The sequence below is a fragment of the Kocuria sp. CPCC 205261 genome (assembly GCF_040981025.1).
Lineage (GTDB): Bacteria > Actinomycetota > Actinomycetes > Actinomycetales > Micrococcaceae > Kocuria > Kocuria marina.
On record NZ_JAVKPU010000007.1, the window covers coordinates 115,225 to 169,617 of the forward strand.

Annotated in this window: 46 protein-coding genes, 1 tRNA gene and 1 pseudogene (1 of these 48 only partly in view); 24 read left to right on the forward strand and 24 right to left on the reverse strand. The window is 69.8% G+C overall.

Features of this window, described 5'->3' with window-relative positions; genetic code table 11:
- Together RF646_RS08605 and RF646_RS08610 are read left to right on the forward strand one after the other, a co-directional pair.
- A tRNA-Leu gene (locus RF646_RS08605) sits at nucleotides 1-34 on the forward strand (it extends 40 nt beyond the left edge of the window).
- A 112-nt stretch (nucleotides 35-146) separates the two neighbouring features.
- Nucleotides 147-950 (forward strand): Bax inhibitor-1/YccA family protein, encoded by an 804-nt coding sequence (locus RF646_RS08610; protein ID WP_098055407.1) that lies wholly within the window; start codon nucleotides 147-149, stop codon nucleotides 948-950.
- Nucleotides 951-1,055: 105 nt separating this feature from the next.
- Here the strand turns inward: RF646_RS08610 and RF646_RS08615 are convergent, their stop codons facing one another.
- Nucleotides 1,056-1,658 carry a hypothetical protein gene (locus tag RF646_RS08615; RefSeq protein WP_368835730.1) on the reverse strand — a complete coding sequence of 201 codons (603 nt, stop codon included), beginning with the start codon at nucleotides 1,656-1,658 and terminating at the stop codon, nucleotides 1,056-1,058.
- 72 nt (nucleotides 1,659-1,730) lie between these two features.
- Here RF646_RS08615 and RF646_RS08620 point away from each other — a divergent pair, with 72 nt between their 5' ends.
- Nucleotides 1,731-3,155, forward strand: a complete 1,425-nt coding sequence (locus RF646_RS08620; RefSeq protein ID WP_368835731.1) for an AI-2E family transporter — start codon at nucleotides 1,731-1,733, stop codon at nucleotides 3,153-3,155.
- A gap of 150 nt (nucleotides 3,156-3,305) precedes the next feature.
- Nucleotides 3,306-4,553: a threonine ammonia-lyase gene (ilvA, locus tag RF646_RS08625; protein WP_167318749.1), complete on the forward strand. Its 1,248-nt coding sequence runs from the start codon at nucleotides 3,306-3,308 to the stop codon at nucleotides 4,551-4,553.
- 30 nt (nucleotides 4,554-4,583) lie between these two features.
- On the opposite strand, the gene RF646_RS08630 is transcribed toward ilvA, so the two are convergent.
- The 3 genes from RF646_RS08630 to RF646_RS08640 all read right to left on the reverse strand — a co-directional run bounded on the left by RF646_RS08630 (nucleotide 4,584) and on the right by RF646_RS08640 (nucleotide 6,228).
- Nucleotides 4,584-4,799, reverse strand: coding sequence for a hypothetical protein (locus RF646_RS08630; RefSeq protein WP_064846168.1), 216 nt, complete (start codon nucleotides 4,797-4,799; stop codon nucleotides 4,584-4,586).
- A gap of 170 nt (nucleotides 4,800-4,969) precedes the next feature.
- A complete protein-coding gene (greA, locus tag RF646_RS08635; protein WP_085106982.1) occupies nucleotides 4,970-5,467 on the reverse strand; it encodes a transcription elongation factor GreA in 498 nt (165 codons plus the stop codon).
- A gap of 260 nt (nucleotides 5,468-5,727) precedes the next feature.
- The gene (locus RF646_RS08640) at nucleotides 5,728-6,228 is read right to left on the reverse strand and encodes a DUF4307 domain-containing protein (protein ID WP_239321427.1); all 501 of its coding nucleotides are present in this window, start codon (nucleotides 6,226-6,228) and stop codon (nucleotides 5,728-5,730) included.
- Between the two features lie 160 nt (nucleotides 6,229-6,388).
- Here RF646_RS08640 and mca point away from each other — a divergent pair, with 160 nt between their 5' ends.
- From mca to RF646_RS08655, 3 genes are all read left to right on the forward strand, one after another.
- Nucleotides 6,389-7,306, forward strand: coding sequence for a mycothiol conjugate amidase Mca (gene mca, locus RF646_RS08645; protein WP_094067098.1), 918 nt, complete (start codon nucleotides 6,389-6,391; stop codon nucleotides 7,304-7,306).
- Nucleotides 7,303-7,671, forward strand: a complete 369-nt coding sequence (locus tag RF646_RS08650; protein ID WP_064846171.1) for a hypothetical protein — start codon at nucleotides 7,303-7,305, stop codon at nucleotides 7,669-7,671. The genes mca and RF646_RS08650 overlap by 4 nt, the downstream gene beginning before the upstream one ends.
- A gap of 192 nt (nucleotides 7,672-7,863) precedes the next feature.
- On the forward strand, nucleotides 7,864-10,008 hold the full coding sequence (locus tag RF646_RS08655; protein WP_368835732.1) for a thioredoxin domain-containing protein: 2,145 nt from the start codon (nucleotides 7,864-7,866) through the stop codon (nucleotides 10,006-10,008).
- Nucleotides 10,009-10,125: 117 nt separating this feature from the next.
- On the opposite strand, the gene RF646_RS08660 is transcribed toward RF646_RS08655, so the two are convergent.
- Nucleotides 10,126-10,839 carry a hemolysin III family protein gene (locus tag RF646_RS08660; RefSeq protein WP_085107006.1) on the reverse strand — a complete coding sequence of 238 codons (714 nt, stop codon included), beginning with the start codon at nucleotides 10,837-10,839 and terminating at the stop codon, nucleotides 10,126-10,128.
- Between the two features lie 135 nt (nucleotides 10,840-10,974).
- Here RF646_RS08660 and RF646_RS08665 point away from each other — a divergent pair, with 135 nt between their 5' ends.
- Nucleotides 10,975-11,736 (forward strand): isoprenyl transferase, encoded by a 762-nt coding sequence (locus RF646_RS08665; protein ID WP_085106979.1) that lies wholly within the window; start codon nucleotides 10,975-10,977, stop codon nucleotides 11,734-11,736.
- 142 nt (nucleotides 11,737-11,878) lie between these two features.
- The gene (locus RF646_RS08670; protein WP_368835733.1) at nucleotides 11,879-13,234 is read left to right on the forward strand and encodes a PhoH family protein; all 1,356 of its coding nucleotides are present in this window, start codon (nucleotides 11,879-11,881) and stop codon (nucleotides 13,232-13,234) included.
- Nucleotides 13,235-13,393: 159 nt separating this feature from the next.
- Here RF646_RS08670 and RF646_RS08675 read toward each other — a convergent pair whose 3' ends face one another.
- Nucleotides 13,394-14,164: a hypothetical protein gene (locus RF646_RS08675; RefSeq protein WP_368835734.1), complete on the reverse strand. Its 771-nt coding sequence runs from the start codon at nucleotides 14,162-14,164 to the stop codon at nucleotides 13,394-13,396.
- Nucleotides 14,165-14,243: 79 nt separating this feature from the next.
- On the opposite strand from RF646_RS08675, the gene RF646_RS08680 reads away from it, so the two are divergent.
- The 3 genes from RF646_RS08680 (at nucleotide 14,244) to RF646_RS08690 (ending at nucleotide 16,940) form a co-directional block, all read left to right on the forward strand.
- Nucleotides 14,244-14,783 carry an A24 family peptidase gene (locus RF646_RS08680; RefSeq protein ID WP_206399531.1) on the forward strand — a complete coding sequence of 180 codons (540 nt, stop codon included), beginning with the start codon at nucleotides 14,244-14,246 and terminating at the stop codon, nucleotides 14,781-14,783.
- A 41-nt stretch (nucleotides 14,784-14,824) separates the two neighbouring features.
- A complete protein-coding gene (locus RF646_RS08685) occupies nucleotides 14,825-15,292 on the forward strand; it encodes an NUDIX domain-containing protein (protein ID WP_368835735.1) in 468 nt (155 codons plus the stop codon).
- Nucleotides 15,293-15,407: 115 nt separating this feature from the next.
- On the forward strand, nucleotides 15,408-16,940 hold the full coding sequence (locus RF646_RS08690) for a mannitol dehydrogenase family protein (RefSeq protein WP_368835736.1): 1,533 nt from the start codon (nucleotides 15,408-15,410) through the stop codon (nucleotides 16,938-16,940).
- Nucleotides 16,941-17,039: 99 nt separating this feature from the next.
- On the opposite strand, the gene xylB is transcribed toward RF646_RS08690, so the two are convergent.
- Both xylB and RF646_RS08700 read right to left on the reverse strand, forming a co-directional pair.
- On the reverse strand, nucleotides 17,040-18,485 hold the full coding sequence (gene xylB, locus RF646_RS08695) for a xylulokinase (protein ID WP_368835737.1): 1,446 nt from the start codon (nucleotides 18,483-18,485) through the stop codon (nucleotides 17,040-17,042).
- 46 nt (nucleotides 18,486-18,531) lie between these two features.
- A complete protein-coding gene (locus RF646_RS08700) occupies nucleotides 18,532-19,491 on the reverse strand; it encodes a sugar-binding transcriptional regulator (protein ID WP_144998738.1) in 960 nt (319 codons plus the stop codon).
- 167 nt (nucleotides 19,492-19,658) lie between these two features.
- Here RF646_RS08700 and RF646_RS08705 point away from each other — a divergent pair, with 167 nt between their 5' ends.
- Genes RF646_RS08705 through RF646_RS08715 form a run of 3 tightly spaced genes read left to right on the forward strand, consistent with a single transcriptional unit; the run spans nucleotide 19,659 to nucleotide 22,950 of the window.
- Nucleotides 19,659-21,077: a sugar ABC transporter substrate-binding protein gene (locus RF646_RS08705; RefSeq protein WP_368835738.1), complete on the forward strand. Its 1,419-nt coding sequence runs from the start codon at nucleotides 19,659-19,661 to the stop codon at nucleotides 21,075-21,077.
- A gap of 2 nt (nucleotides 21,078-21,079) precedes the next feature.
- On the forward strand, nucleotides 21,080-22,045 hold the full coding sequence (locus tag RF646_RS08710) for a carbohydrate ABC transporter permease (RefSeq protein ID WP_167319188.1): 966 nt from the start codon (nucleotides 21,080-21,082) through the stop codon (nucleotides 22,043-22,045).
- Nucleotides 22,045-22,950 carry a carbohydrate ABC transporter permease gene (locus RF646_RS08715; protein ID WP_167318740.1) on the forward strand — a complete coding sequence of 302 codons (906 nt, stop codon included), beginning with the start codon at nucleotides 22,045-22,047 and terminating at the stop codon, nucleotides 22,948-22,950. The genes RF646_RS08710 and RF646_RS08715 overlap by 1 nt, the downstream gene beginning before the upstream one ends.
- Nucleotides 22,951-22,966: 16 nt before the next feature.
- Here the strand turns inward: RF646_RS08715 and RF646_RS08720 are convergent, their stop codons facing one another.
- From RF646_RS08720 to RF646_RS08745, 6 genes are all read right to left on the reverse strand, one after another.
- Nucleotides 22,967-24,013, reverse strand: a complete 1,047-nt coding sequence (locus tag RF646_RS08720; protein WP_368835739.1) for an NAD(P)-dependent alcohol dehydrogenase — start codon at nucleotides 24,011-24,013, stop codon at nucleotides 22,967-22,969.
- A gap of 70 nt (nucleotides 24,014-24,083) precedes the next feature.
- On the reverse strand, nucleotides 24,084-25,250 hold the full coding sequence (locus RF646_RS08725) for an ABC transporter ATP-binding protein (protein ID WP_167318739.1): 1,167 nt from the start codon (nucleotides 25,248-25,250) through the stop codon (nucleotides 24,084-24,086).
- Between the two features lie 276 nt (nucleotides 25,251-25,526).
- A complete protein-coding gene (locus RF646_RS08730) occupies nucleotides 25,527-27,269 on the reverse strand; it encodes a pyruvate dehydrogenase (RefSeq protein WP_270239015.1) in 1,743 nt (580 codons plus the stop codon).
- Between the two features lie 640 nt (nucleotides 27,270-27,909).
- Nucleotides 27,910-29,316: a class II fumarate hydratase gene (locus RF646_RS08735; protein WP_064846178.1), complete on the reverse strand. Its 1,407-nt coding sequence runs from the start codon at nucleotides 29,314-29,316 to the stop codon at nucleotides 27,910-27,912.
- Between the two features lie 148 nt (nucleotides 29,317-29,464).
- Nucleotides 29,465-30,115: a carbonic anhydrase gene (locus RF646_RS08740; protein WP_084118074.1), complete on the reverse strand. Its 651-nt coding sequence runs from the start codon at nucleotides 30,113-30,115 to the stop codon at nucleotides 29,465-29,467.
- Between the two features lie 123 nt (nucleotides 30,116-30,238).
- Complete coding sequence (locus RF646_RS08745; protein WP_368835740.1) at nucleotides 30,239-31,030, reverse strand: DUF4245 domain-containing protein; 792 nt, start codon at nucleotides 31,028-31,030, stop codon at nucleotides 30,239-30,241.
- A gap of 140 nt (nucleotides 31,031-31,170) precedes the next feature.
- Here RF646_RS08745 and glpX point away from each other — a divergent pair, with 140 nt between their 5' ends.
- Both glpX and RF646_RS08755 read left to right on the forward strand, forming a co-directional pair.
- Nucleotides 31,171-32,181 (forward strand): class II fructose-bisphosphatase, encoded by a 1,011-nt coding sequence (gene glpX / locus RF646_RS08750; RefSeq protein ID WP_064846181.1) that lies wholly within the window; start codon nucleotides 31,171-31,173, stop codon nucleotides 32,179-32,181.
- A gap of 114 nt (nucleotides 32,182-32,295) precedes the next feature.
- Complete coding sequence (locus tag RF646_RS08755; RefSeq protein WP_368835741.1) at nucleotides 32,296-33,810, forward strand: hypothetical protein; 1,515 nt, start codon at nucleotides 32,296-32,298, stop codon at nucleotides 33,808-33,810.
- Between the two features lie 173 nt (nucleotides 33,811-33,983).
- Here RF646_RS08755 and RF646_RS08760 read toward each other — a convergent pair whose 3' ends face one another.
- From RF646_RS08760 to RF646_RS08780, 5 genes and pseudogenes are all read right to left on the reverse strand, one after another.
- Nucleotides 33,984-34,739 carry an SDR family NAD(P)-dependent oxidoreductase gene (locus RF646_RS08760; protein ID WP_367403522.1) on the reverse strand — a complete coding sequence of 252 codons (756 nt, stop codon included), beginning with the start codon at nucleotides 34,737-34,739 and terminating at the stop codon, nucleotides 33,984-33,986.
- A complete protein-coding gene (locus RF646_RS08765) occupies nucleotides 34,736-35,728 on the reverse strand; it encodes a lipid II:glycine glycyltransferase FemX (protein ID WP_368835742.1) in 993 nt (330 codons plus the stop codon). The genes RF646_RS08760 and RF646_RS08765 overlap by 4 nt, the downstream gene beginning before the upstream one ends.
- Nucleotides 35,729-35,768: 40 nt before the next feature.
- Entirely contained in the window at nucleotides 35,769-37,481 is a 1,713-nt protein-coding gene (locus tag RF646_RS08770) for an LCP family protein (RefSeq protein ID WP_144998750.1), read from the reverse strand.
- Between the two features lie 157 nt (nucleotides 37,482-37,638).
- Nucleotides 37,639-38,235 (reverse strand): 5-(carboxyamino)imidazole ribonucleotide mutase, encoded by a 597-nt coding sequence (gene purE, locus RF646_RS08775; RefSeq protein WP_368835754.1) that lies wholly within the window; start codon nucleotides 38,233-38,235, stop codon nucleotides 37,639-37,641.
- Nucleotides 38,236-38,247: 12 nt separating this feature from the next.
- A pseudogene (locus RF646_RS08780) lies at nucleotides 38,248-39,417 on the reverse strand (5-(carboxyamino)imidazole ribonucleotide synthase); the annotation flags it as partial.
- Nucleotides 39,418-39,607: 190 nt separating this feature from the next.
- On the opposite strand from RF646_RS08780, the gene RF646_RS08785 reads away from it, so the two are divergent.
- Entirely contained in the window at nucleotides 39,608-40,240 is a 633-nt protein-coding gene (locus RF646_RS08785; RefSeq protein WP_368835743.1) for a GtrA family protein, read from the forward strand.
- A gap of 98 nt (nucleotides 40,241-40,338) precedes the next feature.
- Here the strand turns inward: RF646_RS08785 and RF646_RS08790 are convergent, their stop codons facing one another.
- Nucleotides 40,339-41,043, reverse strand: coding sequence for a TIGR03089 family protein (locus tag RF646_RS08790; protein WP_368835744.1), 705 nt, complete (start codon nucleotides 41,041-41,043; stop codon nucleotides 40,339-40,341).
- A 233-nt stretch (nucleotides 41,044-41,276) separates the two neighbouring features.
- Here RF646_RS08790 and RF646_RS08795 point away from each other — a divergent pair, with 233 nt between their 5' ends.
- The 4 genes from RF646_RS08795 (at nucleotide 41,277) to RF646_RS08810 (ending at nucleotide 44,603) form a co-directional block, all read left to right on the forward strand.
- Entirely contained in the window at nucleotides 41,277-41,846 is a 570-nt protein-coding gene (locus RF646_RS08795) for a WhiB family transcriptional regulator (protein ID WP_368835745.1), read from the forward strand.
- 5 nt (nucleotides 41,847-41,851) lie between these two features.
- Nucleotides 41,852-42,508, forward strand: coding sequence for a DUF3499 domain-containing protein (locus RF646_RS08800; RefSeq protein WP_260850662.1), 657 nt, complete (start codon nucleotides 41,852-41,854; stop codon nucleotides 42,506-42,508).
- A gap of 76 nt (nucleotides 42,509-42,584) precedes the next feature.
- Nucleotides 42,585-43,874, forward strand: coding sequence for an Ig-like domain-containing protein (locus RF646_RS08805; protein WP_368835746.1), 1,290 nt, complete (start codon nucleotides 42,585-42,587; stop codon nucleotides 43,872-43,874).
- A 9-nt stretch (nucleotides 43,875-43,883) separates the two neighbouring features.
- Nucleotides 43,884-44,603 (forward strand): TIGR01906 family membrane protein, encoded by a 720-nt coding sequence (locus RF646_RS08810; RefSeq protein WP_368835747.1) that lies wholly within the window; start codon nucleotides 43,884-43,886, stop codon nucleotides 44,601-44,603.
- Here RF646_RS08810 and RF646_RS08815 read toward each other — a convergent pair.
- The gene (locus RF646_RS08815; RefSeq protein ID WP_368835748.1) at nucleotides 44,587-46,212 is read right to left on the reverse strand and encodes a dolichyl-phosphate-mannose--protein mannosyltransferase; all 1,626 of its coding nucleotides are present in this window, start codon (nucleotides 46,210-46,212) and stop codon (nucleotides 44,587-44,589) included. The genes RF646_RS08810 and RF646_RS08815 overlap by 17 nt on opposite strands.
- Nucleotides 46,213-46,293: 81 nt before the next feature.
- Between RF646_RS08815 and rsmI the strand changes: the two genes are divergently transcribed.
- Nucleotides 46,294-47,184 carry a 16S rRNA (cytidine(1402)-2'-O)-methyltransferase gene (gene rsmI, locus RF646_RS08820; RefSeq protein WP_368835749.1) on the forward strand — a complete coding sequence of 297 codons (891 nt, stop codon included), beginning with the start codon at nucleotides 46,294-46,296 and terminating at the stop codon, nucleotides 47,182-47,184.
- Nucleotides 47,185-47,335: 151 nt separating this feature from the next.
- On the opposite strand, the gene RF646_RS08825 is transcribed toward rsmI, so the two are convergent.
- Genes RF646_RS08825 through RF646_RS08835 form a run of 3 tightly spaced genes read right to left on the reverse strand, consistent with a single transcriptional unit; the run spans nucleotide 47,336 to nucleotide 52,358 of the window.
- Nucleotides 47,336-49,828 carry a transglutaminaseTgpA domain-containing protein gene (locus RF646_RS08825; RefSeq protein WP_368835750.1) on the reverse strand — a complete coding sequence of 831 codons (2,493 nt, stop codon included), beginning with the start codon at nucleotides 49,826-49,828 and terminating at the stop codon, nucleotides 47,336-47,338.
- The gene (locus tag RF646_RS08830) at nucleotides 49,825-51,411 is read right to left on the reverse strand and encodes a DUF58 domain-containing protein (protein ID WP_368835751.1); all 1,587 of its coding nucleotides are present in this window, start codon (nucleotides 51,409-51,411) and stop codon (nucleotides 49,825-49,827) included. The genes RF646_RS08825 and RF646_RS08830 overlap by 4 nt, the downstream gene beginning before the upstream one ends.
- Nucleotides 51,408-52,358 (reverse strand): AAA family ATPase, encoded by a 951-nt coding sequence (locus tag RF646_RS08835; RefSeq protein WP_368835752.1) that lies wholly within the window; start codon nucleotides 52,356-52,358, stop codon nucleotides 51,408-51,410. Before RF646_RS08835 ends, RF646_RS08830 begins: the two co-directional genes overlap by 4 nt.
- A gap of 170 nt (nucleotides 52,359-52,528) precedes the next feature.
- Here RF646_RS08835 and RF646_RS08840 point away from each other — a divergent pair, with 170 nt between their 5' ends.
- The gene (locus tag RF646_RS08840; protein WP_368835753.1) at nucleotides 52,529-53,689 is read left to right on the forward strand and encodes a TatD family hydrolase; all 1,161 of its coding nucleotides are present in this window, start codon (nucleotides 52,529-52,531) and stop codon (nucleotides 53,687-53,689) included.
- Nucleotides 53,690-54,393 lie beyond the last annotated feature (704 nt).

The window sequence follows — 54,393 nt, forward strand, 5'->3', positions numbered from 1 at the left end:
CCGCTCAGTCTGGGTTCGAGTCCCAGTGGGGGCACCGATTCCGCACCCGCGGGGGCCCTGTTCGCTCAGCACAAACTCCCAGGTCCCTGTGACGCGTCAATGTTAGGCTGAACGAACATCTCGCCCACGCCTCGAAAGGACGTCCCATGGCCGGCGGAAACCCACTGCTACGCGACTTCAACAAGAAGAACGGCACCGCGACCACCCCGGATATCTCCCACGACCCCCGTTACTCGCCCGAGAACCTGGAGAACCTCTACAACGCGCCCGCCGCGGGTCCGGACCGCACCGGACGCATGAGCTACGACGACGTCGTCATGCGCACCTCGCTCGTGCTCGGTTGCGTAATCGTCACGGCCGTGGTGGGTTGGGTCGCCCCGGTGCTCGCGCTGCCGGGCGCCATCGTGGGTCTCGTGCTGGGTCTGGTCAACGCGTTCAAGCGTGAGCCCAGCCCGCTGTTGATCACGCTCTACGCGCTCGCCGAGGGCCTGTTCCTGGGTGGCATCTCCCGCATGTTCGAGGGCGCCTACCCGGGCATCGTGGTCCAGGCGGTGATCGGCACCCTGGCGGTGTTCGTCTCCGTGCTGGTGCTCTACAAGGTGGGCGTGCTGCGCTCCTCCCCGCGCGTGACCAAGTTCTTCATGGTCGCACTGCTGGCCTACGCCCTGTTCGCCCTGGTGAACCTGGGCACGAGCCTGCTGGGCGGCTACAACATGCGCTACGACGCCACGATCTTCGGCATCCCGCTGGGGCTGTTCGTGGGCGCGATCGCCATCCTGCTGGCCGTCTACAGCTTCGTGCTCGACTTCGAGAACATCAGCGACGGCGTCAAGCGCGGTATCCCCAAGAAGGCGGCATGGTCCGCGGCGTTCGGGCTGACCGTGACCCTGATCTGGGCCTACGTGGAGATCCTGCGCGTGCTCTCGATCATCCGCTCCATGAGCGACTGACTCCCATCCCCGCGCGTCGCTCGGGGCCCTCAGGGCCCGGTGACGTACGCCGGAATGAGAAGCGGCGGCCCAGTGGGTCGCCGCTTCTCGCGTTGTGGGGATCGTTCACATGTAGCGGATCTCGAGTTCGCGCGGGGGCAGGTTGATCGCGCGGGCGGGGATGTTATTGCTCGCGGCTCGTCCCACGAATAGCCAGCCCAGGATCTCCTCGTGCTCGTCCAGACCGTAGAACTCGCGCACCACGTCCCGGTCGTAGGGCTCGCGATGGGACCAGGCGGTGGCCCATCCCTGCGCGTAGAACGCTGCTTCGAGGATCCCGCGGGCGGCGTACACGTCCCCGCGCTGGTCCTTCTTGGACTGCGGCAGTTCCGGGTGGTGACGGAAGATGATGGCCAGGGCCACCCCGCCCCGGGACGCCCACTGCAGGCTCCCGCGATACGCGGCCAGGACCCGGATCTTGCGACCCTTCAACCGGGGGACGGGGCCCGAGAGGGTGGGGACGGACGTGAGGCCCGCCATGGCCGCGGCCAGCAGGGACGCGGCCTGCCCGCTCGTCGCAACCACGCGCCAACCCGTGGGGCGCTCGTCGTACTTGGCGCCGGCGGCGGCCCGCAGGATGGCCTCGAGCTCCTCGCGCCGCGGGGCCTCCTGTGTCAGGACGCTCGCGGGGCGGCGTTGGGACAGGACGCGCAGCAGTGTGGTGGACATGACGCCCATTTTGTCACCCTCGGCCCCGCACGCCGGTATCAGCACGTTGCGCGATGGTGTCATGATAAGGGCATGTCATCCAGTGTTACGACGTCCCACGCGGGCTCATCCCCGAACCCCGTGGTCAAACGTCCCCAGTCCGACACGTCCTCCGAACTCGTCACCCAGCACGACGGCGCGTCGCCCCCCTCCACGGGGCCCAACGCCCCTGACGCGCGGACCATGGTCACGACCCCGGTCCGGATCGCGGCCGCGTGGTCGTGGCGGATCTTGCTCATCATCGCCGGTGTGGGTGTGGTGGGGTGGCTGCTGAGCCACGTGACCACCGTGTTCATCCCGGTGCTGTTGGCCGCGCTGCTCGCGGGGTTGCTCTCGCCGGCCGTCCGCTGGCTGCGCTCCAAGCACTTCCCGTCCGCGCTGGCCGCGATCACCGTGGAGCTCGGACTGATCCTGGGGGTCCTGGGCCTGTTGGTGCTCGCGGGTCAGCAGATGATCGCCGGTTTCGCACAGCTCTCCGACAGCGCGGTGGCCGGTTTCCAGCAGTTGATCGGAATGCTGGAGGACAGCCCCCTCAACATCTCCACGGACAACATCAACCAGTGGCTCTCGGACATCGGGGCCACGCTGCAGCGCAACTCGGACGCCATCCTCTCCGGCGCGATGACCTTCGGCTCCACGGCGACCAGCATCGTCACGGGCATGATCATCATGCTGTTCGTCCTGCTGTTCTTCCTCATGGACGGCGAGAACATCTGGCTGTTCCTGGTCAAACTGTTCCCCCGCCGCGCCCGCCCCGCCGTGAATGGTGCCGGGCGCAAGGGCTGGATCTCGCTCGCACAGTACGTGCGCATCCAGGTGTTCGTGGCGTTCGTGGACGCCGTGGGTATCGGGCTTGGTGCGTTCCTGCTGGGTGTGCCGCTGGCGCTGCCGATCGGTGTGTTGGTGTTCCTGGCGTCCTTCATCCCCATCGTGGGTGCCGTGCTGACCGGTGCGGTGGCCGTCCTGGTGGCCCTCGTGGCGATCGGGCCCGGTATCGCGCTCGCCATGCTCGGTGTGGTGCTGCTCGTCCAGCAGGTCGAGTCCAACGTCCTGCAGCCGCTCGTGATGGGCAAGGCCGTGGCCCTGCACCCCGTGGCCGTGTTCCTGGCGGTGGCCGCCGGTAGCGTGCTCTTCGGGATCGCCGGTGCGCTGTTCGCCGTGCCCCTGATGGCCATGCTCAACACGATCATCCGTTACCTCGGCAGCCGCGCCTGGGAGCGGGACGAGGAGATCGCATGGCAGCCCTTCATGTACCCGTGGGAGATCAAGAAGGCAGCCAAGAAGCAGGACCTCACGCGCGAACAGGTCATGGCCCAGCTGCAGCGTTTCCGCGGCAAGCGCCATCGTGAGCGCCAGAACGCGGAGAAGAAGCGCGAGGAGAAGCACAAGAAGGAAACCAAGCACAACGCGTCCATCGAGGCGGACGAGGTGGGTTCGGGGGACTCCCGGAACGTCTAGTCCCGCACGGCGTAATACCATGGAACGCGGCGTCCTCACCCCGGACGCCGCGTTCTGTGTGTCCGCGCCGAGCCTCGAGGTCGTGATCCACCCCGGGTTCGCGCGTTTCGAACGAGCCGCAACGGCCGACTACCACGAAAGAAGTTCTCTGTGGGCCTCACTGATTTGCCCGTCTCGGTGGCCGACGTCCGCCACGCCGCGCATTTGCTCGACGGGGTGATCGAGACGACGCCGCTCGCGCACTCGCGCGCGCTGTCTCGCATGCTCGGTTCCGAGGTGTACCTCAAGTGCGAGAACCTCCAGCGTGCGGGATCGTTCAAGGTCCGCGGTGCGTACGTGCGCATGGCCCAGCTCTCGGACGAGGAGAAGCGACGGGGCGTCGTGGCGGCGTCGGCGGGCAACCACGCCCAGGGTGTGGCGCTCGCGGCGGCCAAACTGGGGATCACGGCGCGGATCTACATGCCCCGCGGAGCGGCGCTGCCAAAGATCGCGGCCACCCAGGACCACGGTGCGGAGGTCGTGCTGCACGGGTCGAACGTGGACCAGGCGCTCGCAGAGGCCCAGCGCTACGCGGACGAGACCGGCGCGGTGTTCGTCCACCCGTTCGATCACCCGGACATCATCGCCGGCCAGGGCACCCTGGGTCTGGAGATCCTCGACCAGCTGCCCACCGTGGACACCGTCATCGCCGGTGTGGGCGGGGGAGGCCTGCTCGCGGGAGTGTCCGTGGCGCTGAAGGCTAAGGCACAGGAGCAGGGCAAGGACATCCGGGTCATCGGGGTGCAGGCGGAGAACGCCGCGGCCTACCCGCCCTCACTCGCCGGGGACGCGATCGTCACGCTGTCCAAGGTCTCCACCATTGCGGACGGCATCGCCGTGGGCCGGCCCGGACAGTTGCCGTTCAACGTGATCCGCCACCTCGCGGACGACGTCGTCACGGTCTCCGAGGACTCGCTCGCCCAGGCGCTGATCTTCATGCTCGAGCGCAACAAGATGGTCGTGGAACCCGCGGGGGCCGTGGGTGTGGCGGCGATCCTCGAGGGGGCGCTCAAGCGCGAGTACCCGGATCTGGGGACCACTGTCGTGCTGCTCTCGGGCGGCAATATCGATCCCATGCTGATGCTCAAGGTGATCCAGCGGGGTCTCTCCGCGGCGGGGCGCTACATGACCATCAAGATGATGCTCACGGACCGCCCCGGTGAGCTCGCCCAGATCTCGCAGATCATCGCGGACATGGACGCCAATGTGACCGGGGTGAATCACACCCGGATCGGGGGCTCGTTGTCCATGGGGGACGTGTCCATCACGATTGACATGGAGACCAAGGGCCACGGGCACTGTGATCACGTGATCGACGCCCTGGAGTCCCACGGCTACCGACCCGTGGTGGTGCACTGAGCGGGAGGTGACCCGCGCGGCGCGCGTGCGTCAGCGGCGTCGTCCGCGCCGGGCCGTGAAGTACGTGACGAACGCGGCCACGAAGGTGGCGAACCACAGGATGTTGCGCAGGCCGCCGGTCGCGTTCAGTGCGGGGTCGTCCTGACCCAGGAAGTGCACGACGATCGCGGCGATCCCCAGCAGCGCGGTGAGGATGATCAGCGGGACCGTCCACGAGTTGGGGGTCCGGTTCCAGTGTGTGACCACGGGGGAAACTCCTAGCGGGGCTCGACGGGGCGTGCTTCGATCCTACGGGCCACACCCGGGCGACTCATGGACCGTGTCGAGCCGCGTACGACTCCTGGGCCGCATCGGGTCGCGCACGACGAAGACCACCTCGCACGGGCGAGGTGGCCTTCGTGATGAACCGGGGTCGATCAGCGGCTGAAGGGCTTGGCCTTCAGGATCTTCACCGTGATGTCCTTGCCGTTCGGGGCCTTGTAGCTCACGGTGTCACCGACCTTGTGGCCGTTGATCGCGGCACCCATGGGAGAGCGCTCGGAGAAGACCTCGAGGTCCGAACCGCCGGTGAGGTCTTCGGCGACCTCGCGGGAACCCATGAGGAAGGTCATCTCGTCGCCCGCGATCTCCGCGGTCACGACCATGCCGGCCTCGATCACGCCGTCGTCCGCGGGGGCCTCGCCCACCTGGGCGTTCTCGAGCAGCTGGGTCAACTGGGCGATCCGGCCCTCGTTCTTGCCCTGCTCCTCGCGTGCAGCGTGGTAGCCGCCGTTCTCCTTGAGGTCACCCTCGGAACGCGCCTGTTCGATCCGGTCCACGATCTCCTGGCGGTATGGCCCGGAGATGTGGTCAAGCTCCTTCTTGAGCCGGTCGTAGGCTTCCTGGGTGAGCCAGGCTCCCTCATTAGTAGCCACGGTGCCTCCGTTCTCTGGTGTCCGTCGCCCTGACGGACACGTGTAGAAAAACCCCGCCCCGGGGCGAGCCGAGTGGCCCAGCGCGTCCGGGTCGGGGATGTGATCTCCGTCCAGTCTAGTGGAGTCCGTGCCCACGGCCCAAAGCGCGTGCGGGGGTGCGGTGGGTCATGCAATCCGACGTCATGGTTCCCGTCACGGATGTGGCCGGTCCGAAGCTGCGCGGATGGTCAGTCAGGAATTACCCGACCACCGCGGGAGGCTCAGCCAGCACTCTCCCAGCACGAGTCGACCCCCGCCGTCGTGGCCAGGTTCGTGGTGCGCAGGGGCACCCGGTGGGTGCTCGTGCGGCCGTTGAGTTGGTCGTCCGGCAATTGGCCGATCGTGACCTCGGTCCAACCCACCACGGCGTACTGCTCGTTGAGGGCCTCCACCGCGCACGTGACGGTCTGGTCGGGGTCCTTGGTGAGGTCGAAGTCCGCGTACACGTGCCCCGAGTCCGTGATCTGGAAGCTCACGTCCTTGAACACGGGCCGCTGGGAGTTGCCCCACACGATCCACACCACGAACAGCGCCGCCACCAGCGTGGCCGCGGCCGCGATCAGCATCCAGCCACGGGTGCTGGGCCCGCGGCGGGGGGAGCGGGCGACGGCGCGGTGTCCGGTCCCGTAGCGCTGTGCGAGCGCCCGCTGGGTCGCGGAGGTGCCGGGGGCAGTGGCGCCCGTCTGCGGCCGGGAGGTAGGCCGGGGCGTCGCAGAACTCATGGCGACCACTGTACCCAGCGCGCGTGTGCGGTTTCTGGGAGGCCGGTCGCCGTGCGGTGCGCGGCAGCCGTGATGGGTGCGACAGCTCCGGCAGCACGAGCGGCGTAAGATACCGGGGATTGCATTTTTCCCGCGATGACGTCTTGGAGGCATCCGTTCGGTGACGGATTATTCACAGCTTCGATTGTTGGCCATCCACGCCCACCCGGACGACGAGTCCAGCAAGGGTGCCGCGACCATGGCACATTACGCCCAGCTGGGCGCGCGCGTCATGGTGGCCACGTGCACCGGTGGCGAGCGCGGCTCGATCCTCAACGCCGAGATGGAGGGGGACGTCTGGGCCGAGCGTGACCTGCCCGGGCTGCGTCGTCACGAGATGGCCGCGGCCGCGAAGGCCCTGGGCGTAGAGCACCGGTGGATCGGGTTCACGGACTCTGGTCTGCCCGAGGGGGACCCGTTGCCCCCGCTGCCGTGGGGCTGCTTCGCCCTGCAACCGCTCGAACGCGCCGCGGCCCCCGTGGTGCAGCTGGTGCGTGAGTTCCGCCCGCACGTGATCCTGAGCTACGACGAGAACGGCGGTTACCCGCACCCGGACCACATCCAGACCCACAACGTGGCCATGGAGGCATACCAGCGCGCGGGGGACCCGCAGGCGTACCCCGAAACGGGTGAGCCGTGGACCCCGTCCAAGCTGTACTACGACCGCGCGTTCAACGTGGAGCGGTTCATCGCACTGCACGAGGCCCTCGAGGCCCGCGGACTGCAGTCCCCGTACGCCCAGCGCATCGCCGCGATCCAGGAGTCGGACCCGGAGGGTCACCGCCCGCCCATGCCGCGCCACGAGACCACCACCAAGATCGAGTGCGCGCACCAGTTCACCGTCCGGGATGCGGCCCTGAGCAGCCACCGGACCCAGGTGGACCCCAAGGGCCTGTTCTTCGCGGTCTCCGCCGAGACCCAGGCCGAAGTGTGGCCGTGGGAGGACTACACGCTCGCGGAGTCCCGCGTGGAGACCTCCCTGCCCGAGACGGATCTGTTCGCGGGCGTCACCGACGCCGCCTCGACCCCCCGGAAATGAGCCTTCCCGTGCCCACGCTGCTGACCGTCCTGACCGCCGCGACGCCGGCCCCGAGTCCGGAGAACACCCTGCGCCCGGGGTTGGACCCCAGCCAGGTCTCGCCGGGCCTCGTGGGCTTCCTCATGACGTTCCTGCTGGCCGCCGCCGTGGTCCTGCTCGTGATGGACTTCAACCGCCGTAACCGGCGACTGCGCTACCGCGCCCAGTACGCCGAGCAGCGCGCCGCGGAGGATCACGTGGGTGGCTACGCGGACGATGCCGCGGCGTCGCCGTCGCGCACGTCCCGCGCCGGTGGGTCGAGCGAGGGCGACGTCGCCCGCCCGCCTCGCGCGGGTGACCGCCGGGACGGTCCGCCCCGCGACTGACTGCCACAGGCGCCCCGTCCTGCGCCTGAACCCGACGGGCGCCCCGCCCCGCCCCAGACTCCGACGGGCGCCCCGCTCCTGGGAGCGACGCACCACCCGGTGGCGGGCAACCGCGACCAGAGCCGCGCCTCATGACCCTCGAGCCGTGAGGCCCCGGGCTGTCATCCCCGCTCCCGTGTGAGACCGTGGGGTATGTCCAATCGTCTGGCCCACTCCACGAGTCCCTACCTGCTGCAGCATGCGGAGAACCCCGTGGACTGGTGGGAGTTCTGCCCCGAGGCCTTCGAGGAGGCCCACGCGCGGGAGGTGCCCGTCCTGCTGTCCGTGGGCTATGCCGCGTGCCACTGGTGTCATGTGATGGCCCACGAGTCCTTCGAGGACCCGGAGGTGGGGCGCTACCTCAACGAACATTTCGTGGCGATCAAGGTGGACCGCGAACAACGCCCGGACGTGGACTCGATCTACATGGCGGCCACCCAGCTGCTCACAGGTCAGGGCGGCTGGCCCATGACCGCGTTCCTGACCCCGCAGGGCAGGGTGTTCCATGCCGGGACCTACTACCCGCCGCGTCCCGTGCAGGGGCGGCCGTCCTTCATGCAGGTCCTGCGGGCCGTCACCGATGCCTGGACCGAGCGCCGTGACGAGGTGTTGCGCGGGGCCGAACAGGTTTACGATGCGCTGTCCCGCCACCCCGAACTCGTGGACCGGATGCTCGCCGACGCGGGTCCGTCGGTCGTGCGCGTGGAGGGTGGCGAGGCCGCCGAGGACGCCGCGGAACAACTCACGGGAGCCTGGCTCGACGGCCTTGAGGTCGCCCGGGACGCCGCCCACGAGGGCTTCGGAACCGGCGCCAAGTTCCCGCCCTCGCCCACCCTGGACGCCCTCACGCGCATTGCGAGCACTGCGCACCGCGATGCCCTGGCTGGAGATCCCGCGTCGGCGAGCGCGCACGCTGCTTCCGGCCACGACGACGCCGCGGCGCAGCACGCGCGCACCGCACGTGATCTGTTGTGCGCCACGCTCGACGCGATGGTCACGGGGGCGCTGCAGGACCATGTGGGCGGCGGGTTCTTCCGGTACTCGGTGACCCCGGACTGGTCCCTGCCCCACTACGAGAAGATGCTCTACGACAACGCCCAGCTGCTCGGCGTGCTGGCGCGCACCGTGGCGCTGCTGGAACGTACCGGCACGGATGCCACTCGCGCGGCCCGTTACCGCCGGGCCGCAGAGCTGCTGGTCGAGTGGCTCGAACGGGAGATGATCACCCCCGAGGGCGCGTTCGCCGCATCCCTCGACGCGGACAGCGATCCCGCGTTCGACGAGCCGCATGCCGAACGTGAGGGCGCCTACTACACGTTCTCGGGTCACGCCGGAAGCCCCGCAGGGGGTCGCCCCGCGCCGGCCACGGCGGCCTGGGGTGAGGCGGGTGCGGTCACGGGGATCCTGGACGAGTCCGTACGGCAGGAGCTGTGGCAGCGGCGGATCACGCGCACGGCACCCCACCTGGACGACAAGATCGTCACGGCCTGGAACGGCATGGCGCTCACGGGACTCGCGGACGCGGGTGTGCTGCTGGGGCACCCCGAGTGGATCGAGCTGGCCGCCACGGCCGCCGGTTTCCTGTGGGAACGGCACCGGGACTCCGCCACGGGACGCATCACGCGCACGTCACGCGGCGGCGTCGTGGACCCCCACGAGGGCCAGCTCGAGGACTACGCGCGCTTCGGCGCCGGGCTGCTCGCGCTGTACCGGGCCACGGGCGAGACCGCGTGGTACGAGCGCAGCCGCGCCCTCGCCGAGGTCGCCGTGAAGCGTTTTGTGCGCGGGAGTACCGTGCTCGAGTCCGCCGAAGTGGATCCCACCCTCGCGGCGGCCGGGGCCACGGGCCGTGCGGAGCCGTTCGACGACGTCGCCGCGTCCAGTTCCGCGGTGCTCTCCCGGTGGCTCACGGAGCTGTCCCAACCGACGATCGGTGAGCGCCAGGCCCGAGAGGTGGTCGACGCCGTGACCGCGCCCGCGACCGGGGTGGTCCTCAAGGCCCCCACGACGGCCGGGGGCATGGTGTCGGCCGTGCTGGCCGACGAGCACCCCCCGGCCCTGTTGCAGGTCGTGGACGCGAGCGCCGAGCAGTGGCGCGAGACGCTCGACGCGGTCGGTGCGGCACGCATGCTGGATGTCCTGGTCCTGGACGGGAGTGCGGCGCCGTACGGGGTTCCTGCGGCATCGGAACCCGGCTACACGGTGTGGTTGTGCCGGGACGGACGCTGCGAACTTCCCGTCCGTTCCGTGCCGGACGTGAGCGCACTCGTCACCCGGATCCGCTCGGAGCGGGGCTGAGCGCACCGGGGCGCTGCGTCGTCGTCGGCATCGCGTGGACGACGCAGACGTCACCGCGCCGAGCGGTCCCCGCACGCCGAGCGCCGTCGGACCTCTGACCGGAGCGTCACACATCGCTCACGCGGCGAACATCGCGAACATGATCGCGATGTAGTGGCAGACGAAGCCGCCGATCGTGCACGCGTGGAAGACCTCGTGGAAGCTGAACGTCGCCGGGAGCAACCGGGGGCGCCTGGTCGCATAACACACCGCACCGGCGATGTAGAACACGCCGCCGCAGATCAGCAGGACGGTCGCGGGGACGTTCACCGCGAAGAACGCCGGGAGGTAGAGCAGGGCCAGGCACCCCATGATCACGTAGAGCGGGGTGTAGAGCCATCGCGGCGCGCTCATCCAGAAGACACGGAAGATCACGAGCAGGGCACCGATCGTCCAGATCACGCCGAGCAGGATCGTGGCGCCCCGCACCGGGAGGAAACTCACGGCCAGGGGCGTGTACGTCCCGGCGATGATCAGGGCGATGTTCGAATGGTCCATCCGCCGCAGCACCGCGTTCATGCGTGCGCCCCAGTAGAAGCGGTGGTATACGGCCGAGGTACCGAACAGCATGATCGCCGTGATGGTGTAGACCAGACATGCGAGACGCAGCTCCACCGTGGGTGCCACGACGATGGCCACCACACCCAGCACCGCGGCCACGGGGCTGAAGCCCGCGTGGATCCACCCGCGCCAGGACGGTTTCTTCTCCACCGTGAGGGGACCGTTACGCGTGTGACGCACGATCGTCACCGGGCCGGGAGCGGTGCGCTTCTCGGTGCGTTCGTCTGACATGGTGGACACCACTGCCTCTCATGGGTGCCCCGCGGACACGGAGCTCGGGGGTGCTACTGGATTGGGTCTGCCCTACAGGTAGTTTAGGGGTGTGAATCCGTGTGGACCGGGCCGACTCAGGGGAGGAATGACGCTGTGAAACTTCCCCGTGTCATGTATTCCTTCTACGAACACCGCTTGGCGCGCACCCTCACCGCGGACGAGTTGCCGCATCACGTGGGTGTGCTCGTGGACGGCAACCGCCGGTGGGCGCGCCAGTTCGGGGCCACCACGGAGGAGGGCCACCGGGCGGGCGCGCGCAAGATCGTGGAGTTCCTGCGCTGGTGCCACGAGCTGAACATCCAGGTGGTCACCCTTTACATCCTCTCCACCGAGAACCTCAACCGTCCGCGCGAGGAACTCACGGCCCTGCTGGAGATCATCACCAACCTCATGTGCGAGCTGCAGGAGGAAGGGATCTGCCGGATCCAGCCCGTGGGTGCCCTGGGGACCCTCCCGGAGAAGCTCCAGGAGCAACTGCTGAACAGCGCACAGCGCACGGTGGACAATCCCGGCCCCCACCTGAACATCGCCGTGGGGTACGGGGGGCGGCAGGAGATCGTGGACGCGGTACGCGAGGTGCTCACCGACGCCGACGCCCGCGGTGCGTCGCTCGCGCAAATGGCGCAGGAGCTCAGCGTGGAGGACATCTCCGCGCACCTCTACACGCGCGGGCAACCCGATCCCGACCTGCTGATCCGCACCTCCGGCGAACAACGCCTCTCGGGCTTCTTGATGTGGCAGTCCGCATACAGCGAGTTCTACTTCTGCGAAGCGCTGTGGCCGGACTTCCGCCGGGTCGACTTCCTGCGGGCCCTGCGCGATTACGCGCGCCGTCAGCGCCGATTCGGGGGCTGAGCGGGCCCTACCGGCCCCGTTCACGGGCCCGTGGCGGATGTTAACGCGCCGTTTACCGCTGGGGCGCGCCACCCTTGATCGGCCTCCCTAGCGTGAGAGGTGCCGGACACACCGGCCAAGGACTTCGCAGGGAAAGGGCCCCATGAGCATCGACACCCCCGTAACCCCCGTCCGATCCGGCGCGCTCGAGGAGGACGGCTCCGCGGCCGGTGTGCGCACGTACGTGATCGACACGTCCGTGCTGCTCTCGGACCCGCGCGCTGTGTTCCGCTTCGCCGAGCACCGCGTGGTGCTGCCCGTGGTGGTGATCACCGAGCTCGAGGCCAAGCGTCACGACCCGGAACTGGGGTACTTCGCGCGCAAGGCGCTGCGGTTGCTGGACGACCTCCGCGTGACCCACGGCGGCCTGGACCGGCCCGTGGACCTCGCGGACGGCGGGTGCCTGCAGGTGGAGCTCAACCACGTCGCGGACACGGTGCTGCCCCAGAGTTTCCGGCTGCGGGACAACGATTCACGCATCCTCAGCGTGGCCGCGAACCTCTCCGGCGAGGGTCACGACGTGTGTGTGGTGTCCAAGGACCTGCCCATGCGGCTCAAGGCCTCCGCCCTGGGACTCGCCGCGGAGGAGTACCGCGGTGAGTGGATCGGTGGTGACGACGCGTACACGGGCGTGGCCCATCTGGACGTCGCGGACGACGTCGTCTCCGGCCTCTACGCCGAGGGCCGCACGGAAGTGCCGGGCGCCCGGGAGCTTCCCGTGAACACGGGTCTGGTCCTGCGCTCGTCCGCGGGCAGCGCTCTCGCCCGGACCGAACCGGACGGGCAGGCACGCCTGGTCGCCGCGGACCGGGACGTGTTCGGGGTGCAGGGACGCTCGGCCGAACAGCGGTTGGCGATCGACCTGCTGACCGACCCGGCCGTGGGCATCGTCTCGCTGGGCGGTCGCGCGGGAACGGGCAAGTCCGCGCTCGCGCTGTGCGCCGGGCTCGACGCCGTTCTGGAACGCCGGGAGCACCGCCGGATCATGGTGTTCCGCCCGCTCTACGCGGTGGGTGGCCAGGACCTGGGCTACCTCCCCGGCACCGAGGAGGAGAAGATGAACCCGTGGGGTCAGGCGGTCTTCGACACGCTGTCCTCCGTGGTCTCACCCGCGGTCGTGGACGACATCGTGGCGCGCGGGATGCTCGAGGTGCTGCCCCTGACCCACATCCGCGGGCGGTCCCTGCACGACGCGTGGGTCATCGTGGACGAGGCGCAGTCGCTCGAACGCAACGTATTGCTCACCGCCCTGTCCCGGATCGGGCAGAACTCCAAGGTGGTGCTCACCCACGACGTCGCCCAGCGGGACAACCTGCGGGTGGGACGTCACGACGGCATCATGGCCGTGGTCGAGGCGCTCAAGGGTCAGCGGTTGTTCGGGCACGTGAGCCTCACGCGCTCCGAGCGGTCACCCATCGCGGCCCTCGTGACCGACCTGCTCGAGCGCCAGGACGTGTGACCCGACGACGCCGGGCCGGGAGGGCGGCGTCGTCCCCCGCCCGGCCTGGTCGTCCCGAGCCCGCGGCGTCGGCGTCAGGTCCGAACGGGCTGCGCGCCCTGGACACCCGAGAAACGCGGCTTCTGGGGAATCCGCCCGGTGCGGATCACGGGCGGCGGCTCAGGCCGGGAGCACGGGCCACGGCACGTGACGGGAGACGTCCGTGAGGTTGAAGTCCTGCTGCGTGAACAGGTCGTCCAGCTGGTACTCGTCCACCGCCTCGATCACGAGCCGGTGGCCCTGACCCGCGTACGGTCCGCGCAGCACGTGGGAGTAGACGCAGACGCCGGTCGCGGTGTCCACCGCGATCCGCGTGGGACCCGGGGCGAGCGGGTGGTTCGCGGTCACGGGCCGGTAGCGCACGGTGGGCTCCACGGTCGCGCACCACACCCGGCGTTTGGCGAAGGCCCCGGCCACCACGGAGGACAACTGCGAGGGGCGCTGCTCCGGGAGGTAGGGCGGGGTGGGCGCGGGGCCCACGCATTCCACGGGGTCCAGGATCGCCTGCCAGCGCCCGCCCCCGAAGATCGGGTCCCCGTAGGCGGCCTCGGGGCGGCGGACCACGAGGCCGTCGTCGTCGTAGACCGGTGAGACGAGCGCGGGAGGCAGCAACCAGGAGCGGGACGTGTCCGTGACGTAGAAGTCGTCCCGGGAGCGTTCCAGGGACGTACTCGCGTACAGCACGTCGCCCTGCAGTGTCTCCACGCGCACATCGGAGGGCCGGCGCAACCACACGCGCACGGGGTGGGCGGCGGTGTCCGGATCCTCGCTCACCCAGTACAGCGTGAACCGCACCGTGTCCCAGCGCCACGGGGAGGACCGGCACAGCGCGGCGAAGGACTCCTCGGACACGGTCGATCGGGCGGACCTGTTCTGCCAGGGAGCGATCATGGGCCCAGTCTACGAACCCGTTCTCCACACGGCTCGCAATCCATGACCCGCACCACAGCGGGGTGCCTAGGATGAGTTCATGCTTCAGCCCGACACAGCGGGCATCGGCGGGTTCGTGGGGGCGCACCTGCAGGAAGCCACGGTCGGCGCACAGCTGGCCGCGGTGGCCTGCGCCCTGGCCGTCATGGTGCTCGCATGCACAGGAGTGTGGCTCGCCGCCACCGACATCCGATACCACCGCCTGCCGGGGCGGGTGGTGCGCCCGCTGTATCCCGTGACCGCCCTCCTGTTGGGCGCCTCCGCCGTCCTCGCCCACGACACCGTGCGCCTGTGGTGGATGCTGTGGGGTCTGCTCATCATGAAGGGACTCTTCCTGGCCCTGCGGTTGATCAACCCCGCCGGCATGGGAATGGGGGACGTGCGGCTCGCGGGGGTCCTGGGGCTGCTCACGGGATTCTCGTCCGTGACCCATACGGTGCTCGCGCTCGCGGCCACGTTCGTGCTGGCCGGGCTGTTCTGCGCCGTACTGCTGATCCTGCGCCGGGCCCGGGCGAGCAGTCGCATCCCCCTGGGGCCATTCATGATCGTGGGAAGCTTGGGTGTCGTGGCGTTCCTGTGAACGCCGCCCGCGCAGTCGTACCCACCCAGGAGGAGACACCCGTGCCCGTTCCCGAGTTCATCGCCCACCTGCGCCGCAAGATCGATCACGACCTGTTGTGGTTGCCCGGGTGCACCGCCGTGGTCCTGCACGAGGGCCGGGTGCTGCTCGGGCAGCGCTCCGACAACGGGAACTGGGGTCTGATCACCGGGATCGTGGAACCGGGGGAGGACCCCGGGGTCGCCGCGCGCCGCGAGTGCCTCGAGGAGACCGGTGTGGAGGTCACGGTGGACGAGCTCGTGCGGGTCAAGGCCGGGGACGTCGTCGAATTCCCCAACGGGGACCGCTGCCAGTTCCTGGACCACACGTTCCTATGCAGTTACGTCTCCGGCGAGGCGCGGGTGGCGGACGACGAGTCCCTCCAGGTGGGGTGGTACTCACTCGACGACCTGCCCCCGATGCCCGAGCACCAGGCGGAGCGCCTGCGGGCCGCGCTGGCGTTCACGGGCCGCACGGAATTCGAGTGCTGAGGCTGCACACTCCGCTCGGAGGTGCTCTGATGAGCACGAGATGTTTCTCATCTGATATTTTGGGCACGTGGGGTGGGTCACATCAGCCACTCCCGGGTCTCTGATGGGAGCAGCCATGCAGCAGGACACATCCGCCCAGGACGCCGTGACACTTTCCCAGACCGTGCTGGGTGAGCTGGACATCCCGGTTCCCGGCTACGACCGTTCCCAGGTCTCGGTCGGGATCGTGCATTTCGGCGTGGGGGGCTTCCATCGCGCGCACCAGGCCATGTACGCGGACCGCCTCATGAACGAGGGCAAGGACCTGGACTGGGGCATCTGCGGCATGGGTGTGCTCCCCGGGGACGCCGCGATGAAGCAGGTCATGGCGGAGCAGGATCACCTCTACACGCTCGTGCTCAAGCACCCGGACGGGACCCTGGAACCGCGGGTCATCGGATCCATCGTGGACTACGTGTTCGCGCCGGCCGAGGCCGAGCAGGCCATGGCGCGGCTCACCGATCCCGCCACGCGCATCGTCTCGCTGACCATCACCGAGGGCGGGTACAACTTCAGCCAGGCCACGGGTGAGTTCGACGCCCAGAACCCGGCGGTGGCCCACGACCTCGAGCAGGCACGGGTCGCCACGCAGGGTGGAGAGGCCGAACCCCCGGCCACGGTCTTCGGACTCGTGGTCGAAGCACTGGCCCGACGGCGCGCCGCGGGTACCCGCCCGTTCACCGTCATGTCCTGCGACAACATCCAGGGCAACGGGGACATGGCCCGCCGCCAGTTCACGGCCTACGCCCGATTGCGTGATCCCGAACTCGCGGAGTGGATCGAGCAGGAGGTGCCGTTCCCCAATTCCATGGTGGACCGGATCACGCCCGTGACCACGGACGAGGACCGCCTCATGGTCGCCGAACGGTTCGGGGTCCGGGACGCGTGGCCCGTGGTCGCGGAACCGTTCGCCCAGTGGGCGCTCGAGGACGCGTTCACCGACGGGCGCCCCGCGTTCGAGGAGGTCGGCGTGCAGGTGGTCCCGGACGTGGAGCCGTACGAACTCATGAAGCTGCGCCTGCTCAATGTGAGTCACCAGGCCCTGTGTTACCCCGGATTCCTGGCCGGGTACGAGTACGCGCACGAGGTGTGCCAGGACCCCACGTTCGTCTCCTACCTGCTCGCGTACATGAACCGTGAGGCCACTCCCACGCTGCGACCGGTGGACGGTGTGGACCTGGACGCCTACAAGCACCAGCTGATCGAGCGCTTCGCCAATCCGCACGTGCGGGACACCCTCGCGAGGTTGTGCGCGGAATCCTCCGACCGGATCCCCAAGTGGCTGGTCCCGGTGATCAAGGACAACCTGGCCCACGGTCGCCCGGTCGAGCTCGGTGCCACGATCGTGGCCTCCTGGGCGCGCTACGCGGAGGGCACGGACGAGCACGGAGCACCCATCACCGTGGTGGACGGTCGGAAGGAACGTGTCATGGCGGCCGCGGCCCGGCAGTCCGAGGACGAGCTCGCGTTCGTGCGGGACACGGACCTGTTCGGGGATCTCGCGGACCACGAGGAATTCACCCGGCCCTACCTCGAGGCGCTGCGCAGCTTCCACGAGCGCGGGGCGCGCGCGACGATCGAGGACGCCGTCGCCCGGTTCGCGCGGTAGCCGGAGGACGTGCGAGACCGGTACGGCCTCACGGGTCGGCCCCGGTACCGGCATCGCGCCAGGGCACATGGGGGTGCGCCGGGGTGCCGGCCCGCCGTCTCAGTCCGTCGGTTCCGGCCGCTGCTCCGTGGGGTCCGCCGCGAGCTCGGTCTCGAGGTTCGCGCGAGCGTCCCCGTACCGCTGCCGGAACCGCTGCGCACCGGTGTCGGAGGAGGGGTGCAACCGCCGCCCCACCGAACGCTCCCACTCCGGGAAGGACCCGGTAGCGACCCACGCTGCTTGCCGCGCGGCACCCAGCGCCACGTACTCGCCCGTGTCCGGCACGTCCACCGGCATCCCGAGGGTGTCCGGCAGGACGCCGCACAGCGCCTCGGACTTGGCGCCCCCACCGATCAGCAGGACCCGCTCGACCGCGACGTCCAGCCCGCGCAGCACGCTCAGGCAGTCCGCGAGTGAATTGGCCACGGACAGCACGGCGGCGCGCGCGAGGTTCTCCCGCGTGAGGGACGCGCGCGTCATCCCGTCCAGCCGACCGGTGGCCTTGGGCAGGTTGGGCGTGCGCTCGCCGTCGAAATACGGCAGCAATGTGAGGCCGCCGGCGTCCGACGCGCCGGACGTGGCCAGGCGCGTGAACTCGTCGAGCCCCACGCCCAGCAGCTCCGCCGTGGAGGTCATGACGCGCGCGGCGTTGATCGTGCACAGCAGCGGGAGGAACCGGCCCGTGGCATCCGCGAAGCCCGCCGTCACCCCGCTCGGGTCCCGTGGAGGTTCGGCACTGCACGCGAACACCGTGCCCGAGGTCCCCACGGAGATCGTGACCTCGCCCTCGCCCAGGCCCAGTCCCAGCGCGGCCGCGGCGTTGTCCCCGGCGCCGGGGCCCACGACGACGCCGCTGCCGCAGCCCCACTCCTCACCCAGCGTTCCCGCGGCCTCGCCCGCCGCCAGGACGCGGGGCAGCTGGGGAACGGCCCCGAAGTACTCCTGGAGCAGTTCGGGGCGGTACTGGTCGTGCGCGGCGTCGAAGTACCCCGTGCCGGAGGCGTCCGAGCGATCGGTGACGAACTCACCGCACAGCTGCAGGGTCAACCAGTCGTGGGGGAGCATGACGCGCTCCACCCGTGAGGCGGCCCCGGGGTCGTTCTCCCGCAACCACGCGAGCTTGGACAGCGTCATGGAGGGGACGGGCGCCATGTCCACGCGCTCCATCCACCACTCGGTCCCGTGCTCGGCGAACATGCGCGCGGCCTGGGCTGCGCTACGGACGTCGTTCCACAGCAGCGCATCGTGGACGGGCTCACCGTGGCGGTCCACGGCGACCATGCCGTGCTGTTGACCGGCCACCGCCACGCCCACCACGTCACCGCGATCCGGGACCCCGGCGTCCCGCCAGGCGGTGCGCAGCGCGGCCAACCATGCCGCGGGGTCCACGCTGGTCCCGTCCGGGTGCGGGGCACTCGCCTGGGCGAGTGTCCGCCCGGTGCGCTCGTCCACCACCACGACCTTGCAGGACTGCGTGGAGGAATCGATGCCAACGACCGTGGTCATGGGGTCCTTTCCGTGGGAACGGGCTGGGTATGGGTGCGGCCGGGTGTCACTCGCCATTGGCCGGATTGGCACGGGGGAGTAGGCCCTCGAGGGCGTCGCGCAGGGCGGCGTCGCACACGAGGTGGTCCACGAGACCGCCCCGGACGGCTGCCAGCACCGCGGGTGCGCGTTCCGCACCCGAGGCCACGGCCACCTTGCGGCGGGCGGCGCGCAGCTGCGCCACGCTCGCGGCGACGATCATCCCGCTCACGGGGGTGTCCAGTTCGTGGCCCTCGGCGTCCAGCAGGTGCCCGGAGACCTCGGCGACGGCGCCCGCGCGCTGGGCGGCGCGAGCGACGTCGTCCGCGATCCGGGGCCACACCGTGGAGGTGTCGGGCGTCCACCCGCCCACGGCCAGCACGGCGACGTCGAGGGAATCTGCGCGCCGTAGCGTCAGTTCAATCTCGCGGGACTTCTTGAGCGAATCGGCCTGTTCCACCACGAGCGGTGCCCATAGCGGCCAGACCGAGCGACAGTGCAGGGACGCGAGCAGCCGTGGCGACTCCGCCGCGCGGTCGTCGGTGCTGAGGGCTCCCGCGAGTTGGATGACGTCGTTGTGCGGCAGCGCGGGTAGGTCATGGACCACGAGCTGCAGGGTGCGGGACCACGAGATCCCCAGGACGTCGTCGTCGTGCAGCACGCGCGTGATCTCCCGGGCCACGGCCTTGGCCAGCGCCTCCCGGTCCGCGGGCCACTGCGCGGAACCCACCGTGACGAGGCGTTGCAGCCCCGCGGCGCGCGCAAGGCCCTCGTCCGAGTTCTCGAGCGGGACCGCGATCTCGATCCGGACGATCCCCGTGTCCTGTGCCTCCTGCAGCAGCGCGGCCACCTGGAAGCGAGAGAGCCCGGACTTCTTGCCGAGCGCGATCTTGGACGTGCCCTCCACGAAGTACTCGTGGGCCAGGTGCGCGAGCAGACGCTGGCGCTGGCCCGGGTCAGTGGGGGGCCAGGGGGCCGTGGTTGGCATATCTCACCGCATCCGGGGTCATCATTCGTGCCCGAGGGCCTTGCTCATCTGAGTCTATATGACTAGCATCACATCACACTTGAGGAATGCGGTGATCTCAGATGAGATTCTGGGGCTCGACCAGTGATTCCTCCCGCGCATCACGTGCCCCGAGGACAAGGAAGATCATGAGTCGACGATTCACGGACCCACCCTGCGCCTCCGGCCATCCGCCCCGGCGAGGGCGGCATGGGACGCGCTGTTCGGCGTGGTGGCCCGCGGCCGCCGTCGCGGTGCTCACGGGCTTCACGCTCACGGGATGTGCCGCCGCCGCGGACGACACCACGGACCAGATCGTCGTGGCGATCGTGTCCAACCCCCAGATGCAGGACGCCATGCAGCTGCAGGACGAGTTCCGCAAGGAGCACCCCGGGGTGGTCGTGAAATTCGTGTCCCTTCCGGAGAACGAGGCGCGGGCCAAGATCACCGCGTCCGTGGCCACGGGCGGCGGTGAGTTCGACGTGGTGATGATCTCCAACTACGAAACCCCCATCTGGGCCGAGAACGGGTGGATCGAGGACCTCCAGCCCTACATCGACCGCACCGAGGGCTACGACGACAAGGACTTCATCGGCTCCATCCGCACCGCCCTGAGCAAGGACGGGGACATGTACTCGGTCCCGTTCTACGGCGAGTCCTCGTTCCTGGTCTACAACAAGGAACTCTTCGAGAAGGCCGGGGTGACCATGCCCGAGAAGCCCACGTGGCCCCAGGTCGCCGAACTCGCTGCCAAGCTGGACGATCCGGCGAACGGTGTCTCGGGGATCTGCTTGCGCGGTCTGGCCGGCTGGGGTGAGGTCATGGCACCGCTGAGCACGGTCATGAACACCTACGGCGGTGGCTGGTTCGACGAGAACTGGAACCCCACCCTCACGTCCCCCGAGACCAAGGAAGCGGTCACCGAGTACGTGGACCTCGTGCGCACGCACGGTCAACCCGGTGCCGCGACGTCCGGGTACGGGGACTGCATCACCCGCTACAGCCAGGGCAACGCGGCCATGTGGTACGACGCGACCGCCATGGTCTCGGCGATCGAGGACCCGGCGTCCTCCACCGTGGCCCACAAGAACGGGTACGCACCCGCGCCCGTGATGAACACGGAAGCCGCGGGGTGGTTGTATAGCTGGTCGCTCGCGATCCCCACCACGTCCGAGCACAAGGACGCCGCATGGGACTTCGTGAGTTGGGTGACCGACAAGGAGTACATCAAGACCGTGGGTGAACGGTTCGGGTGGGAACGGGTTCCCCCGGGCTCGCGCTACTCCACGTACGAGATCCCCGAGTACCGCAAGATTTCCCAGGCCTACGCCCAGCCGACCCTACGCGCCATGGACGGGGCGTCCCAGAAGACCTCCATGACGCACCCCGTCCCGTACGAGGGACTGCAGTTCGTGTCCATCCCCGAGTTCCAGGACCTGGGAACCCGGGTGGGACAGCAGATGTCGGCCGCGATCGCGGGGAGCACCTCGGTGGACGAGGCCCTGCAGCAGTCCCAGGAGTACGCGCAGCAAGTGGCCCGTACCTACCAGCGTGAAGAAGGGCAGTGACCATGTCGTCCTCCTCGACCTCCACCCGCGTGCGCGCCCTGGCCGGCCCGCACGGTGCCGGCCGTTCGCCGGCCACCGGTGACGAGCGCCGTCGTCACGACGCGTGGTCCCGCAGGCTCCCGCTGCTGCCCGCGCTGATCTTCACGATCATCGCGACCCAGATCCCGTTCCTGATCACCATCTGGTACTCGCTGCGCTCGTGGAACCTGCTGAACCCCGCCTCGGACGTGTTCGTGGGCCTGGCCAACTACGCGGCGATCTTCACGGACAGCACCTTCCGCCAGGTGGCGCTGAACTCGGTGATCTACACCCTGGGCTGCGTCCTGGCCGCCATGGTGCTGGGCACCGTCTTCGCCCTGCTCCTGGACCGGAAGTTCCGGGGTCGGGGCATCGTACGGACCCTGTTGATCACCCCGTTCCTGATCATGCCGGTGGCCTCCGCGACCCTGTGGGGCGTGTCCATGTTCAACCCCACGTTCGGGCTGGTGAACTGGCTGCTGGGGCTCGTGGGCATCCCGGCGATCGACTGGACCTCGGCCTACCCGGTGCTGTCCATCCTGATCGCGCTCGTGTGGCAATGGACGCCGTTCATGATGCTCCTCATCCTGGCGGGCCTGCAGTCCCAGCCCCGTGACGTCCTGGAAGCCGCCCAGATGGACGGCGCCACCCGGTGGCAGACGTTCGTGCACATCACTCTGCCGCACCTGCGCCGCTACATCGAACTGTCCGTCCTGCTGGGCGCGATCTACGTGGTCAACACGTTCGACCAGATCTACCTCATGACCGCCGGTGGTCCGGGCACGAGCAGCGCGAACCTGCCCTACTACATCTACCAGCGCGCGTTCCTGGGCTTCGACATCGGCCAGGCGGCGGCCATGGGTGTGGTCGTGGTCATCGCCACCATCATCATCGCCAACTTCGCCCTGCGTCTGATCTTCAAGGGCTTCATGAGCACGGAGCAGAACTGATGAGCACCAGCACCGCAGCGTCCCCGGCCGGGATCCCCGCCGCCGCCCAGACCACCGCGCCGTCCCGCGCGCCGCGCCGTTCCCGCCGGAACTCCTCCGGGGCGGGCTCCGCAGCCCTGACCCTGTTCACATGGCTCGTCGCCATCGGGTTCTTCATGCCCGTCCTGTGGCTCGTCCTGACGTCCTTCAAGCAGGAGGCCGACGCCGCGTCCGACCCTCCCACGTTCTTCTTCGATCCCACGCTGGACCAGTACAAGGCGGTCTTCGAGGCCGGAGCGGGCGGGTACTTCTGGAACTCCGCGGTGGCGACCGTGGTCTCCACGCTGCTGGTGATCCTGTTGGCCGTTCCCGCGGCCTACGCGGTGAGCATCCGCCCCGTGGAGAAGACCCGGGACGTGCTGTTCTTCTTCATCTCCACCAAGATGCTGCCGGTGGTGGCCGTGATCATGCCCATCTACGTGGTCGCGGGCAAGCTCAAGGTGCTCGACAACGTGTGGACGCTCGTGTTCCTCTACACCGCCATGAACCTCCCGTTGGCGGTGTGGATGATGCGCTCGTTCTTCCAGGAGGTCCCGCGCGAGGTCCTCGAGGCCGCCCAGATGGACGGTGCCTCGCTGATGACCACCATGCGCTCGATCCTGATCCCCATGGTCACCCCTGGCATCGCCTCGACCGCGCTGATCTGCGTGATCTTCGCGTGGAACGAGTTCTTCTTCGCGCTGAACCTCACCGCCGCCGAGGCCGCGACCGCACCCATCATGCTCGTGTCCACCATGACGAGCGAGGGCCTCTATCTGGCCCGGCTCTCCGCCGCGAGCGTGCTGGCGTCCCTGCCCGTGGTGGTGGCCGGGTGGATCGCCCAGAAGCAGCTGGTTCGCGGTCTGTCGATGGGCGCCATCAAGTAGCCGACGGCGCTCGGGCTCAGGGCGTGACGATCGCTTTGAGGGCCCCCGGAGAGGTCCCCGCGATCAAGGCCGCGGGGACCTCGTCCAATGTGTGCCGGGAGGTCACGAGGGCGTCCAGGTTCACGTCCCCGGAGGCCGCCAGGGCGATCGCGGTGGGCCACGTGTTGGCGTAGCGAAAGATGCCCGTGAGCTGTAGTTCCCGTTCCTGTAGGAGCGGAACGGGAACGGACAGGGTGTCCGAGCCCATGCCCACGAGCACGATCCTGCCGCGTGGGGCCACGCGGCGCATGCCCGCGAGGATCGCGGCCTCCGCGCCGCTCGCATCCACCAGGGCGGTGTACCCGGAACCGGGGAACGGGTCCGAGTCCGGGGGAGCGAACGCGACCGCGAAGGTGTCGGTGGCGCCGTAGGCCTCCGCGACCCGCAACCGGTCCTCCCGAGTGTCGGTGACCACCACGGCCACGGCCCCGGCCAGCCGGGCACACCGTGCCACGAGCAGACCCACGGGGCCCGCGCCGCTGACCAGGACGCGGTCACCCAGCGTCACGTTCGCGGCGCGCACCGCGCTCACGGCCACGGATAGCGGCTCCAGGAGGGCGGCGGCGTCGTCGGACACGGAATCCGGGACGGGGTGCGCGAAGGCCGCCGGGTGGACGGCGTACTCGCTGAACACACCGTCCACGGGGGGAGTCGCGAAGAAGCGCACCGCGGGATCCAGGTTGTAATGCCCGCCCAGCGTCTCGGGGGAGAAGGCCGAGGGGACGCCGGGTTCCAAGGACACGCGCTGGCCCGGGTGGCGATCCGTGACCTCGGAACCCACGGCCACCACCGTGCCGGACGGTTCGTGGCCCAGCACGAGCGGTTGCTCGACCACGAAGCTACCGATCCGCCCGTGCTCGAAGTAGTGGGTGTCCGATCCGCACACGCCCACGGACGCGATCCGTACCAGCACGTCGTGCGGTCCGGGGCGCGGGACGGGTCGGTGCTCCACGTGGATCTCGCCCGGGGCGCTCAGGACGCTCACGCGCATCTCGGTGGGGATCTGGAAGGAGGTGTCGCTCACGGTGTCGTTCTCCTCGTCGGTTCGGAAGGGGTCCGGGCACCGACGGCTGAGCGGAGCCCGCGGCGTGGGATCAGTCGGGCAGTCGCAGGCCCGTGGTGGTGTCGAACAGGTGGGCGCGCTCGGGATCGGGGGCCACCCACACGGTGGTCTCCACGCGCGGTGGCTGCCGACCGTCTACGCGGATCACGAGTGGGCTCGCATCCGCCTCGGTGTTCAGGCCGGTGTTGGGAACGGTGTCCTCGTCCTCGCCGTGGGACGTGGCCACGGGGGTCACGTGCTGGGCGGTGCGCTGGTCCAGGTGACCGTATACGTACGCGTCCGCGCCGAGCTCCTCGACGACGTCCGCGACCACGGCCAGTCCGTGACCCTTGGAGGAGATCACGAGGTCCTCGGGGCGCACCCCCACGGTGACCTCGGGACCCGTGAGCGCCTCCCGCGCGGCCGGACTCAACTGCCAGGACAGCGTTCCGAGTTCCACGGTGTGCTGGGGGCTCACGGTGGTGCGGAACAGGTTCATGGCGGGCGAGCCGATGAACCCGGCGACGAACTCGTTGGCCGGGCGGTCGTAGAGTTCCCGCGGGGTGTCGACCTGCATGAGGCGGCCGTCCTTGAGCACCGCGACCCGGTCACCCATGGTCATGGCCTCGGTCTGGTCGTGGGTCACGTACACCGTGGTCACGCCCAGCCGGCGGGTCAGGGACGCGATCTGGGTGCGGGTCTGGACACGCAGCTTGGCGTCCAGGTTGGACAGCGGCTCGTCCATCAGGAACACCTGGGGCGAGCGTACGATCGCACGGCCCATGGCCACGCGTTGCCGCTGGCCACCGGACAGGGCCTTGGGTTTGCGCTCCAGGTAGTCGGTGAGGTCCAGGATCCTGGCCGCCTCCTCGATGCGCTGATTGCGCTCGGACTCGGGAACCTTGGCAATCTTCAGGGCGAATCCCATGTTGTCCCGCACGCTCATGTGCGGGTAGAGCGCGTAGTTCTGGAACACCATGGCGATGTCCCGGTCGCGGGAGGCCACGTGGGTGACGTCCTCACCCCCGATTCGGATGGCGCCGTCACTGACGTCCTCGAGGCCCGCGAGCATGCGCAGGGTTGTGGACTTGCCGCAACCCGAGGGTCCCACGAGGACCAGGAACTCCCCGTCGGCGATTTTCAGACTGAGATCGCTGACGGAGGGGCGTTCGGCGCCCGGGTAATGACAGGTGACGTGTTCGTACTGCACGCTCGACATGGCGATCCTCTTTCCCGGCAGGCACGTGCCGGACGATCCGTGGGAGAAAAGGGGCACAAAAGTGAAGTGCTTCACTCTCAAATGTGAGCATATCCGTCGCGTGTGATTCACACCACCCCGCTGGTTCACGACCCGGATATGGCGAAGGCCCCGGGTAACCAGGGGTCCCCGGGGCCTTCGGGACGCACGGGCCGAGCGGCGTCGTCGCCCGGGCCGAAGAGCGGGTCAGGCCTCCGACCCGGAGCGTGGGTCAGTTGCGCGGGACTGCCGCGCCGGTCAGCCGCGCGGGATGTTGCGCAGGTTGGAGCGGGCCATGGAGACGGCCTCACCGACGCCGCGGTTGAGCACGATGCGGGACATCGCTGTGGCGAAGCCGAAGACCTGGTCCTTCTTGATCTCCGGGGGGATGGACAGGGCGTTGGGGTCGGTGATGACCTCCACCACGGACGGGCCCTGGTGGGCGAGTGCGGTGGTGAACGCGGACTCGAGGTCCTTGGGCTTCTCCACCCGGATGCCCTGCATGCCCATGGCGGTTGCGATCTGCGCGTAGTTCGCCTGGGGCACGTCCACGCCGAAGTCCGGTAGCCCGTCCACGAGCATCTCCAGCTTGACCATGCCCAGCGTGGAGTTGTTGAACACCACCACGGTCACGGGCAGGTTGTAGGTCGCCAGCGTCAGCAGCTCGCCCATGAGCATGGAGAGCCCGCCGTCGCCCGACATCGAGATGACCTGGCGTCCCGGATGGGCCAGCTGCGCGCCGATCGCCTGCGGCAGGGCGTTGGCCATGGACCCGTGCAGGTAGGAGCCCAGGATGCGACGAGTGCCGAGCGGGTTGATGTAGCGGGCGCTCCACACGTTGCACATACCGGTGTCCGCGGTGAACACGGCGTCCTCGGCGGCCACCTGGTCCAGGATGGACGCGGCGTACTCGGGGTGGATAGGCGTGATCTTCTCGACCTTGCGGGTGTACGCACCCACGGCCTTGTTCATGAGCTTGTCGTGCTTGGCCAGGGTCTTGTCCAGGAACGAGCGGTCGGACTTGACCGTGAGCTCGGGCAGCAGCTTGAGGATCGTAGATTTCACGTCACCGTGCACGGGGATGTCCACGCCGGTCCGGCGCCCGATCACGGTGGGATCGGTGTCCACCTGGATGGTGGTGACGTCCGGGAGGAACTGGTCGTACGGGAAGTCCGTGCCGAGCATGACCATTACGTCCGCGTCGTGCAGCCCCTCCGCCGCGGCGCCGTAGCCCAGCAGCCCGGTCATGCCCACGTCGAACGGGTTGTCGTACTGGATCTGGTCCTTGCCGCGCAGCGAGTGGCCCACGGGCGCCTTCAAGGTGTCTGCGAGGGCAATCACCTCGTCGTGGGCGCCAGCCACGCCGATGCCCGCGAAGATCGCGACCCTCTTGGCCGAGTTCAGGGCCTGTGCCATGCGCTCGACCGTCTCGTCTGAGGGGACCACGGCGCTGGGTGCCGGCACGGCGAACGGGCGGGCTTCCACGGCGGCGTCCGAGTCCGCGAGATCGCCCGGCAAGGTGACCACGGAGACGCCCGGGCTGGTGACGGCGAACTGGATCGCGGAGCTCACCACGGCGGGGCACTGCTGCGGGGTGCTCACCAGCTCCGAGTACACGGAGCACTCGGTGAAGATCCGGTCCGGGTGGGTCTCCTGGAAGTACTCGGAGCCGATGTACTGCGAGGGGATGTGGGAGGCGATCGCCAGCACGGGCGCACCGGAGCGGTTGGCGTCGTAGAGCCCGTTGATCAGGTGCAGGTTGCCCGGCCCGCACGAGCCCGCGCACACGGCGAGCTTGCCGGTCAGCTGAGCCTCGGCGCTCGCTGCGAACGCACCGGCCTCCTCGTGGCGCACGTGCACCCAGTCGATCCCGCCCTTGGCGGAGCCGCCGGTGCGGCGCACGGCGTCCACGATGGGGTTCAGGCTATCGCCCACCACGCCGTAGATCCGTTCCACACCTGCTTCCACTAGCTGCTGGACGATCTGCTCTGCAAGTTTCACACTGTCTCCTCGGGGGAACGGCCCGCCGCGGGAGCACCCGGGCTGGCATCACGAATGTCTCTGCCATCCAGGGTAGCCCCGGGTCCTTGCGGTCAAAGAGATCTGTGGGCAACGGAACACCGGTGCGTGCGGCGTCCCACGAGGGCCCCGCGGCCGCTCGGTCCCGCGCCGCCGCGCGATCGCCCCGCACGTGACATGATGGAGCCCGTGAGCATTCGCACACCCACCCCGTCCGATCGTGAGCCCACCGTGTCCCATGCGGGGACCACGGCGCCGCAGTTCCACGTGCATCTGAGCGGCCGCGGGAACGCGGGAGCGCCTCGGGCTCTGTCGCGCATCAGCGGGGCGGTGGGGGAACACCCGGGTGTGGGTGCTCGAACCGTGGCACGGGCGCAGCGTTCCTGCGCCGTGGCCGGCGCCACCGGGGTCTCCCGGTGCGCGGCCTCCTCACCCCGGAAGGCGTGACCTTCCGTAGGACCTCCCCGACCGCTCGGCGGTCAGGAGGTCCCCGCCGCGACGAAGAACTCGGCCACCCGGTGAACGGGTGGCCGAGTTCTGCCGTTGACGGGGTGACGCGAGCACGCCCCTGTTTCCCGGGGCGCTCACCGGGGGCCGGTGAGTGCCATACGGGACGAGCGGATCAGTGCTTGCCGGTCATCGTGGTGACGTCCAGGGCCTTGTCCAGCTGCTCCTCGGTGAGCTTCTCGCCGTCCACGTAGCCGAGCTCGATGGTGGCCTCGCGCACGGTGACCTTGTTGGCCACGGCGTGCTTGGCGATCTTCGCGGCGGCTTCGTAGCCGATGGCCTTGTTCAGCGGGGTCACGATCGAGGGGGAGGCCTCGGCCAGGAAGCGGCAGCGATCCTCGTTGGCCTGCAGTCCGTCCACCATCTTCTCCGCAGCCACGCGGGAGGAGTTGGCGAGCAGACGAATGGACTCGAGCAGGTTCGCGGCCATCACGGGGATGCCCACGTTCAGCTCGAACGCGCCGTTGGTGGAGGACAGCGCCACGGTGGTGTCGTTGCCGATCACCTGGGCGGCCACCTGGATGGTTGCTTCGCAGATCACGGGGTTGACCTTGCCCGGCATGATTGAGGATCCCGGCTGCAGGTCGGGGATGTGCAGCTCGCCCAGGCCCGTGTTCGGCCCGGAACCCATCCAGCGGATGTCGTTCATGATCTTCATGTACGAGTACGCGATGTTGCGCAGCTGTCCTGAGGCCTCCACCAGCCCGTCGCGGTTGGCCTGCGCCTCGAAGTGGTTGCGGGCCTCCGTGAGGGGCAGGCCGGTCTCCTCGGAGAGCAGCTCGATCACACGCGCGGAGAAGCCGTCCGGGGTGTTGATCCCGGTACCCACGGCCGTGCCGCCCAGCGGCACCTCGGCCACGCGCGGCAGGGACGCGTCGATGCGCTCGATGCCGTAGCGCACCTGGGCGGCCCAGCCGCCGAACTCCTGACCCAGGGTCACGGGGGTCGCGTCCATGAGGTGCGTGCGCCCGGACTTCACGACGTCCTTGAACTCCGAGGCCTTCTTCTCCAGGGAGATCGCGAGCACGTCCATGGCCGGCTTGAGGTCGTTGATCAGCGCGTTGGTCACGGCCACGTGCACCGAGGTGGGGAACACGTCGTTGGAGGACTGGGACGCGTTGACGTGGTCGTTGGGGTGGACCTCCACGCCCTCGGACTCGAGGGAGCGCGTGGCCAGGGTCGCGAGCACCTCGTTGGTGTTCATGTTGGAGGAGGTCCCCGAGCCGGTCTGGAAGACGTCGATCGGGAAGTGCTCGTCGTACTGGCCAGAGGCCACGGCGTCCGCGGCGTCGCGGATGGCCTGGGCGCGCTGGGCGTCGAGGACACCCAGTTCCTCGTTGGCCGTGGCGGCGGCCTTCTTCACCTGCGCGAGCGCCTTGATGTGCTCGCGTTCCAGGGTGGTGCCGGAGATCGGGAAGTTCTCCACGGCGCGCTGGGTCTGGGCTCGGTAGAGCGCGTTCTTGGGGACGCGGACCTCACCCATGGTGTCGTGTTCGATGCGGTACTCGGTGTTTTCTGCCATGGCCCACAGTTTAGGCCCACGGCCCCGTCGTCAGCCGTCGCGGTCGCCGTACTACCGCGGTGCGGAGGACGGCGACGCCGGGTGCCCGGGAGCGCGCGGCGTCATCGTCATTCAGCAGGGCATGGGAGGTGAGATCCGGGAGGGGGACTCACGCGTCCCGGAACGCCGGGTCGTTGCTGTAGACGAGGTCCGCCTGGCCGTCCGAGAGGTGGTAGAACACGCCGATCACGGCGGCTTCGCCCCGGGAGACCGCGCCGGAGATCGCCGCGGACTGGTCGAGCATGCGCGCCGCGGTCTGCTTGGTGTGCTCCACGACCATGTCCTGTAGGTCCGTGTGGCCCTGCCTCCGGGCCTCGAGCACCGACGGCGTGATGCGCTCCACGAGGTCCCGCTGGAAACCGCGGGGCAGTTCCCCGGATTCCACGGAGGCCTTGGTCGCGGTCACGGCGCCGCACGAGTCGTGGCCGAGCACCATGATCAGCGGCGTGCCGAGGACCTCGATCGCGTACTCGAGCGTGCCCAGGACGGCGTTGTCGATCACCTGGCCCGCGGTGCGGATCACGAAGGCGTCGCCGAGCCCGAGATCGAAGATGATCTCCGCGGCCAGGCGGGAGTCGGAGCACCCGAAGATCACCGCGAACGGCTTCTGGGACTGCGCGAGGTCCTTGCGGCGCTGGGCGTCCTGGTGGGGGTGCAGGGTGTCACCCGAGATGAACCGGGCGTTGCCCTCCCGCAGTTTCCGCCAGGCCCCCAACGGGGTGCGGGGTGTGTTCTCCACGGCAGACGGCTGAGTGCTCACGCTGATCTCCAAATCTCGAAGGCACGACGGCTGGGCCGGGTCGGCTCGCTCGGGTCCTAGACTAGCCCCGGTTCCGGGACCTCGGTTCGACGACGTCGCTGCGCCCGGTCCCGCTGCCCGGCGTCACTGCCCGGACACGGCCCCCGCGACGTGCTCGAACTCGGCGCTCGGGGCCTGGCCGCTGAGCACCACCGTGGAGTCCTTGAGCTCACCGACCCACGCGGTGAACTCGTCCTGCTTGCCCGACGCGTCACGGTGATGGATCTGCCATGTGATCCCATTGACCGTGCGCTCGTCCGTGGGCGGGATCAGCTGGGTGCGCTGCGCGAGCCACGTGGGATTGGATCGGGCGGTCTGCGCCATGTCCACCAGGTGGTAACCGGGGGAGAGGAAACCCACGTTCCACAGGGGGACGCCGTCCTGGGACTGCGCCTCCCAGCGCGCGTAGTTGGCGCTCCACCCGTCCCCCAACGCCGGGGCCGCGGGGGTGAACGGGGCCTGGTCACCCGCAAAGCGCGCCTCCTCGCTCACGTCCACGTGTGCTCGGTAGGGCTGGGCATCGGGCTTGGGCTGCAACCACAAAAACGGCAACAACAGGAGAATGAGCACGAGCATGGAGATGACCATGCCGCGGATGGGTGCGTTGATCCGCGAGGCCTGCTTGCGGGTGAGCTGCGGGACCGGCGCCTGACCCGCGTCCGGGGTGGCGGCGTCGTCGGCCGCGGCGGAGGCGCTCGCCGAGGGAGCTTCCGCCGAAGCCCCGTCCGAGGAGGTGCGCTCCGAGCGAGTGCTGCCCGAGGCGGGACCGTCCGCGGTGGAGTCGCTCGGACCGGGTACGGCGGAGGCGGGCGCGGCGTGCGCGTCGCGGGGATCGGGGGAGGACCCGGGACCGGGACCGGAAGCGGAAGAACTCACGGACCCATTGTGCCGTGCTCCCGGGGACCGGCCCAATCCTGGGAACCCGAGGATATGCTGGACGTACGTGTCATGGTGGTGCCGCCGGGGCCCGGCTGGCGGCCACCGGGGCGACCCGAAACTCGAATGTGAGGAACAACGTGGCAGAAGCGACCCAGCAGAGCAGAGCGGGCAATGTGGCGGACCGGAATTTGGCCTTGGAACTGGTGCGGGTCACGGAGGCCGCCGCGATCGCGGGTGGCCACTGGGTGGGCGCCGGTGACAAGAACAGCGCGGACGGCGCGGCCGTGGACGCCATGCGTTCGTTCCTCTCCACCGTGGACTTCAACGGCACCGTGGTGATCGGTGAGGGCGAGAAGGACGAGGCCCCCATGCTGTTCAACGGCGAACAGGTGGGCGACGGCAAGGGCCCGGCTTCGGACGTCGCCGTGGACCCCATCGACGGCACCCGGCTCACGGCTCTCGGCATGAACAACGCGCTAGCCGTGATCGCCGTGGCGGACGGCGGCTCCATGTTCGACCCCTCCGCGGTGTTCTACATGGACAAGCTCGTGGTGGGCCCCGAGGCCGCCGATCTCGTGGACCTGCGCCTGCCCGTCAAGCAGAACGTGCACCTCGTGGCCAAGGCCAAGGGTGTCAAGGCCAACCAGGTCACCGTGTGCGTCCTGGACCGCCCCCGCCACCAGGGCCTCGTGGACGAGATCCGCGCGACCGGTGCCCGCACCCGCATGATCCTCGACGGGGACGTCGCCGGGGCGATCGCCGCGTGCCGTGAGGGCACCGGCGTGGACATCATGATGGGCATCGGCGGCACGCCCGAGGGCATCGTGACCGCGTGCGCCGTCAAGGCCACCGGCGGTGTGATCCAGGGCCGGCTGGCCCCCACGGACGATGCCGAGCGGGAGAAGGCCGCCGCCGCAGGACTCGACGTGGATCGGATCCTCACCACGGACGAGCTCGTGACGTCCGACAACTGCTTCTTCGCCGCCACGGGCATCACCGACGGCGACCTGCTGCGCGGTGTGCGCTATCGCGGGCGCACCATCACCACCCAGTCCATCGTGATGCGTTCGCGTTCGGGCACGGTACGCATGGTCGAGGCCGAGCACCTGGCCAAGAAGTGGGAGAAGTACGAGCGCAACCAGGGCTGATCCCCGACACTCTCTACACATCGCGCGCGTGTTCACCCCGGTCGGGGAGGGCACGCGCGCGGTGTGTGCCCGGCTATGCTGGAACGCGTTGTGGGCCTGAGGAGAGGAAACCCCGTGGCGCTGAGCGTGACCCCCTGCGGAAATCGGAAGACCTGGGACGCCCGGGTCCGTGTCACGGGCGGACACCCCGAATTGCTGTGGGGCATCGGTGACGCCGAGGCCCTGACCGCGCAGGACGCCAGGGTCGAACGCGTGGCCGTGGATCGGGGTCAGCAGACCGTGGGCTACAGCCAGTTGGTGATCCTGCGGGAGGACCTGCACACGGTCGTGGATGCCCGGTCCCTGCACGTCAAGAATCCGCGCCACCTCACGGAGGTCCTGGCCGCGTTGCAGGACCACGCCCGCACGGCACACGAGGCCGCCGTGTTACGGGTGAGCCCGGACACCGACGCCACCCCCGAACTCACCGAGCTGCTCACCGGCGCGGGCTACCGCCGCGCGGACAAGCCCCGCAAGGGGGAGGCCGGACCGCGTCACCTCGTGGTGCGACTGGGCGAGACCGAGGGTGAGCTGTCCAAGCGGTTGTCGGATGACACGCTGCAGCGCTGCCGCGCCGGGCTGCGTGATTCCGGCGTGCGGGTGCGCCGGGTGCGCGCCTCGGACCGCGATCTGTCCAACGTGGGTCTGCGCAGTGAGTACATCCGTGAACTGTTACGCGCCGTGGGGGAGAACTCCGTGTTTCTCGTGGCCACCGAACACCTCGAGAATGGGACGGAGACCGCCCTGGGGTACCTGTGGTTCGTGCACACCGGGGAATCCGCCATGATCTACCGGCTGGGTTTCACCGATCGCGCCCGCCAGCTGGGCGTGGACGACGCCCTCCTGCTCACGGGCCTGGTCCAACTGCAGCAGCGCCAGGTGCACAAGGTGCTCGCGGGGGACCCCGACCGGCCCTCGCAACCCATGGTGTTGCGCGAGCTCGCGACCGAGGAGCACGAGGCCCCCGGCACGTGGGAGTACCCGCTGCTCGGCGAGTTCCAGGTGGCCGGCCGTGTGGAGAAGACCCGGCGCCGGTTCCTGGGCAGACGCTCGAAGAACGCGGCCCCCGACGACCTGTTGCCGGAGCAGCCCGCGGTCCGCGACGACGCCGCACCCGAGCCGACGACGTCGGCCGCGGCCCCCCACAACGTGCCCCAGCCGGCACGCGCCGGGAACGCGACTGCCGGGTCCGCGGCTTTCGAGGGCTCGCCCGTCGAGCCATCCGACAGTCTTACCGCAGCGCGTTCCCGTGAGGACGACGCCGCGCCGTCCTCCCGGACGAGCCCCGGGGTGGACGCCGATCCGGATCTGGTGCGCTCCGCGGATCAGCTCCCGGGCGGTACATCGAAGGACTCCGGGGCGGCCCGTTCACCACGCTCGGCGCGGGGCGGCATGATCACGGGCATGCTTCCGGGCCCGCTGGCCCGCCGCAAGCGGACCGCGCAGTCCACCGGCACACCGGTCACCGGAACCCCGAGCACGGACGGGGACACGCAGAGCGCTTCGCGGCGTCAGAGCGCGGCCGCCGGACTGCTGCGTCGCGCCGTCGAGGAGGGCCGGGCGGCGGTCCGCGACGCCGCCCGCTGGTGAACGGGTCCTGACCTGCGGCGCACGCCGTGGACGGTGTGGACGACTCGCGCGAGCCGAGGCGCGCGGCGCGAAGAGGGCCGTGCCTGGCCGCACGGCGCGGTCGGGACGAGACTTGCCCGTGTGGGAGACGAGCCCCGCCCGCCCGGGACGAACTCTGCCGGCGCGGGGTGGGACTACTTGCGGCCCGAGACCACGTTCGCGGCGCGCGCGACCAGCGACCGCGGGAGCACACCCGTGAGGGCGTCCAGGACGTAGTACGCGCGCGGGAACACGAGCCGGGACCGCTTCTTGTCGAGTGCCGTGAGCGTCGCGGCCACGAGGTCGTCCGGATTCGCGGAACGGCCCAGCTCGATGGCCTGCGCATTGGCGACCGTGAAGAACTGGGTGTCCACGGGACCGGGGTTAACGCTCAACACGTGTACGCCGTGCTTGCGGGCCTCCACACCCACGGCGAGGCTGAAGCGGTCCACGAACGCCTTGGACGCGCTATACGTGGCCATGGACGGCAGGGGCTGGAAGCTCGCCACGGACGCGATGTTCACGATCGCGCCGTGCCCCGCGGCGGTCATGGCACCCAGGGCGGTGTGGGTCAGCGTCATGAGGGCCCGGACATTGACCGTGAGCTCCTCGATCTCGTGGTCCAGGTCCAGGTGGGCGAACTCGCCGTGACTGCCGAAGCCCGCGTTGTTGATCAGCAGGTCCACGGGGTTGCGTTCCAGCACGTCCACAATGGTGTCGATCCCCTCGGTGGTCCCGAGGTCCGCCACGACGATCTGCGCGGTGCCGCCCGTGACGGTCTGGGACAGTTCCGTGAGCTTCTCGGTGCTGCGGCCCGTGAGGATCAGGCCGTAGCCGCGCTCGTGCAGGGCATGGGTGAAGGAACGTCCGATGCCACCGGTGGCACCCGTGATCAGGGCTGTGCGAGTCATGCGCCCACCCTACGCTCGCGCAGGGTGCGCAGTTTGCCCCGGGCTGCCCCGAGGGTCTCACGGCCCGCACGCACCGCACCGTAGGCAGTGTAGCCCGCGCGGGAGACCGGCAGGTCCCACGTCCCCGGGTAGGACACGGGCTCGCCGCCGAAGGACTTCTTGAAGGACGTGAAGCCGTACCACTCGTGTTCGGGCCCCGCGCCCTCGGGAGCGGTGCCGAAGAGGTCGAACCACGTGAGCCCCTTCTCCTTGGCGTCCATGATCATGGTCACCACGAGCGGGATCCCCGCCGAAAGCTTCCGGTGGGTCTGGTCCGTGGCCGCGTGCGCGTAGGTGCGGGTGTCCTCGGAGTCGTACACGAGCGAGGCCGCGATCGGCTCACCGTCCAACTTGGCGAGATAGAGGCTCGCGGCACCCGCGGGCATGAGCGATTCCGCGACGGCCCGCAGGTAGTCGTCATGCTGCCGATTGAAGTTGCGCCGCTTGGCGGTCGCGTCCAGGAAGGTCAGCAGGTACCGCACGTCCGCGGGATCCTCGGAGCGCTCGATGCTCACGCCCTTCTTGTGGATGTTGCGGTAGAGATTGCGGTTGGTGGACTTCATGTCCTTGAGCAGGTCCTTGGCGTCCTTGCGCAGGTCGATCAGCTGGGTGTGTCCCGGTTGCACCTGTCGCGGCGCGAGCTTCATGCCTCGCCGCTTGAGCGATGCCTCCGGGGTCTCCAGACCGTCCACCGGGTGACCGTTGATCGGCTCCACGCGCACGAACCAGCACCGGTGCGCCTCGGCCTGCGCCGTGAGGTCCGCCAGAGCGGCGTCGAACGTGTGCGGGGAGTCCGCTTCGGGGCCGTACGGGCAGTACAGGTACCGTCCGGTGCGCCCGCCCTCGACGGTCGCGAGGTACCGCCAGCCCGGCCCATTCGCCTGGATCACGCGGTGTCCGATGCTTTGCTGAAACCGTGCCCATTCGGGGGACTGCAGGATGTTCGCCACGCCCCCAACTGTACCGAGTGCGCGGGTCCGGGGTGCCGGGTCAGGGGACCGAGCACGTCCCGTTCGGCGACAACTGCTCCTGCGCCGGTACCTTGAGCGCGGCGGGCACGACCACGGCCGTCCCGACGCCCGCACCGCCGCCCAGCGCGGACACCCCGCCCGCTCGCGCCGCACCCTGGGAACCCACGGTGCCGGGTGTGTCGGCGGACGACGCCGCTGCGTCGCCGCGCACGCCCCCGGCGGCCTGGGCGTCGTCGCCGTTCGCGTTCGCCAGGACCCGGGAGACGTCGGACTGGAATTGCGCGTAGTCCGGATAGGTGGGGAAGGACTGGTCGTAGTAGGGAGGACCCGCCGCGTACGCCTGCAGCTCGTGGTCCTTGGCCTTCGTGGCCACGGTGACCATGGAGCCGATCGAGGACTGCGGGATGTCCGTCTCGAGGATCTGCTGGCCAGAGCTCGCGAGCTCGTCGAACTTGGTGGCCACCGCGACCGGGTTCAGCTGCGCGAGCATCGCGGCCTGGACGCAGCGCTGCCGGGCCTGGCGGTCGTAGTCCGTGGCGCCCTCGCGGGAGCGGGCGTACCACAGGGCGTGGAAGCCGTCCATGTGCTGGGTCCCGGGCTCGATCCACCCCAGGATGGGGTTCTTCAGTCCCGTGTCCAGGTTGGTCCCGCCGCCGATCGGTACGCGGCCACCCACGTTGATGTCGATCCCGCCGAGCGCGTCCACGAGGGACGCGAAGCCGTCCATGTCGATCAGCGCGTACGCCTGGATCTTCAGGCCCGTGACGCCCTCGGCGGCCTCCTTGGTGGCCTGCGCCCCGGGATCGGCGACGTCCGGGTAGAGGTCCTTGTGGTTCTGCATCACGTCCGTGTAGACGGCGTTCATGATGCACTCGTCCCCGCAATTGAACCCCTCGGGGTAGACCGAGTTCATGGGGGAGTCCGCCGGGAACGGGACGTTCTGCAGGTTGCGGGGCAGGGAGATCGTGACCGTCTGTCCCGAGGAGGCGTCGATGCTGAGCACCGTCATGGAGTCCGGGCGGCGGCCCTCGCGGTCGTCACCGGCGTCACCGCCCATGAGCAGGATGTTATAGCGCCCGTCCTCCGGGGCGAACGGCATGCCCCCGCCGAAGATGTCCGAGACCGCGTTGCGGGCCACAGAGACCAGGTGCGCCGCGTAGCCGAGTCCCCCTCCGGTCACGAGCATCGCGAGCACGGTCACGAGCACCACGGCCCGGCGCATCCCGTCCCCGAGCAGCCCGGGTCTGATCAGGCGCAGCGTGTCGAACCACAACAGCACCCACCCGATCGCGAGCGCCACCAGGCCGTACATGAGCACCGCGGAGGTCACGGTGTTGGTCAGCAACCAGATCAGCGCGCTGCGCCACACGACCCACAACAACAGGGCGGCGAGCACGAGCGCCCACACCACGGCGGTCACGCGCACGGCGATCCGCCCCAGGCCGCGTCGGCCCGCCACGAGTTGCGCGGAACCGGGCACGAGCAGCGTGGTACCCAGCAGCCACCAGGCCCGCTTGGTGCGGGTGGCGGGTGCAGCGAACCGGGGACTCCTGAGGGGATCCCCCACGCGGGAACGCGATCGTCGCGGCCCGTCGCCCGGGTGACGCTCGGCGGTGGCGCCCGCGGGCGGCTCGTCCGATGCGGTGTGGGAGCCCGACGCCACGCTCTCGTAGGCCTTGGTGGCCGTGGGATGGGGGGCGGCGTCGTCGGGCCGGTCGCTGGATCCGTTCACGTGCAACTCCGTGCTGAAGGGGAAGTCGGTGTTGCGACGGGCCATGGGTGCGGGCCCGCCGGGCCGGGATCCATCAGAGGAGAACGGATCCCGACCCGATCATTGTGCCTTGTCCGCCTGGGTCCGGGCCGACAATGCACCCCGAAGGGGGTGGCGCTCAGTCCTGGGAGGCGGTTCCGCGGCCCACGGTGTCACGCAGCGCGGAGCCCTTCCGATGCGCCGCCTCCGAGAGCTCCTGTGCGAAATCCCGCAGTCGTTCCCGCAGGTCCTGCCCGGACGCGTCCGGCGCCGATCCCAGCACCCGGGCGGCGAGCAGACCGGCGTTGCGGGCGCCGTTGATCGACACCGTGGCCACGGGAACCCCCGCGGGCATCTGCACGATGGACAGCAGGGAATCCATGCCGTCCAGGGTCTTCAACGCCACGGGCACCCCGATCACGGGCAGCGGCGTGACGGACGCGAGCATACCCGGCAGGTGGGCGGCACCGCCGGCCCCGGCGATGATGACCCGCAGGCCACGCTCGTGGGCGGTACGGCCGTACTCGAGCATCTCGGTGGGCATCCGGTGCGCGGAGACCACGTCCGCCTCGTACGGGACCCCTAGTTCCTCGAGGGCCTCGGCCGCGGCCCGCATGGTGGCCCAGTCCGAGTCCGAGCCCATCACGAGACCCACGCGCGGGGGCTCGTCCTGACCGGACGGGACGGCACCCCACGGCTGCTGCTCGGGAGCATCGGTGACGTCGGTGGGTCGCACGCCGCGGTCCTCGCCGTCGCGCAGGATGCTCGCCGCGTGGGTCGCGATCTGGCGCAACCGCTGGATCTCGTGGGCGCCGCCCACCACGTTGACGTGACCGATCTTGCGCCCCGGGCGCACGGACTTGCCGTAGTTGTGGATCTTGGCGCGGGGTTCCGCGCTCAGTGCTTGCGGATACGCGGCGAAGAGGTCCTGGTTGTCCCCGCCCAGGTAGTTCTTCATCACGGCCGCCCCGGCCACGACGTCCGTGGCGCCCAGGGGCCAGTCCAGCACGGCGCGCAGGTGCTGCTCGAACTGTCCCGTGACGGATCCGTCCATGCTCCAGTGACCCGAGTTGTGGGGGCGCATGGCGAGCTCGTTGACCGCGAAACCCGCGTCCATCCCGGGGGTCTCAAACAGCTCCACGGCCATCACCCCGGTCACGCCCAGTTCCTCGGCCAGCCGGACCGCGGCGTCCTGTGCCGCGCGGGCCACCTGGGGATCCAGGCCGGGGGCGGGGGCGATGACCTCGTCGCACACCCCGGCCACCTGGATGGACTCCACCACGGGCCACGCCACGGTCTGCCCCGAGGGCCGGCGCGCGACCATCGCGGACAGTTCCCGCGAGAACGCGACCGCTTCCTCGGCGAGCAACCCGGCGCCGTCGTCCTGGCCGGTGGCGCGTTCGAACCACTCGGCGGCGGTGCCGGTGCCGGCGTCCTGCGGGCCGTCGACCTTGAGGACGCCCTTGCCGTCGTACCCGCCGCGCGGGGTTTTGAGGATCACGGGCCAACCCACCCGCTCGCCGAACGCCACGAGTTCCTGCGGGGAGTAGACTTCCTGCCACTGCGGATTGGGCAAGCCCAGCTCGGCGACGGCGCGGCGCATCACGAGCTTGTCCTGCGCATGCACCAGGGCGGACGGCCCCGGACGCACCGCCACACCCTGCGCCTCGAGCGCGCGCAGATGCTCGGTGGGAACGTGTTCGTGGTCGAACGTGAGCACATCCACGTCCGCGGCGAAACGCTGCAGGGTCTCGAGATCCGTGTAGTCACCCGTGGGTGCCGTGCGCACCGCGGCCACGGCACTGACCTCCGGGCCCTCGGCCAACACGCGCAGTTCCACGCCGAGAGCGACGGCGGCGGGGGCCATCATGCGGGCCAACTGCCCGCCGCCCACCACACCAATGACAGGACCGGTAATGGGAGAATTCACGGCTTCAGGCTAGCGCCACAGCGGACGTTCAGCCATTTCGGAGTACGATGCACTCAATCATCCTGCGGACGCCACATCATCCGTGTCGTGGCGGGTCACGGGTCGGCGGCGGGCCACGCCGGTGCGGCCGCCCATCCCTCTTCCCCGAGCGTCAGATTGGGATCGAATCTTGAACAAAATGTTTGATCGCGCACACGCGCTGTGGAATCTGTTCGTCAAAGAACTCGCGAAGTTCGGGGTCGTGGGTGCGGCTGCGTTCGCCATCAACGCGGGCCTGGTCTGGGTGCTCATGCACACGCAGTACTTCGCGGAAAGCCACATCAAGGCCAAGGTGGTCACCACGGTCGTGGCCATCATCTTCTCGTGGGTCGCCAACCGGTTGTGGACCTTCCGGGACAAGCGCCAAGAGGACAAACGCAAGGAACTCGTGCAGTTCCTGGTGGCCAACGGCATCGGCATGGGGATCGAACTCGGGTGCCTCGGGGTCAGCTACTACGTCCTGGGCCTGACCTCCGCGACCGCGTCCTTCATCTCCGGCACGATCATCGGCACCATCCTGGGCACGATCTTCCGCTACTTCGCCTACCGCTTCTGGGTGTTCAGCACCAAGCTGGACCAGGACCCGGACTTCGCGAGCAGCCCGGACCAGGAACTCGCGTTCATCACCGGGCAGATCCCCGTGATCCCGCAGCGCGAGGACAAGACGCCCCGACACAACGACCCGGCATCCCACCACGGGAACCCGGCGCTGCGGCCCGAGGACACGGTGGCGAACACCCTTCCCGAGCAGGACGTGCGCCGCGCGTCCTGATCCGCGAGGACCGTCGAACAGGGCGCCTGCACCAGACAAACGCCGGCCGGACCACCGCCGGTCGCGCGGCCCGGTGCAGGCGCCACCGTGTTTCGGTGTCAACCGCGGGTCGCGCGCTCCTGGTCCAGGACAGCGGCCGTGGCGTCCTCGGGACGCGCGCTCAGCACCACCGCCCCACCGCCCGTGATGATTCCCAGGGTCCGCAGGGCCGCGTTCTCGCCCCAACCCTCGGTGAGCGGCAGGTACACGGTGCCCCCGTCGGTTCCGGCGAGCTCCAACGCTCGCGGCAGTACCTCCGCGTGGGTCACCCCGGACGGCAGCGCCACGCTGTCGGGTTCCGGGTTCTCGAGACCCCCGTACATGTCCGGTTGCGCCCGGACCTCGTCGCAGAAGTCCACCGCGCCCTTGGGCAGGGGCCCCGAGCACTCGAAGGCCAGTGCGGGTTCGGCGACCACCAACAGGGTCTGCGCCGCGGCGTCGTCGTCAGGGTGAGACTCCGGGTACGCATGGACCACCGAATCCGGTTCGGGATGACGCGTGAAGTCCACGCGCGCACCCGCGCGTAACGCCGCGAACGTGAGCACCGCGAGTCGCCAGTGCGGCACGGGGGAAATCGTGAGGACGTCGGAGGCGACGACGTCGAGCTCGTCCACGAGCAGCCCGGCGGCCTTCTCGACCCAGTTCACCAGGACCCGCCCGGACAGCTCGACCCGTTCGGCGCCGTCGCGCCAGATCAGAGCGGGGGTGGGGCGCTCGGCCACGGTCTGCAGGGCCTGGGCCAGGTCTGTCGGTGTGCGTCCCACGAGGAAACTCCTTAGGGTATGTGACGGAACCACGGGTTCCCGGGCGGCGCGCCGGTGGACCCGGGAAGCCCAGGATACTCGGCTTGACTCAGTAGGACTTACACGCGTGTAATTAGGGGGTCCACCTGGATATCGACGGTGTACGCCCCTACGTGGCGGACTCGTTTTCGGTCGGGACAACCGGGCTGGTTGAGGGCATTTGAACAGCGAACGCGTGGGACGGAAGGAGCGACATGGGAGAGGCCGCACGCCGCCAGATCGATGCTCGGGAGGACTACGAACCCGGGTCGACCGGGGGTGCAGCTCCCGTGGACTGGTTCGTGGATCCCGTGGATCAAGCCCGGGGGGACTTGGGTGTGACCACACTGGACGATCTCGCCACGGCCTTCCTGGCCGCACACCCCGAGGTCGCCGGGGACGTGCTCCTGCGTTCCGACCGCAAGAAGCCGCGTGAACCGCAACCCCCCGTGAGCACCCCCCAAGACCTGAGCACCACCGAGGTCCACGACGTCCAGAGCGTGGACGCCTCCGTGTGGCAGGCCGTGGCCGGGCTGTACTCCGTGAGCGAGGGCGACGCCGAGGGCGAGCTCGCGTGGCAGACCGACGCCCTGTGCGCCCAGACCGATCCCGAGGCCTTTTTCCCCGAGAAGGGCGGGTCCACCCGGGACGCCAAGCGCGTGTGCGAGGCGTGCCCCGTGAGCGGCAAGTGCCTGGACTACGCCATGGCCAACGACGAGAAGTTCGGGATCTGGGGCGGCCTGTCCGAGCGCGAGCGGCGCAGGCTGCGTCGCCGGGGACGCTGAACCCCGTGGCCGCTCCCGAGACTCCGCGGCGCACGTGCTCCAAGCAGATGTGCAACCGTGACGCGGTGTGCACCCTGACCTATGTCTATTCCGATTCCACCGCGGTGATCGGTGCCCTGTCCGCGCGGCGGGAACCGCACGCGTACGACCTGTGCCCCGTGCACGCGGACTCATTGACGGCACCCAAGGGCTGGCGCGTGGTGCGCCTGGAGTCACCGGACGGCTGGAACCACGACGACCTCGACGCCGTGGTGGAAGCCGTCCGACCGGACGAGGATCCCGCACCCCACCGCACGGCGCGTGGTACGTTCCTGGGCGCCGTGCGACCGCCCGGGGCTGCGCGACCCTCGGGCCCGTCCCGGTCACGGGGTCCCGTGTTGCGCGACGTCTCCTACCAGGGCCGCGATGACGAATCCCGGGCAGACGCCGATTCCGGCCCCGCGGGCGACTCCGGTTCCGCCGAAATGCCCCGTTCCGAGGGCTCCGCGGGCGCCAATGGCGCGCGCCCGGCGCGTCATGTTCCCATGGGCCGTTCCGGGGCGAATACCGGCTATTCTGTAGCGACGCGTACGATTGCGAACGCAAATACGCAGGTGGGGCAGCGCATGGACTCCGTCCCCCTCCCCGCAGCCCTGCGCACCCCGCACTGGCGGCGGCCGTAACCCGGTTGCCCCGTCCGGGTGGGCTGCGAGACCGTGATTCCCACGGCCGCCGTTCTCCCCCCGATGTGAGGTGCCCATGAGACTCCCTTCCCACCACCGCGATCCGCTGCCCGGGACACCGCGCGAGCCCGCGCGTCCCGCCGGGGCGAGCGCGCGGCGTCGTCGTCCGGGCATCGTGTGCCTCGCTCTCGCGGGGCTCCTGGGCCTGAGCGCGTGCGCCGGGGGGAACGACGCCACCCCGGCAGCGCCGTCGTCCGCCGCCGCCGCTCCATCGAGTACCGCGCCCACGAAGAGTTTCGGGACCGTGCGGGTCGAGGTGAGCCCGGCCGCCGACACGAGCATGGTCAACCCCGTGGACCCCGTGGTCGTCACAGCGGACGGCGGGGAACTCACGGACGTGACCGTGAGCGCCGCGGGCTCGGGGGAGCGGGTCGAGGGCGAACTCGCGCAGGACGGCCACGAGTGGCGCTCGAAGGCGCCCCTTGCGTTCGACGAGACCTACACGGTGGACTACACCGCGCGCTCCGGGGACCGGGACAGCACGGGGCAGTCCGTGTTCAGCACGGTGGACGCCGCCCACGAGGCGGACGTGGCCCTCAACGTCAAGGACGGGCAGACCTACGGCGTGTGGCAGGTCGTGGAGTTCAACTTCTCCGAGCCCGTCATGAACAAGGACGAGGTCGAGAAGGCCGTGACCGTGGACGGGGCGCACCGCGACGGCGCGTTCCGGTGGTACTCGGACCGCAAACTGCGCTTCCGCCCGGAGCAACCGTGGGACCCGAACTCCAAGGTCACGGTCACCGTTAGCATCCTGGGCAAGGATCTGGGCAACGGGATGATCGGCAACGGCAACGAGACGGTGTCGTTCAGCACCGGTGCCGAGCAGCGGGTGTTCGTGGACAACAACACCAAGACCCTCGTGGCCTACGTGAACGGCAAGGAGACCGGTCGCTGGCCCGTGACCCTGGGCAACCCGGACTGGCCGTCCACCACGGGCAAGAAGGTCATCATCGAGCAAGCGGCCTCCTACGAGTTCAAGGCGTCGTCGCTGAACCTCAAGCCCGGCGACCCCCACTACTACCCGCCGTTCGACGCGTCCAACGTGTCCCGGCTGACGTGGAGCGGCGAGTTCATCCACCAGGCGCTGCCGTCCGCGATGCCCGTGCTGGGCGTGGCCAACGTGTCCCACGGGTGCGTGGGGATGCCGCCGGAGGGTGCGGCCTACATTTTTGAGACCTTCCGCCCGGGTGACATGGTGGAGGTAGTCAACACTGACTACCCCCAGGCCGATCCCGACGATGGCTACGGGGACTGGAACATCCCGTTCGAGCACTACTCGGACGAGGACTGGCACGGAAACTGGTGATACAGCCCGGTGAGCTCCTCCATCCCACGCGGCCCCTGGCCCCGCCCCACCGCGGTGCAGCGCATCCTCCAGGGATTCCTGGCACTCACTCTGCCCGTCCTGCTCGTGGCGCTGGGGGTACGACTCGTGGCCACCCCGGTCTTCCTGTGGCTCGAGTACCACCGCCCCGGCTTCCCTGCTGACCACTGGGGGATGAGCACGCAGGAACGGATGACGTTCGGTTCCTACGGGATGGACTACATCATGAACCTGGCCCCGCCCGAGTACTTGGGCGGTCTGGTGAGCAGCGAGGGTGGCATGGCGTTCACCCCGGCGGAGGTCTCTCACATGCGGGACGTCCAGCACGTGATGTACTGGGGGCTGCTGATCGCGTTCGTCCTGCTCGTGCTGAGCGTCCTGGCGGCCTGGTACCTGCACCGGGCGACCCCGGGGACCGCCTCTTCCGCGTGGTTCGCGGGCTCGTGGCTCACCGTGGTCCTGTTGCTGCTCACGGCCGTGTTCGCGGTGGTGGGGTGGCAGAGCTTCTTCACGGCGTTCCACTCCTTGTTCTTCAGCTCCGGGACGTGGACCTTCAGCATCTCGGACACCCTGATCCGACTCTATCCCACCCAGTTCTGGATCGACGCCGCGATCGCCGTGGCGCTCGTGGCGCTCATCGGGGCGTTCGCGGTCATGCTCGCCACGACCCGCCGGATGCGGGCGGCACGCTCCTTCAGATCCACGAGGTGAACCACATCCGCCAGCGCCAGTGCTCGTAGGGAATGGTCTGGGCGGTCCACACGGGCCAGAAGAACACCGCGAGCACCACCACGAGCAGCAGGAACACCAGGCTCACCCTGCGCCAGCGTCGCGCCCACACCGGTGAGATCACCTGCTCGTGCACCGCGGCGGACGGCGTGCCCGCGGTGGCACCCAGGCGGGGGACCGCGAGCTTGCCTGTGAGCACCCCGATCGCCCCCGTGATCAGCAGGACCATGGCGGGGAAGTAGGACAGCGCGTAGAAGAAGAACATTGTGCGTTCCGGGTAGAGGAACCACGGGAGGTAACCGGCCGCGTACACGCCCACGAGGGCACCGAAGCGCCAGTCACGGAGCACCGCCCACAACCACAGTCCCAGCGGCACCGCCAGGATCCCCACCCACCACACGGCGGGGTTGCCCAGGTTGAGGATGGCCTGGCTGCACGACTCCACCGTGCAGCCGTCCACGCCTCGTCCGGGGGATTCGTAGAAGTAGGACGTGGGGCGGGCCATGACCGGCCACGTGGCCGGGCCGGCCATGTACGTGTGGTGCGAGGACAGCCCCGCGTGGAACGAATAGGCCGCCACGTGGTACTCCCACAGGGAACGTAGGGCGGGCGGGAGCCACTGCGGGCCGTCGCCCGGGTTCAGCTCGGCCCAGTTGCGGTTGTAGCCCGTGCTCGTGGTGAGCCACCCGGTCCACGTGATCACGTACACCACCGCGCCCACGCCGATCATGCTCAGGAATCCCCACGGGCCGTCCTTGAGCACCGCACCGGCGAACCAGTTCTTGACCCCGGCGATCCGCCGCGCGTTCATGTCCCACAGCACCGCCAGGATCCCGAGCGCGGCGATGCTGAACAGCGCGTTCCACTTCACGGCCGCGGCCGCACCGCACGCCACGCCCGCGGCGATCCGCCACCACCGCGCGCCCAACCACGGGCCCAGGACGCCGCCGGGGCTGCGGGCGAGCAGGCGGCGTCGACCGTCGTCGCGGTCCAACAGGACGAAGACGAAGGCGAGCAACAGGAAGAACATGAGGAAGACGTCCAGCAGGGCCAGGCGGGACTCCACGAGGTGCAGCCCGTCCAGGGAGGTCAGCACACCGGCGATCGTGGCCAGGGTGACCGAGCGGAACAACAACCATCCCGCGCACCAGATCACCGCGATGGACGCCGTGCCGAACAGGGCCGCGGAGAAGCGCCACCCGAACGGGTCGTCCGCGCCGAACAACCACAGCCCGATCGCGATGAGCCACTTGCCCAGGGGCGGGTGCACCACGAAAGAGGGGTGACCCTGTGTGTCCGGGATGTTCCCGGAGACGAAACCCTCGTCCGCGCCCTCGGGCCATTGCTGCTCCGTGCCGTGGAGCAGCAGCGAGTAGGCGTCTTTGAGGTAGTACGTCTCGTCGAAGACCACGGCGTGCGGCCACGACAGGTGCACGAAGCGCAGCACCCCGCCCAGCAGGGTTACGAGCGCCAGGGGGACCCACCAGTACCGGGGCAACCGGGTGACCGCAGGGAGCAGGCGGTCGCGCACGGAGGGGGCCACGGGTGCGGTCGAGGCGGGGGAGAAGACAGTCGAGGGCACGGATCCCATCGTAGGGTGCACCCCTGGAGATTCAGCCCGGCCACGGTGGCGTCACCGCGTTCGACCGGCGGACCTTCGTAGAGTGGACGGGTGAGTTCACAGACATCGACGACCACCCCCGGCACCGAGGACCACCGCCCCGGTGCCGTGGTGGTCGTGGGCACCCCCATCGGCAACCTCTCGGACGCGTCCCAGCGGCTCAAGGACATCCTGCACACCGCGGACGTGCTGGCCGTGGAGGACACCCGCACCCTGCACCGCCTGGCCTCCGGGCTCGGCGTGACCGTGACCGGGCGGGTGGTCACCCACCACGAACACAATGAGAACGCGCGCACCGGCGAACTGCTGGACGAGGTGCGCCGCGGTCGGACCGTGGCCGTGCTCTCCGACGCGGGCATGCCCACGGTCTCCGACCCCGGGTTCCCGCTCGTGCGCGCCGCGGCCGAGGCGGACCTGCCCGTGAGTGTGCTCCCCGGGCCCTCGGCGGTCCTCGCGGCGCTCGCGGTCTCCGGGCTGCCCACCGACCGGTTCACGTTCGAGGGCTTCCTGCCGCGTAAGACGGGCGAGCGTGCGGCCCACCTCGCGACCCTGCGGGACGAACCCCGCACCATGGTCTTCTACGAGTCCCCGCACCGTCTCGCGGAGATGCTCACCGCGCTGCGGGACGCCCTGGGCGCGGACCGGCGCGCGGCCGTGTGCCGCGAGCTGACCAAGCTGCATGAAGAGGTGCTGCGCGATGACCTCGCGGGTCTGGTCGAGTGGGCCGCGAACAACCAGGTGCGCGGGGAGATCGTGGTAGTCGTGCATGGTGCCCCACCGGCCGCGGCTCCCGAGCCCGAGGACCTCGTTCAGGAGGTCGAGCACCTCGTGGCCGCGAGCGACGTCAAGCTCAAGGCCGCCGCGCGCGAAGTGGCCACCGCGCACGGGGTGAGCACACGCAAGCTCTACGACGCCGTGATCACCGCGCGCGGTCAGAACTGACCCGACCCGCGGTAACGACGCGCAGATATGTAGGACGACCGTCTCGCCGACGAGTGCCCCTCGGGTCGGACTTGCCGGTCTCCGTGCAGTGATGACGGCGCGGCCCCGGCCTCCGCGCGGGCGGGACGGACCCGCCCGCGCGGCGTCGTGGTCACCCGCGCGGGCCGCTCCACAGAGACGCCGGCCACCAGTCGGCGCGCAGCCGCCCGCCGCGCGAGGCCCGCTTCCGGAACTCGTCCCGGACCAGCGTGAGGTCCTCCGGCGTGGTCCGCGGGGTCCAGCGGGAGTCCGGGGCGCCGTAGCTCGCGGATTCCAGGTCCGCGACGAGGTGATCCACGGCGGTCTGCGCACCCGGTAGCCCCGCCGCGAGCCGGCGTGCCCGCACGCGGGGCGTGTCGGACGCGGGGGAGGTGACGCCGTGGTCCTCGGCGAGCGCGCGGAACTCGTCCCACGCGGCGTTGGCCCGGCGCTGCGGGGTCAGGGACGCGTCCTGCAGTGCCGCGAGTCGAGCCCGACGACGCCGCCCGCGCACCACCCGCGGCGCCGCCACGAGGGCCAGCAGCGCGAGCAGACCGAGCATCCCGGTCACGAGCCACCACGGCACCGCAGCGGTGGTCGGCACCGCCTCGTCCTGGGGTGGTGGCTCCTGCGAGGGGTCGTCCCCCGGTTGTTCACTCGGTTGATCGGACGGCTGGTCGGAGGGTTCCTCGCTGGGCTGTTGCTCGGGCTCGTCGCTCGGCGCCGCGGTCTCCTCCGGGGTCTCCGGGCCCTCCCCACCCTGGTCCTGGGCCGAATCCGGCGCGTAATCGGGGGTGCTGGGCACCCCGGGGGTGGGCTCGAAACGGACCCAGCCCACGCCCTCGAAGTACAGCTCGGGCCACGCGTGGGAATCGCCCGTGCTCACGGGGAAGGAACGGCCGCCGTCCGGGCCCTCGACCGGGGCGGTGGGCAGGTAACCCACAGCGACCCGCGCGGGGATACCCACTTCCCGGGCCATGAGGGCCATGGCCGGGGCGAAATGCCCCGAGTACCCCGTGCGGGTGCGCATGAATTCGTCGAGCGATCCCATCCCGCCGGCGTCGTAGCCCTGGGCGAGCGGCGCGGTCACGTCGTAGCGGAAGTCGTCGCGCAGGTGGTTCTGGATCGCGAGGGCGCGGTCGTAGTCCGTGTCCGCACCCTCGGTGAACGTGCGCGCGGCGTCCGCGACCGATTGCGGGCGGTTTGCGGGCAGCCGCAGGTAGTCGCCGAGCTGCGGGTCCGACGCCGCCGACGGTGCCGTCCGCAGTGCCTCCGGGGTGGCTCGTGACAGCGCGGACGTGACCGTGTACTCGGCCCCGGACATTCCCGTGGACTCGCTGAAGATGGACAGGTCGCGGGGATTCCACGCCCACCCCTCGTCACCGAGTCCACTCACGGCCACCGGGGCGTAGGGTGCGGGCAGCCAGTGCTCGGAGAAGTCGTCGAACATGACCTTGGCCGAGACCTCGGTGCCGCGGGGGACCGGGTTGCGCGCGGCGTCGGCCAGACCCGACAGATCGTCGTCCAGGTTCTCGACGTCCGGGAACCACTCGTCCTGGTCGAAATCGGAAAGGGTGAGCAACCGCATGTATTGGGGCTGGTCGTCTGAGGTCGTGTAGGAGAACCGCCGGGTGTGCTCGTCCGAGCGCAGGTCCTGACCCACCGCGCGCAGCGGGCCCACCCCGGAGGCGCGCTCCGCGGTGAACGAGCTGCCCTGGGGGAAGGCCCCGTTGAAGAATCCGGGCATGACAGCGGGGACGAACAGCACGACCGCGAGTACACCGGCGATGACGAGCAGGGCGCGGGGGAGTCCTCCCGGGGTCGGGGCGATGCGCTGGGCGCGCGTGGCACCCCAGAACCGTGAGCCGGCCAGCAGCGCCAGGGCGGCGAGCGCGGCCGCGGCCAGGCCGAGGGCAGTGACGCTGCCCGGCAGGGTCAGCGCGGGGAGCACGAGCAGCGCCAGGACCCCCAGGCATGCGAGCCCGGCCATGCGTAGGCCCACGAGGACGGTTTCCATGAAGACGGTCACCAGCCCCACCAGGGTGCACAGCACGAAGGCCAGCCCGGGGTTCGGGCCGTAGGGGGCGGCGTCGCGGGAGATGAAGTTGCCGGAGGAACGCCACAGCTCACTGGCCGCGGTGAAGGTCTCCCCGGTGGGGATGAAGCCCAGCAGGGCGTGGGGAGGCAGGTGCACCACGGTCAACGCGAGCAACAGGGCGGCCAGGCCCAGGACCGTGACGAGAGGTGAGGGCACGCGCAACCAGCGGGCCGCGCCCGTGACCACGAGCACCGTGAGCACGGTGGCCGCCACGGAGGGCAGCCACCACAGGCCGTTCAGCGCACCGGCCATGCCCACGCAGCCCAGGGCGATCGCGGTGAGCAGAAGCAGACTGAGTTCGATCACGCGGGGCCGGGGCGGATGCGCTCCCTGGATGTGCTGATCGTGCGGAGTGCGGGAGTGGCCGGCGGAGCTCCGGCCGTCCGGAGCGGCCCGGTGGCCGGTGGCGGCGGGGGTTACCGAGCGGCCCTGAGCCGTGGGTGCCGCGGTGGCGGTCGCATCCGCGCCGGGGGTCCCCGCGGAGATGGCGTCGTGGTCCGCGTGGGGCGTGGGATCGGGTGCGCTCATGCGGTGGCCCTCCCTCGGGCGCGGCCCATCATCTCGTCCATGCGCAGCTGTCGGGCACCGGGGTCGGGCGGCGGCGGAGTCAGCAGGGTGGCGCCGCGGGTGGTCGCGAGCCATGCGGCGTCCACGTCCGTCCAGCGCGTCACCAACACCACGGACCACCCCGCGGACTCGAACACCGCGGCGCTGTCGGGGCGGTGCGCGGGGGCGTCGATTACCATGATGACCGAACACACCGTGCTCGCCGCCGCTGCCGTGACGTAGCGCCGCGCGGCCGCTGGGGAGAGTCGGCCCGTGAGCAGCAACAACGGGTGGGAGAGCCCTTCCCGTTCGAGGCGCTCGGTCAGGGGATCGGTCGACGCCTCGGATTCGGGCCGGCTCACGAGGGCCGCTCGGGAGAGGCCGTGGACGACTTCCGTGGCGGTGTCGTCGGTGACGTCCGTATCCCGCAGGTCGGCCACCGGTGCCTCGCCGCGGGGCATTGCGCGGCCCTGGTCGTCGAGCGCGTGCACCACGGTCTCGCGGCGCGTGAGGTGCTCGATCACGGACGCCGCCGCGCGCACCGCCCACTCGAACTCCTCGGTGGATTCGAGCACACCGGCCCACACACGAGCGCCCGGCCAGTGTTCGGCCGCGGAGTCCAGGACCACGACGGCGCTGCGCGTGCTGCGCGGGTCCTCCTGGCGCACCATGAGCTGGCCGTGCTTGGCGGACGCCGCCCAGTGCACCCGGCGCATGGGGTCACCGTGGCGGTACTCGCGGGTCATCACGTTGTCGGGTCCCGGTTGCGGTTGGGCGCGCCGGGACGGGTCGTTGCCGGATTCACGCGCCATGGTAGCCCCGTGCTCGGTGAGGTCCTCGGGTTCCGGGGCCACGTACAGCGACGTCCGCTCGGCCACGTCCAGCAGTTCGGTCACCACGCCGAACGGGTCGCCCACGCGCACCGTGGCCGGACCCAGTTCGTGGATCCCCCGACGCCGCGGGCGCACCGTGTACGTGACCGGCGCCCCGGACACCGGTACCGAGACGTCCTGGTCCCGGCCCAGCAGGGGGTCCACGGTCTCGTGCACGTCCACCGCGGCGACGGCGCTCGTGCGGCCCGAGCGGAGGGTGCCCTTGCGGTCCGCGTCGGTGGTGTTCGGGCCTGCCCCGCGGCCGGGGTTCGCGGCATCCGCCGGGCCATTGCCCATGCCACCCGTCAGGCCGCCTCCCGCTGTGCCCATGTCGTGGACCGCGGGGTCCACCGGGTCGTGGGTGGAGCCTGCTCGACCGGCACCCGAGGTGCGGTTGCGCGCGGAGAAGGCGGAGCGACGTCGTACGCGCAGGGCCACCTGGGCGGCGTCGCCGAGCGTGACGAGCGGCGGGTCCACCGAACGTTTGAGCAGGACGCGAGGTTTGACGAGCCACATGGCCAGGGAGGACAGCAGCGGCACCATGCCCAGGAACAGGGACAGCGCCAGGACGTCCTTGCGGCCGAGCCACGTGGCGGCGGCCAGGCATAGCACGGCTGCCGCCAGGAAACACCACCCGCGCACCGTGAACTTGGCGCGTGAGTCCACCCGCGCCTCGGGAGCCGCAGCCTTCATCGGGTCTGGGGGGCGTCTTCGGTGGGGACGCGGACGTCGGAGAGGATCGTGCGCACGATGTCCTGGGCGCTGTCCGCGCCCGAGCGACGCTCGAGGAGCAGGCGGTGGGAGAGTACGGCCACCGCGACGTCCTTGACGTCGTCCGGCAGCACGTGGTCGCGTCCGGCCAGGGCGGCCTGCGCGCGGGCGGCCGCCTGCAACTGCAGGGCCCCGCGGGGGCTCGCGCCCAGGCGCAGGTGCGGGTGCGTGCGGGTGGCTTGGCACAGTGCCACCACGTAGCGGCGCACCGGGGTGGACACGTGCAGCGAGGCCACGTGGCGTACGAGGTCGCGGGCCTCCTCGATGTCCACGACCGGCCCGAGACCCGTCAACGGGGAGCCTGCGCCGTGATCGCGCAGCATGGCGACCTCGGCGTCCGCGTCCGGGTAGCCCATGGAGATCCGCGCCATGAACCGGTCTCGCTGGGCCTCCGGGAGGGGGAACGTGCCGTCCATCTCCACCGGGTTCTGGGTGGCCACGACCATGAACGGTTCGGCCAGCCGGTACGTGGTGCCGTCCGCCGTGACCTGGCCCTCCGCCATGGCCTCCAGCAGCGCGGACTGGGTCTTGGCCGAAGCGCGGTTGATCTCGTCCCCGATCACCACGTTCGCGAACACCGGGCCGGGTTTGAACTCGAACTGGTTGCGGGTCTGGTCGTACACCGACACGCCCGTGATGTCCGTGGGGAGCAGGTCCGGGGTGAACTGGATCCGGTTGATCGTCCCACCCACCGCGCCGGCCAGGGTACGGGCCAGCATGGTCTTGCCCACGCCCGGGACGTCCTCGACCAACAGGTGGCCGCCGGCCAGCAGGGTCAGCAGGGCCGTGCGGGTCTCGGCGGGTTTGCCGTCGATGACCGAGTTCATGCGGTCAAGGATGGCCTTGGTGCGGGCGGCGAACTGCTCCATTATTTCCTCGTCTCACGGGCAGGGGGATCCGGGGGTGTTTGTCCCCATGTTCGCAGGTATTTGCCAGGTGCGGGTGCATTGCGAACGGGGTCGGGGCCCCTTCCTCACCGAGCGGCGCACGGATGCGGTTGCCCGGGGCCGGGCGGGAGCGCGTCATCTATCGTGGAGGGGTGATCGAGACACCCGTATCCGAATCCGTGTGGGACCACGCAGCCCGACCCGAGCCCGTGGCGGGACAGACGCCCGAGGCGTACACCGTGGAGCGGTACGCGGTCGCCGATTCCGGTGACGACGTGCCCAACGGTGAGGGCACGGAGCGTCGTGCGCACACGGATGCACAAGGACGACGTCGCAATCTCACGTTCCCTGCGCTGCCGGAGCCGTTGCCGCACCCCGTGGTGGACAACCACACCCACCTGGACATGCAGGACGGGTTGGTACGGGTGTCCGTGGTGGATGCGATGGCCACGGCCAGGGACGCCTCCGTGTGCGGGGTGGTCCAGGCAGGGTGCGACGTGGAGTCGTCGCGATTCGCGGTGGCAGCGGCGCAGACGGTTCCGAGGGTGCTGGCAGCGGTGGCGCTGCACCCGAACGAGGCCCCCACCTTGGCCGGGTCGGGTGTCTCCGGAGACCTGGATGCACCGGCTCCGGCGGGTGACGGCTCGGCGAAGGGGTCCGGAGCGGGGCGCTTCGAGTCCGATGGACCAGGGGGAGTTTCCGCGGCTGGGCGTTTCACGGGGGCACACGACGCGGGCTCAACGGGCGGGCGCTCGCTGGACGAAGCGCTCGCGGTGATCGATGAATTGGCGGGGCAGCGTAGGGTGCGCTGCGTCGGCGAGACGGGAATGGATCGTGTACACACCCCGGAGTCGGGGTTAGCGGTGCAGGAGGAGTCGTTCCGGGCGCACATCGAGATCGCCAAGCGGCACGGGGTGGCCATGCAGATCCACGACCGTGAGGCCCACGAGGACGTGGTGCGCATCCTCCGTGATGCCGGGGCTCCCGAACGTACGGTGTTCCACTGCTTCTCGGGGGACGCGGAGCTCGCGCGGTTGTGCAACGAGAACGGGTGGTACATGTCGTTCGCGGGAACCGTGACGTTCAAGAATGCGGCACCGCTCAAGGCAGCGCTGCGGGAAGCGGATCCGGGGCTCGTGCTGTGCGAGACGGATGCGCCGTTCCTCACGCCGCACCCGTTCAGGGGCCGGCCCAATGCGCCGTACATGGTCAACTACACGGTGCGGGGGATGGCGGAGATCCTGGACACGGACCTCGAGGAGCTGTGCCGGCGGATCTGGGAGAACTCGGAGCGGGTGTACGGGCAGTTCTGAATTCGGAACGGGTGTGCGGGCAGTTCTGAGGGGCTCCCACCCCGCCCCGCGCCCCATCCACCATGCCCACCCACACCCTGCGCCCACGTGGCTTCTCATGCGTGCTCCCACAACCAGCCCACCCACCTCCCCACCGCGGCAACCGGGCTGCACCACACCTGTGCCCCGAAAAAGCAAGGAGCGAGGCGAATCCAGTGTCGTTTCGGGGCACAGATGTTTACGAGATCGGGGGCGTGAGGTCATCCGCACTCCCCATCCAGTCCAGGCCCTCCGATTTTTAGGTCGTCCGTTCCTAGATTCCTGGCATGGACTCACGAATCACTGCCACTTACCGAGGCCCACGACCTCTCGTGGCCACTTCCGGTGAACTGGGTCGGCGGAAACACCAGCTGACCCGTGATCCTTCGATGCATCAACTGGCCCACGAGCTGTGGTGCCGCGCCGATTCGCCCCCGGATCACGTGCAACGGGCCATGTTGCTGCAACGTCATCTCAACTGCTCTGGATCGTCCGTCCGCATCACGGGGATCACCGCGCTACAAGTCCTTGGGATTCCGATCGGGTCCCACTATCGATGGGCGGATCGGGCGCTGTGTCATCCCGCGCCCATGATGTCCCGCTGGGCACTCACCGTGAAGCGCCCTGGGTTTCGTTCCGATCCAACTGAAGGAGAATCGGAACATGCCCAAGAAGTTCAGCCCCGA

Excerpts from the sequence above, each read along its gene's own strand:
- RF646_RS08640 (WP_239321427.1), bottom strand. The coding sequence starts at position 6,228 with ATGAGTTCTGCGACGCCCCGGCCTACCTCCCGGCCGCAGACGGGCGCC.
- RF646_RS08670 (WP_368835733.1), top strand. The coding sequence starts at position 11,879 with ATGAGCATCGACACCCCCGTAACCCCCGTCCGATCCGGCGCGCTCGAG.
- RF646_RS08825 (WP_368835750.1), bottom strand. The coding sequence starts at position 49,828 with ATGAGCGCACCCGATCCCACGCCCCACGCGGACCACGACGCCATCTCC.
- xylB (WP_368835737.1), bottom strand. The coding sequence starts at position 18,485 with ATGACCACGGTCGTTGGCATCGATTCCTCCACGCAGTCCTGCAAGGTC.
- RF646_RS08660 (WP_085107006.1), bottom strand. The coding sequence starts at position 10,839 with ATGTCAGACGAACGCACCGAGAAGCGCACCGCTCCCGGCCCGGTGACG.
- RF646_RS08675 (WP_368835734.1), bottom strand. The coding sequence starts at position 14,164 with ATGATCGCTCCCTGGCAGAACAGGTCCGCCCGATCGACCGTGTCCGAG.
- RF646_RS08710 (WP_167319188.1), top strand. The coding sequence starts at position 21,080 with ATGTCGTCCTCCTCGACCTCCACCCGCGTGCGCGCCCTGGCCGGCCCG.
- RF646_RS08615 (WP_368835730.1), bottom strand. The coding sequence starts at position 1,658 with ATGTCCACCACACTGCTGCGCGTCCTGTCCCAACGCCGCCCCGCGAGC.
- RF646_RS08650 (WP_064846171.1), top strand. The coding sequence starts at position 7,303 with ATGAGCCTTCCCGTGCCCACGCTGCTGACCGTCCTGACCGCCGCGACG.
- RF646_RS08815 (WP_368835748.1), bottom strand. The coding sequence starts at position 46,212 with ATGGGATCCGTGCCCTCGACTGTCTTCTCCCCCGCCTCGACCGCACCC.
- RF646_RS08715 (WP_167318740.1), top strand. The coding sequence starts at position 22,045 with ATGAGCACCAGCACCGCAGCGTCCCCGGCCGGGATCCCCGCCGCCGCC.
- RF646_RS08785 (WP_368835743.1), top strand. The coding sequence starts at position 39,608 with ATGTTTGATCGCGCACACGCGCTGTGGAATCTGTTCGTCAAAGAACTC.
- RF646_RS08620 (WP_368835731.1), top strand. The coding sequence starts at position 1,731 with ATGTCATCCAGTGTTACGACGTCCCACGCGGGCTCATCCCCGAACCCC.
- RF646_RS08705 (WP_368835738.1), top strand. The coding sequence starts at position 19,659 with ATGAGTCGACGATTCACGGACCCACCCTGCGCCTCCGGCCATCCGCCC.
- RF646_RS08835 (WP_368835752.1), bottom strand. The coding sequence starts at position 52,358 with ATGGAGCAGTTCGCCGCCCGCACCAAGGCCATCCTTGACCGCATGAAC.
- RF646_RS08830 (WP_368835751.1), bottom strand. The coding sequence starts at position 51,411 with ATGAAGGCTGCGGCTCCCGAGGCGCGGGTGGACTCACGCGCCAAGTTC.
- RF646_RS08700 (WP_144998738.1), bottom strand. The coding sequence starts at position 19,491 with ATGCCAACCACGGCCCCCTGGCCCCCCACTGACCCGGGCCAGCGCCAG.
- RF646_RS08805 (WP_368835746.1), top strand. The coding sequence starts at position 42,585 with ATGAGACTCCCTTCCCACCACCGCGATCCGCTGCCCGGGACACCGCGC.
- RF646_RS08760 (WP_367403522.1), bottom strand. The coding sequence starts at position 34,739 with ATGACTCGCACAGCCCTGATCACGGGTGCCACCGGTGGCATCGGACGT.
- RF646_RS08795 (WP_368835745.1), top strand. The coding sequence starts at position 41,277 with ATGGGAGAGGCCGCACGCCGCCAGATCGATGCTCGGGAGGACTACGAA.
- RF646_RS08655 (WP_368835732.1), top strand. The coding sequence starts at position 7,864 with ATGTCCAATCGTCTGGCCCACTCCACGAGTCCCTACCTGCTGCAGCAT.
- RF646_RS08725 (WP_167318739.1), bottom strand. The coding sequence starts at position 25,250 with ATGTCGAGCGTGCAGTACGAACACGTCACCTGTCATTACCCGGGCGCC.
- RF646_RS08610 (WP_098055407.1), top strand. The coding sequence starts at position 147 with ATGGCCGGCGGAAACCCACTGCTACGCGACTTCAACAAGAAGAACGGC.
- RF646_RS08680 (WP_206399531.1), top strand. The coding sequence starts at position 14,244 with ATGCTTCAGCCCGACACAGCGGGCATCGGCGGGTTCGTGGGGGCGCAC.
- RF646_RS08690 (WP_368835736.1), top strand. The coding sequence starts at position 15,408 with ATGCAGCAGGACACATCCGCCCAGGACGCCGTGACACTTTCCCAGACC.
- RF646_RS08735 (WP_064846178.1), bottom strand. The coding sequence starts at position 29,316 with ATGGCAGAAAACACCGAGTACCGCATCGAACACGACACCATGGGTGAG.